This window comes from Steroidobacter agaridevorans (assembly GCF_009932555.1).
GTDB classification, from domain to species: domain Bacteria; phylum Pseudomonadota; class Gammaproteobacteria; order Steroidobacterales; family Steroidobacteraceae; genus Steroidobacter; species Steroidobacter agaridevorans.
This window is the reverse complement of sequence record NZ_BLJO01000004.1, coordinates 81,073-136,939: the sequence shown is the minus strand read 5'-3', so window position 1 is coordinate 136,939 and position 55,867 is coordinate 81,073. Positions and strand designations below refer to the sequence as shown.

Genomic DNA, 55,867 nt, shown 5'->3' with positions numbered 1-55,867 from the left:
ATTGGGGCTGGCCACCGTGCGTCGTATCGTCAGCCTGCTCGAGCATCCGTTGAACGTCCGCTCGACGCTGGGCCGCGGCTCGCGTTTCAGCATCGAAGTGCCGCTCGCCGATCCGAACAAGATTCATTCGGGCGCCGCGACCATCGAGCAGAAGGTGCCGAACCTGATCGGCGGCAAGCTCATCATGGTCATCGACGACGAAGAGTCGGTGCGCCTCGGCATGCAGAGCCTGCTGGAGAGCTGGGGCTGCAAATGCATCACCGCCATGGATTCGGACCAGGCATTGGCCAGCATCAACGGTCGCGTGCCGGACTTCATCATCGCGGACCTGCGCCTGCGCGGCGATCGCAATGGCATCGACGCCATTCGCGAGCTGCGTGCAAAACTGGGCGAAATTCCCGCAGTGCTGATCTCAGGCGATACGGCGACGGAACAACTCCGGAAGGTCAGCGCTGCCGGCCTGACGATGATGCACAAGCCGCTGAAAGCCGTGCGCCTGCGCGCCCTGCTCAATCACGAATTCGCGAAGAAACAGCGCGCCTGATCAAGCCGCGCGGCCAGACCTTTATCACCTTCGGCAGTCGACGGTCGAATTCATGCCTTGCTGAACGTGGACGGGTTGCTGTACACGAATGGATTCCGGCAAGCCGGGATCGTCCCGCTATAGACAATCTGTTCGCGCTTCGGATCGGGCACGCGGAAGAAGTTGCTGCCGATCAGATACTCCGTCAGCACATGTCGTTCGAGACCTTCCAAACCGTCGCGCGCTTTGGAAATGTGCGCCGGCAACCACGGCCCGAAGCGATCGGCGAACACGGTCACCTTCACTTCCGTGCGCTGCATACGCTCGCTCGCCAGCATCTCCTTGATGAATGCTTGCAGCGAGGCGGCATCGAGATCGATGCCCGGCAAGTTCTCTCTGACGACCCGTTCGATCCAGGTCGCGCGGTAGTTGGTCAGCTGCTCCCACGAGGCAGCACCGAAGACCCCGAGCGCGACAGCGGCGCTGGCGCCACCGATGAGCAGCTTGCGTCGGCCGGGCGAGAATGTGCTCGTTTGTTTCATTGCGATCTCACGCGATCAAGGCAGCACTGCGCAGGGACAGCGCGGCCACACTCAAGCTGGGATTCGAGTTCGGGCCGGACGGAAACACCGACGAGCCGACGACCACGAGATTGCGCACGTCGTGGTGGATCTGCTTGGCGTCGATCACCGACGACGCCCGGTCGTTGCCCATGCGCAGCGAACCCTGGATGTGAGATTCGGTATCGCGCATGCCCTTGAAGTCGATGCGTTCGACCGGCAGCGGCTCGAGCACCTTCTTGATGTTCGTCAGCGACTCTTGCAGGCCGCGCTTGGCATAGTCCGAAACGTCTGCGTGCAGCACCTTCGGCATGCCGTCGTCATCGAGCACCACACGGTTCGAGTCCTGCGGCAGATCTTCCACGACGACCACCAGCGGCGCGAACTGCCGCCAGCGGCCATATTCCTTGCGCAAGCCATGCGGCCAGCGGTTGTCGAAATAGATCAACGCGCCCGCGTAGTCCTTGCGGAACGGGCCGTCGTACAGCGAATAATTCAGCGCGGTCGTGATCGTGCCGCCGTCGAGGCTGTCCACGCCGTCGAGCAATACTTCCAGCTGGTAGCCGACTTGTTCGTGAATGCCCACACCGGTCAATGGATGATCGATCCCGGAACGCAACAGGATGGCGGGGCTATGAATGGCGTTCGCACCCAGCACGAACAGATCGCCGGTGACTCGATGCTCGGCCCCGTCTCTCTTATAGATAGCGGCGCTCACCGTGCCGCCGGCATGATCGAAGTGCGTCACTTCGCAGTCGGTGCGGATCTCGACGTTGGGATGCTGGCGCAGATTCGTGAACCCATTCTCGAATGTGAACTTCGCATTCACCGGACACAAGTTGCATTGTGCCGACGCACAGCATGGCGGGCGTCCAGCATCTGCGACACTGGCGCGCGCCGTGGCGATAGGGAAATGAAACTGCGGCTGAGCCTTGCGCATGATCGCGTCGACCGCCGTCTGCTTGTGCGGCGGCTGAGGAAACGGCCCCGAGCGCGGCAGGATCTCGCCCATTTCCGGCGAGCCGGCCACCGACATCTTGGTTTCAGCCGCGAAGTAGTACGGCTCCAGCTCGTCGTAATCGAGCGGCCAGTCCTGCGCCACGCCATATTGGCTGCGCATCCGGAAATCGCTGGGATGAAAGCGCGGTGTCTGCGCGTACCAACAGTTGGTGCCGCCGCCGACTCCGATCGTGAAGTTCCAGACCTTCTTCGCCGCATCGGTCCGGAACGTCGAGCTGGGCACGATCGGCGAGTTCCTGTTTTGCTCGAGCTGCCAGGCGTGCGAATTGAACGTGCCGCGTTCGAGCATCAGGATCTTCGCCGCCGGCCGCCGGCTCAGGTATCCCTCGACAAAGAACAACGAACCGAACCCCGAGCCGACCACGACGACATCGAAATGCTCTTGAACCATCCGTCCTCCGAACGCGCATCGGATTTAAACCGACGCGGGACCAGTTGGTTCCGCGTACACGTAGATTTTGCGTGCATGCCTGAGAGCACACTGCGGGTTTCCGTGTAAGCTTGTCCCCATCAAGCAACACGTTGAAACTATTTCATGCCCCGAACTTCCGAGACCGCCGCTAAAGGCGTCAGACTGCAAAAAGCCATGGCCGATGCCGGCCTGGGTGCGCGGCGCGATTGCGAAGAAATGATTGTCGCCGGACGCGTACAGGTGAATGGACGCGTCGTGACAACCCTGCCCTGTTTCGTTGAGCCTGCAAGCGACGTGGTCGAGCTCGACGGCGAAGTCATCGAGCTGCCGATTCCGGAAGGCAGCGCCGATGCGGGCGATACTGGCAAGACGGCCTCGAAGGCGCGCACCTTCATTTATGTTTTGATCAACAAGCCGAAGGGCGTTATCACGACCACGAGCGACCCCGAAGGCCGCCGCAACGTTCTCGACCTGGTGCCGCACTCGTTGCGTCAGGACGAGCGATTGTTTCCTGTCGGCCGGCTGGACGGCGATTCCACCGGATTGCTGCTGATCACGAACGATGGCGACCTGGCGTATCAGCTCACGCATCCGAAGTTCGGCGTCGCCAAGGAATATCGCGTGCTGACCTCCGGCCTCGCCAGCGACGAGCAGCTGCAGAAACTTCGCGCCGGCATGTATCTGGTCAATCCGACGGGCGATGGAACGAAGACATCGAAGCGCGCTTCGATGGAGTCCGTGCGCATCATCAAACGTTTCGTCGATCGAGCGCGCGGCGATCGGACGATGCTCAGCGTGACATTGCGCGAAGGTCAGAATCGAGAGATCCGCCGCATGCTCGCGCGTGTCGGATTAAAAGTGCGCGAATTGGAACGAGTGGCGATTGGCCCACTACGCGCGGGCGATCTCAAGCCTGGCCAGGCGAAGCTGCTCGGCAAGAAAGATGTGGAGAAGCTGCGAGCCGCGACGCTGAGCAGCGACTGAATTTAGCGAGGCTGCTTGTCGAGCAGTCGAATCAATCCTTCCTGCGCGACCGACGCGACGAGTTTGCGGTCGCGGCTGAACATCTCCGCTCGCGTCAGCCCGCGAGCGCCGCCGGCGAACGGACTCACCGCCTCGACCAGAATCCACTCATCCGCTCGCGGCGGACTATGGAACCACATGGCGTGGTCGAGGCTGGCCATCATCACATCCTTGTTCTGCATCGCCGTCGGATGTTTCAGCAAGGCGGTCGACACCAGGAAGTAATCCGAGAGATACGCCAGGCCCGCCAGCTGGGTGAGCGGATCCTGCGGCAGCGGCGAGGCGGAGCGAATCCAATACTGGGCCCGCTGCAACGACTGCTTGCGGAGCATGAACATCTCCGGATTCACCGGCTTCAATTCGATGATGCGCTGTTGCGAAAGCAGCGCGACGGCCCCTTGCGGCAGGCGGTCGCCGAACTTCTCCACCAGCTGTTGCACGTCCATCAGATCTTCCGGATCGGGCACATCGCCGCTGACCGTCACTTCGTGCTGCAGACCTTCCTCCTGCCGGTGGAAGGACAGCTCCATATGGAAAATCGGCCGCGATCGCTGCCGGGCCACGACGCGGCGGGTCGAGAAACTGCCGCCATCGCGCGTCAATTCCACGTCGTAGATGACGGGAATGTCGCTGGCGCCGGCGAGCAGGAAATAGCCGTGCAGCGAGTGACAGATGCGGTCCGCCGCCACCGTGTGCTGGGCGGCTTTCAGGCCCTGGCCCAGGATCTGCCCGCCGAACAGCGTGCGATTGACGTTGATCTGATTGACCTGGCTGCGGAACAGATTGGTGTCGAGCTGCTCGAGTTCCAGCACTTCACGCAGACACTTCGGAGCCGGGGGCGGCGAAATCGGGGTGGCCATGCCGGCGAGTGTAGCATCCGGGCATGGGCCTGCTGGGCAGGATGTCCGAATGCAGCGGGCACATGGACGTGCAGGAGCTGCCACCGGTGGCGGCGGGCCACTCACCGGCGGTGAGCGGCCGCCGACCCTCGAGCCCTACTCGGAGTCTGCTAATTTGGTTAGGCTTTGCGCAATTTTTACGGCCTTGACCGGTAACGGAACCTCGGAGGGTGCATGTTCAGCCGTCTTGGAAACCTGATCAAAGGCTTCTTCTCCCTCTTCATCTCGGGCATCGAAAAACGCAACCCCGAGGCCCTGCTCGAGCTGGAGCAGGAGAACCTGCGCAAGCAGATCGCCAATTTCAATCAGGGCCTCGCCACTCACGCCGGTCTGTGCGAACGGATCATGGGCCAGGTGCGCAAGCTCGAAGCCGAACAGAAAGACCTGCGCGCCAAGACGGCTGCCCATCTGCGCGCCGGTAATAAGTCGGCTGCCGGTCAGTACGCCCTGCGCCTGCAGACCATCGAGTCGCAGCTCGAAGAGAACCGCAAGCAGCTCGAAGCGGCCGAAGGCACTTACAAGAATCTGGTCAAGGCCCGCGACGTGGCGGTGCAGACCGCCCGCGCCAAGATCGAAAGCTTGAAGGGCGCCATCAACGACATGAAGATGAATCAGGCCATGGCCGAGATCCACGAGATGGCCTCGGGCATGATCACCAGCATCGGCGGCTCGGGCGACACGCTCAATCGCCTGCACGAAATGGTCGAGGAAGAGCGCACCAAGGCTGCCGGCCGCGCCCGCGTCGCCAAGGACTCGATCGACATGACCGACGTCAACGTGCAGGAAGCCGAGATGAATGCGCTGGCCGACCAGGCCCTCGCCGACTTCGCCGCGCGCGAGGGCATTTCCATCGAAGGCACCGCGCCGGCCACGCCGGCTACGCGCACGATGGGTACGCAGTCCGAATCGTAACAAGCGGACGAGAAGGCGATGCCTGCACCGCATGGAGCACCGGCCTGGGCCAACGAGCTAGCGCTTGCCTATGAAAGCGGCGCGCACGGGCAATTCATTCTGTACGGCAACGTGCACGATCGGATTGCCGTCGGCGCGCAGCTGGTCGGCTTGGCCGGTTATCTCGAAAGTCACCTGCTCTCCAGCTTCCAGGTCGTGCTCTCTTACGATCTGGGCAACGGCATCACCATCGAGCGCGGTGGCGAGCTGGTAGAGAAATGGGCCGGCGCGAACCTGAAGGCCATGCCGCGCGAGCCGCAGCCGGCGCTGCATTGGATCAGCCGATACCTGCGCTATCTCGGCAACCTGCGCGCGCTCGGCCGCGAAGTGAAAGAAAACGTCGCAGTCATCTTGCGAGGCGTCGATCACATCGTGCCCGCCGATGGCGCCGGCTTCGAACACGGCAGCCTCACGAGTGTGCTGCGCGACTGGTCATCCGAAGCGCCGTTCGCCGATCTGTCTTTCACCAGCATTCTGATCGCCGACAACCTCAATGACGTTGAGCCGTTGGTCGCGTTCAGCACGCATGCCTCACGCATTCGCGTGCCGCTGCCGGATTCGGCAGAGATCGAACGCGCGCTGACGCTTTTGCGCACGCATGAACCGAAGGCTTTTCCGCCGGAGGCGAATCTCGCGCAGATCGGGGCGGCGTTGGTCGGTGTGACGATCTCGGCTTTGGAAAGCCTGGTCAAAATCCGCGACCACTCCGGTCAAGCGCTGAGCAGCGCGGATCTCACTCGCATCAAGAAAGAGCTGGTGGAGCGCGACTCCGCCGGGCTGGTCGAATTCATCGAGTCGGCTCGCACCCTCGATGCGTATCACGGCCAGGAAGCGTTGAAGCGCTGGCTGCGTCAGGACATCAAGCTCTGGCAGACCGGCGATCTCAAAGCGCTGCCCATGGGCTATCTGCTGTGCGGCCCGGTCGGCACCGGCAAAACGTTTCTGGTCGAATGTCTCGCGGGCGAGGCGGGCGTGCCGGTCGTCAAGCTCAAGAACTTCCGCGATCGCTGGGTGGGCTCGAGCGAAGGCAACCTGGAAAAGATCTTCCGTTTGATCCGCGCGCTTGGCCGCTGCATGGTGTTCATCGATGAAGCCGACCAAACGCTCGGCCGTCGCGATTCGGGCAGCGGTGACAGTGGCCTGTCGGGCCGTCTGTATTCGATGATTGCGCAAGAAATGTCGGATTCGTCGAATCGCGGCCGCGTGTTGTGGATCCTGGCGTCGTCGCGGCCTGATTTGATCGAGGTCGATTTGAAACGTCCCGGCCGCGTCGACGTGAAAGTGCCGCTGCTGCCGACCAGCACGCACACCGAAAGCGCCGCGCTGATCGGCGCGCTCGCGAAGCGCTACGGGCTGCAGTTGAACGATGCCGACCTCGCTGCGCTTCAATCGCGCATGCCGTTGTTGCTGACGCCGGGCGCGGCTGAAGCGCTCGTCGTCAAAGCTTACCGTCGCGTTCGCACGGAAAGTCTGGAGCCGCGCGCCGCGTTGGATGCGTGCCTGGTCGGTTATCAAAACCCGGTGCCGGCCGATGTGCTGGAATTCCAGATGCGAATCTCGATTCGCGAAGCCACCGATCTCGCCTTCGTGCCGCCGGCGTTCCACAAGTACGCCGAGCCCACTGCTGCGCCATGAGCGGCTCACGCTCTTATCTCGCCGCCGCCTTCAACGCCCGCCCTTTCGGCATGCCCGTGCCGCCGAACTGGTTCGGTATCGCCGCGTTTGCCTTGCTCGGCGCGTTCGTGAATCCCGGCCTGTGGTTGATTGGCGCGGGGTTGGAAGGTTTGTATCTCTGGGTTGTGTCCCGCAATGAACGCTTCCGAGCCACCGTCGACGCGGGCGGCAAAGGCGACGATTGGGTCGCGCGTTACAACGCGCTCAGCTATCACCTCGACGAAGACGCTCGCCGCCGCCAGGAGTCGATCGAGTTTCAGGCGCGGGAGATCGTCGATCTCTTGTCACGCACTGGCGCGACGGAAATGCAAAAAAGCGATGTGCGGCAGATGGCGTGGCTGCATCTGAAGCTGCTCGCCGCCCGGGCTTCCGTGCTTCAAGTGATCAATTCGGCAGAGCGGGAAAAACGCGCGCTCGAAGAGCAGGAACGTCGGGTCATCGACCGGCTGTCGGAAGACGCCATCGGCGACGAACTGAAGCGCAGCCTGGAACAACAACTCGAAGTCCTCCGCTCCCGCCGCGCGGGCCATGCGGACGCTCAGCATCGCCGTGAGCTGATCGAAGCTGAACTGGAACGGTTGCGTCAGCAGGTTTCGTTGGTGCGTGAGCAGGCGTTGCTCGCCACGGATGAACATAGTGTCGCGTCGTCGTTGGATGCGTTGTCGGCATCGTTGAACGAAGCGAACCGTTGGCTCAAGGACCAACGCGAACTGTTCTCTGGCCTGGACGGGCTGACCGATGAGCCGCCGCCGGAAGATTTGCTCCGGCCCCGCGCGAGCACGAGACGCCGCGGCGAACGGATCGCGCAATGAGTAAGAAGGTTTTGCACGGGAGAGAAGCAGAGATGAGCCCGCTGCCGTCTCTGGAAAGCTGCGGCTGCGCTATCGGCGGAGGATGGTGGGTCCCAGGTTCTTCCGGCAGCTTTGCGGCACAGGGATGGGGCCGCAACAGCAGGGCTCACCATGGACGTGCGGAGAGGAGCGCAGTGCGCTCCGGCCGGCGCCCGGTGCCGGAAGGACCTGGGACCCACCAGCCTTCGCGAGCCACCGACGCCCTCTTCTCTTGAACACCTAACAAATCCAGCAGAGCTCTCAGCAAGGACACTCTGAACTATGAGCAACCTCAAGCTAAAGCCAACCCAACGCGGTTCCGCCGCGGGCAACATCATCACGTTGCTGCTGTTGGTCGGCATCATTGGCCTGGGCGCTTATTTGTGGCTCGGCAAGAAAGGGGGCGACGGCGCGGAGACGGCGAACGATTCCGGCGCGCCGACGTCTCAAAGCACCGGCAAGGCCGGCGGCGACGGCGATGCGCCTACGCCTATTGAACCCGTGACCGGCTCACCGACTCTGGAAGCCGCAGCCACATACGTCCCCAAGGACGGCGTCCTGCAAATCGATATCAGCGAGTACGCCGGCTACGGCGGCCTGATCGTCGCGAACGGCGGCATGGAGCCGAATCCCGACTCGTTCTTCGCCAAGGAATACGGCTTCAAGGTGAAGATCACCAAGAGCGAGAGCGAAACCTGGTCGGCGCTGAACAACGGTCGCCTCGCCGCTACCGCCACAACCACGGACGCCCTCGCCGTGCTCGGCCGTCAATTCGACGCCGTCGTTCCTCTGCAGATCGGCTACTCGCGGGGCGCCGACATGGTCGTCGTCGATCGCGGCATCACCTCCGTCAACCAGCTCGCGGGCAAAGTCCTCGCCGCTTCTCAATTCAACGAAAGTGAATTCTTCATTCGTTATCTCGCGCAGGAAGCCGGCGTGCCTGTCACAGTGCTGCGCGACCTGGACTCGAAGCCCTCCTCCAGCGAGCTCGGCCTCGTGTTCTATGACGACGCCTCCATCGCCTGCAAAGCCTACGAGCACGAGCTAAGCGGTTCGCAGCGCTTGAACGGCTGCGTCGGCTGGACGCCGTTCACGGATGAAGTCGTCGAGAAGTCGAACGGCGCCGCGAAGGTGCTCGTCTCCAACCGCAACCTGCTCGTGATCGCCGACGTGCTCGCCGTCAACGGCGGCTTCGCTCGCGCGAATCCGGACATGGTCCGCGGCCTCGTGCACGGCATTCTCGAAGGCAACCGCCGTTTGCGGGATCAGCAGGCCGCGAACATCGGCATCGTTGCCAAGGCTTTCGGCTGGAGAGACGTGGATGCTCGGGACGAACTCTCACGCGTGCATCTCGCGAACCTGCCCGAGAACCGCGCGTTCTTCTCCGGCACGATCGACTCCGCCGGTTCGTTCGGCGGCATCTTCCAATCGTCGGTGTTGGCGTACGGCAGCGTGATCCGCAATCCGACGGACGCCTCGCGCTTCGCCGATGTCACCGCACTCGATGAATTGGCGAAGAAGGGCCTGTTCGCGGATCAGAAGATCGCCATCGCGCCGATCCGCAGCAACACGCAGGCCACGCTCGAAGGCGATCCGCTGCTGAGCAAGGACATCCGTTTCTTCTTCGAAGCGAACTCCGCCGTGCTCGACAAGAACGCGCCGCAGAACCAGGACTATCTGGACACCATCAAGCGCTTCCTGCAAGTCAGCCCCGGCTCGACGGTGCTGCTGAAAGGCCACGTCGATAACGCACGCGTGAGCGAATTCCGCGATCAGGGCGGCGAGCAGCTGGTGAAAAGCATGGCGCTCAAAGCCATCGAGCTGTCCCGTCAACGCGCGATGGCCGTCAGCGAAGCGTTACGCGCACGTCACAAGGACATCGCTGCATCGCGCATCGAAGTCGTGGGCCGCGGCTGGGAAGAGCCCGCCGGTGCGGACAGCGAGCTGAACCGCCGCGTCGAAGTGCAGTGGTTTACGCTGGAGTAATCAGGGGGCGGGTCTTCAGGCCGCCACAGTGAACCCAATAGTAGTCGCCCCACTCTCGCTCTCCGCGAAGACGGTGCCACCATGCATGGTAGCCACCGCACGAACGATCGCGAGGCCGAGGCCGTGATTCTCACGGCTGCCGCTGCGGGAGCTGTCGACTCGATAGAAGCGGTCGAACAGCCTCGAAAGGTGCTCCCGCGCGATACCGGAGCCGGTGTTCTGCACCGAGACGCGAATCGCGCCCGGCTGCTGCAAAACAAACACGACAATCTCGGCACCGCGCGGGGCGTGCTGGACGGCGTTCTGTAACAGATTGGTTACAGCGCGCCGAAACAGAGACGTCTCGATACTGGCCTGCGCATCGCCCTCGATGCGCACCTTCACGCCAGCTTCTTCGAAGATGAATTCCAGGTACTCGACGGCGTGCGACACTTCCTGCGCGATCGACACCTCCACCCGGTTCGGCGCGCGCTCACCGCGATCCGCACGAGCCAGGAACAGCATGTCGTTGACGATGGCACGCAGCCGTTCGAGATCCTCAAGGTTAGAGTGCAAAGCTTCTTTTAGTTCCGTGGGACTGCGCTCGCGCGACAACGTGACCTGCGTTTGACCGATCAAGTTGCCCAGCGGCGTGCGCAACTCATGCGCCACGTCGGCGTTGAACGCCTCGAGCTGCTGATATGCAGTCTCGAGCCGAGACAATGCGCCGTTGAAAGAGTCGGCAAGCTCGGAAAGTTCCGGCGCCAGCGTGTCGGTCTGCAATCGGCGCGACAAATGGCCCGGCGACAGCCCGCGCGCTTCGCCTGAGAGCCGGTCGAGCGGACGCATGCCGACGCGAGCAATGTAGTAACCGAGCCCAGCGGCGCCCAACGCACCCACGACCGTCAATGCAATCAGCCCGACGGTGAACGCACGCAGCGTCTCGACGAACGGCTTCGAATCGATACCCACCGTCAGAAGTACCGCAGGCCGCTCGCCGTGAGCTTCGACCTCTGCCGAATAAGTCTTCAGTGGCGCGTCGTGCCCCGGCAGCATGACTTGTCCGAAGCCATGCGCTCCCATGGTGTGACGCTGCTCGTCGGTCAGCGACGCGCCATAGAGAAAGCGGGGATCGTTACTCTGCACCCAAAGGCTGACGCGATTGTTCTCGGAGATGGAATTGTCGAACTTGGTACGCACATACTGCCAATGCACCACGTCGTCGTTGCGCATGATGATGGGCTTGTACATCGTCCAGCGCGCCTGCAGCTCGTTGCTTTGATGACGCTCGAGCTCGCGCTTCAACAGTCCATGCATGGCGACGCTCAGCACCGCCAGCATGACGAAGCTGGCAACGGCGAACATCGCGGCGAGGCGCTTGCTGATCGACAGCTTCATGCGTCCTCGCTCTGCTCGTCGCGCACTTCCAGCACGTAGCCCATGCCACGCACCGTATGCAGCAACGTCGGCTTGAAAGGATCGTCGAGCTTGCTACGCAGCCGTTTCACGGCCACTTCGACGACATTGGTGTCGCTATCGAAATTCACGTCCCACACCAGCTCCGCAATGGTCGTCTTGGAAAGAATCTCACCCTTGCGACGCGCGAGCGCGGCAAGCAGCGCAAATTCCTTGGCGGTGAGATCGAGGCGCTGACCGTTGCGCCATGCCTTGCGCGCCAGCAGATCGATCTGCAGATCGGCGATGCGCAGCTGCATGGCCTCCTGGCCGCGACTGCGGCGAGTCAGTGCTTGCAGACGAGCCACGAGCTCGAGGAACGAGAACGGCTTGACGAGATAGTCGTCGGCGCCTTCGCGCAGGCCACGGACACGATCATCGACGCGATCGCGAGCCGTCAGCATGATCACCGGCGTCTGGCGATGCTCACGCAAGGCGTGCAAGACGCTGAACCCGTCGGTACCCGGCAACATCACATCGAGCACGATCACGTCGTACTCATATTCGAGCGCCATGTGTTTGCCATCGAGCCCGTCGCGCGCGACGTCCACGACGTAGCCCTGCTCACGCAGACCTCGCTCGAGATAGTCGGCCGTCTTCGGCTCATCTTCTACGATCAGAACTTTCATGGCATCGTCGCTATGGCGAGAAGGAATAGCTAACCTCCGGTCGGCGGCACCAGGCCCATCGATTGGTAAACATTCACCAGCCGGATGGAAACATCCGCGGTGGCCTGCGCCGCATTCAACTCGACCGCATAAACGCTGCGCTCCGCGTCCAGCACTTCGAGCAGCGACAGCGCACCGGCAGTGTACTGCCGACGCGCGAGCTGGGCAGCGCGTCGTGCCGACTCCGCGGCTTGCGACAGTTCCTGTTGTCGAAGTTTACCCTGCGTGTACAACACCAGCGCGGTCTGGGTTTCCTGGAGCGCGGTGCGGGCGGTCTGCTCGTACGTCAAGTACGCCTGCTCCTGGAGCGCGTCGGCGGCGTCGATGGCGGCGCGAATGCGGCCGAAATCGATCAACGGCGCCAGCAAGCCGCCGCTGGCCGACCAGGCGCGCGAGCCATTGTCGAGCAGGTCGCTGACGCGATTGTCCTCCACACCGATCAAGCCGGCCAGCGTGATGCGAGGGTAACGCAAAGCCGCGGCCACATTCCTCTGCTCCGCCGCCGCGATCAAGCGGCGCTCGGCAGCCTGCACATCGGGTCGGCGGGCGATGACGTCTGCGGGCGTCAACAACACCCTCTCGGCATCGCTGTCGGGCAACGCGCCGGGATCGCTGGTCGAGGCCGGCAACATCGGGGTCAACGCGTCCGGCGTCGATGCGGTCAGCAGCACCAGTCTATAACGCGCCGCTTCAGCCAGCTCGCGCGACTGCGGAATCTGCGATCGGGTCGTGCGCAGCGCCGACACCGTGCGCTCCAGATCGAGCCGACTGGACATGCCTTGGTTGAAGCGGGCTTGCGTGATGCGGACCGTTTCCTCCTGCGCCTGCGCGTTTCGCGCCGACAGCTCGGTCTGCACTTGATACAGGCGGAACTCGAGATAGCTGCGAATGACTTCCGCAATCAGCGCCAGGCGAACGCCGTCGCGATCGGACTGCACCGCTTGCAGCTCGGCATTGGCGGCGCGAGCTTCGGCGCGCAAGCGACCGAACAGGTCGATCTCCCAGCTGGCGCCCGCGACTGCGGTAGCCGTCTCTTGAATAACTGACGTATCGGACCCGATACGACGACCCCGCGAACGCTGCGCATCCACAGAGGCATCGATCTGGGGCGCCAGATTCGCCAGCGCCGCACGACGCTGGGCCCGCACCTCGCGCACGCGCGCCTCCGCGACACGCAGGTCGAGATTGCGCTGCTGAGCGAGATCGACCAGCTGATCGATGGTCGCATCGTCGAACGCTCTCCACCACGTCAGTGCCGCGGCATCGGCGACAGTCGTCGATCGCTGCTCGTCGATCCACGACGATTGCAGATCATCGGGCAGCTTCTGTACTGGGGCACTGCAGGCCGTCAGCACAGCCAACACGATAACAGATGTCCCTCGAAACAATACGCGGCCGCTCATCGCGCAGGCTCCGGGTGGGGCAGCGGTTCCGAGATCGCGGGCTGAGCCTCGCGTTGTTTCCTATGAAACACGCGATCCAGCGCCAGATAAATCACCGGCGTGGAGAACAACGTCAGGATCTGGCTGATGACCAGGCCGCCGAAGATCGCGACACCGAGCGGCTGACGCAACTCCGAGCCCGTGCCGAATCCGAGCATCAGCGGGATCGCGCCGAGCATGGCGGCCAGCGTCGTCATGATGATCGGGCGGAAGCGCACCAGGCACGCTTCGTGAATCGCATCGAGCGGCGACAAGCCATCCTTGCGCTGACGCTCCAGCGCGAAGTCGACCATCAAGATGCCGTTCTTTTTCACGATACCGATCAGCAGCACCACGCCGATCAGCGCCATGATGGAAAAGTCCGTCTTTGTCAGCCACAACGCCAGCACCGCGCCAACACCCGCCGAGGGCAGCGTCGACAGAATCGTCAACGGATGCACGAAGCTTTCGTACAGCACGCCCAGGATGATGTAGACGGCGATCAAGGCGCCCAGGATCAACAGTGGCTGCGTCGCCAGCGACTTCTGGAACTCCTGCGCCGTGCCACGGAAGTTGCCGCTGATGGTGGCTGGCATGCCGAGCTCGGCTTGCGCCTGTTCGATCAACGTAACCGCCTCGCCCAGCGCCACCCCCGGCGCAAGATTGAACGAGAGGGTCACCGAAGGAAACATTCCGTCGTGCGTGATCGACAGCGGCCCGGTGTCCGGCGCTTCCATGCGTGCGACGGCCGCCAGCGGCACCATCTGCCCCGTCAACGGCGAGCGCAAATAGAAGTTCTGCAAGCTCTCGGCACGGCCGCGCTGACTCGGGTCGATCTCCAGGACGACTTTGTACTGATTGGTCTCGGTCTGGTACTCGCTGATCTGGCGCTGGCCGAACGCGTCGTACAGCACCTGATCGATATCGACCGTGCGCAGCCCGAAGCGGGCGGCCGCCGCACGATCTATGGTCAACCGAGTGACCGACGCGCCCAGCTGCAGATCGTCGGAAACATCGCGCAGTTGATCGTAGTCCCGCAGCCTCTCCGCCAGGCGTCGCGCCGATTCGGCGAGCTCGCCGCTCTCCGGTCCTCGCAGTACATAGAGATATTGCGCACGGCCGCCACCGGCGCCCAGGTTGATGTCCTGCGAGGTACGCATGAACATTTGCAGACCGGGAATGCCCATGAGCTTCGGCCGCATCCGGCCGATGAATGCTTCGGCGGAAACGTCGCGATCGCCCCGATCCTTGAGCACGACGAAGATGCGGCCGCTGGCCATGCTCGAGCTGCCGAGGCCGCCGCCCACGACGTGGGCAATCGCTTGCACGGCCGGGTCCTGAGCGAGAATGCCAGCCGCGACTTGCTGCTTCCGTTTCATGTCCTCGAAGGAGATATCCTCCGCGCCTTGCGTGCTCACGAAGATGAAGGCCGTGTCCTGCAGCGGAAAGAATCCTTTGGGGATGAACACGTAACCCAGCACGGCGACGGCGACCGTCGCGCCGAAACTGACCAGCACGGTGCGCTGGTGCGCCAGCGCCCACTGCAACGCGCGGTCATATCGTGCGATCAGCCGCTGCGCCAGGCCCTGCTCCGCATGATGTTTCATCGGCTTCATGAAACGTGACGCCAGCATTGGCGCGAGCGTCAGTGAGGCGACCACGGAAATCAGGATCGCCACCGTCATCGTCACGGCGAACTCTCGGAACAAACGTCCAACGACACCGCCCATGAACAGCAAGGGCACGAACGCCGCGATCAGCGAGAAACTGATCGAGACGACGGTGAAGCCGATCTCGGCCGCTCCCTGGCGGGCCGCGTTCAGCATCGACTCGCCCGCTTCGAGATGCCGATGGATGTTTTCCACCACGACAATGGCGTCATCGACCACGAACCCGACGGCGACGACCAGCGCCACCAGCGTGAGGTTATTGAGACTGAAGCCGAGCAGATACATGGCGCCAACGGTCGTCAGCAACGCCACTGCCAGCACCGCCGCAACGATGGCCGTGGCCGACAGCTGCCGCAGGAACACGCCCATGATCACGATGACCAGCAATGCCGTCACCACCAGTGTGACCTCGACTTCGTGCAGCGACGCACGGATCGTGCGAGTGCGATCGTTGATGACCTCCAGCTCCACACTCGCCGGCAACAGCTTCTGCAACTCAGGCAATGCTTCGCGGATGCGATCGGCGGTCGCGACGATGTTGGCGCCGGGTTGCCGGCGAATCACGAAATGAATGCCGGGCTTGCCGTTCTGCCATGCCTGCACGTATTCGTTTTCCGCGCCGAACGTCACAGTGGCCACATCGCGCAAGAACACCGGCGCGTTGGCGCGATACGCGACGATCAGATTGTCGTAATCCTGCGTGGTGAAGATCTGATCGTTGGTCTGCAGCGTCGAGACCCGGTCGGCGCCGAACAGCGCGCCCTTGGCTTGATTGACGCTAGCGGCCTGAATCGCCTGTCGCAAGTCGGCCAAGGTCAGACCGAGCGCGGCGAGCTTTTCGGGCGCCGCTTGAATGCGCATCGCCGGCTTGCGTTGACCGTTGATGGGAGTCTCCGCCACGCCTTCGATCTGGCTCAGCTGACGGCCGACGACCGTCTCGGCGATGTCGCTCAACTCGGTCAGTGGCATCAGGTCGGACTGCATGCGCACGACCAGGATCGGACCGTCGTTGGGATTGACCTTGCGCCAGGTCGGCAGATTCGGCAGGTCCGCCGGCAGCCGGCCCGACGCAGCGTTGATCGCGGCCTGCACTTCCTGCGCGGCCACGTCGATGTCCTTGTTCAGCACGAATTGCAGCGTGATGGAGGTGCTGCCCAGCGTGCTGCTGGAAGTCATGTCAGTGATGCCGGGCACCGAGCTCAGCTGCACTTCCAAAGGAGTTGCGACGGCGGACGCCATCGTCTCCGGGCTGGCGCCGGGCAGGTTTGCGCTGATCTGCATGGTCGGCAGCTCGGCTTCCGGCATCGGCGCGACGGGCAGCAACGGAAACGCGACGATGCCCAACAGCACGATGCCAATGGTCAATAACGTCGTGCCGATGGGATGTTTGATGAACCAATCCGACAAGCCCGGTCGAGTGAGACTGGCTTGCGCGCGACTGGCCTGCGCGGGCAGGTGGTCGCTCATCGTCCCGCACTCCCCTGCGCTCGCGACCGCTGCGCATCGGAGACCAGCGCCGTGGGACCCTGCCCCTCGACCAGCCTTACCGTCGCGTTCGGCGTCAGACGCGAATGACCGTCGGTTACGACACTGTCGCCCTTCGCGAGGCCCGCAGTGATGACGGTGATCTCATCGTTGCTGTAGCCCACTTGCACCCGCACGACTTCAGCTTTCTGCTCGCGCACGCGGAACACGAACGGACCTTCCAAACCCTGCCGCACGCTGCGCGTTGGCACGACGAGCGCGTTGCCGCTCACTCCCGTCTGCAAGCGCACGGTCACGAACTGCCCGGGCCACAGCTTGTCCTGCGTGTTTGCAAACTCGGCGCGCAAACGAATCGTGCCGGTGCTCGCGTCGACTTGATTGTCGATCGTGGTGAGCTTGCCTTCGGCGAGCAGGACGCCACCGTCGCGGTCGAACGCTCCGACGTGCGCGGACGAGTCGCCATGCGTCAGGCCCTGCACGCGACCCAGCAGTTCTTGCGGCAGCGTGAAAATGACGGAGATCGGATCGACCTGGGTGACTGTCACCAACCCATTGGCGTCGCCGACCTGAACCAGGTTGCCCGGATCGACGCGTCGCAGGCCGACACGGCCGTTCACCGGCGATGTGATCTTTGTGAACGACAGTTGGACCTGCTGAGCCGCGATGGTCGCTTCGTTAGCGCGAATCGCCGCCTCGAGTTGTTCGACCTGCGCGAGCTGTTGCTCGACGGTCTGACGCGAGATCGCTTCTTCGGCGAGCAGATTGTCGTAACGTGACTTGTCGAGCTCGGCGGCTTTCAGCTGCGCTTCGTTGCGCGCCTTTTCCGCTTCGGCCTGTCGCAGATTCGCGAGGATGGTGCGATCGTCGATGCGCGCCAGCAGCTGGCCGCGCTTCACTTGCTGTCCTTCCTCGAACAGCACCTCGGTGACGATGCCGCTGACCTGCGGACGCAAAATCACATTGTGCAATGACTGAACGGTGCCGATGCCGGCAGCCAGTTGCGGAACATCCTTTTGCTCGACCGTGATGACCGACACCGGCACGGGCGGCGGTCCCCTCGGCGGATCCGCGGCCAGCGAGCTCGATAACAGCCTATAGGCGATCAGCAAAACGACGGCAATGGACACGGCTGCGCCGAGGAGGGCGCCGCGGGATTGAGGGAGTCGGATGGACATGGCGATGGACGAGCAAGCCTCTAAGGAGGCCCTTTGCAACATAGCCCAACCGCCGGCACCGGAACATGACGAGCAGCTTACGGAGTTGTCAGGATCGCCGCGGTGGGAAGTGCTGAATGGGCAATAAATTACATCTTCCCGGGCGAACCTCGCCCGGGAAGATGCCTGCCCTGGATAAACGTAGCGCCGGGCTACTCTTCGACAATCGATTGATAAGTCAGAGCACGTGACAGGGCACGCAGGTCGGGCATGTCGTCGCCGCGCTGCTGGATCATGCCGATCACGATCAATTCATAGACCGGGTCGATCCAGAACCAGGTGCCCGCGAAGCCGCCCCAATAGAACGTGCCTTCGCCTGCGAACCCGCCGGCCGCCGCCGGATCCTCGACCACCGCGAAATCCAGGCCGAAGCCCGTGCCCGGCCCCATGGTGCGCGCCGACTCGGGCAACATGTTGGTGCGCATGAGCTTCACGGTGAGCGGCGACAGGATGCGCTGACCGTCGAGCGCACCGCCATTGAGCAGCATCTGGCAGAAACGCATGTAGTCGCTGGCCGTCGACACCAGGCCGCCACCGCCCGATGGGAACACCGGCGGTTTGGAATAGTCTGCGACACCGGGATGCTTGACGCTCTTGCCGTCCTTGCCGCGGTAATAAAACTCGACGAAACGGTTCATCTTCGCAGCCGGCACGTAAAACGCCGTGTCCACCATCTTCAGCGGCCCGAACACGTGCTCTTGCAGGAATTCAGGAAACGATTGCCCGGACAGTTTCTCGACCAGATAACCCTGCACATCCACCGACACGCTGTAATGCCAGCGCTCGCCGGGTTGGAACAGCAGCGGCGTCTTGCCCAGACGCTCGATGAAGGTCTGCATCGGCTGACCCTGGTCGAACACTTTGTTTTCCACGTACTGCTTGTCGACCGCGGTGCCGCCGAAGAAGCCGTAGGTGAGACCGCCCGAATGTGACATCAGCTCGCGCATGGTCATCGGATGATTGCTCGGCACGGTGGCGACCGCGCCGTTGGCCGGATCGACTTTCGCGACCTTCAGGTCGGCGAACTCGGGAATATATTTGGACACTGGATCGTTCAGCTGCCACTTGCCCTGCTCGAACAGGATCATCATGGCGACGCCGGTGATGGGCTTGGTCATGGAATAAATGCGGAAGATGCTGTCCTTCTGCATCGGCGTGCCATTTTCCAGCTCACGCTTGCCGGCCGCTTCCAGATGCACGACCTTGCCTTTCCTCGCCACCATCGTCACGACGCCCGACAGCTCGCCACGCTCGGCGAGCGATTTCATCTCGGTCGTGAGCAGCTTGAGTCGTTGTGACGACATGCCCACAGCTTCGGGACGCGCAGTGCCGAGATCGGCGGCCCCGGCGCTGCCGACGGCGAACGCGAGCAGCAACGAACAAAAGAAGCGACGTGCGAGCTTCATGAGTCCCCCAAAACAGATCCAGGTAATGTTCCGGCGCGCCGCTTCCCTGAGGCTGCGAGCACCGCCGTATGAGTTCGAGTTGGCCTCGACAGTGTAGTCACACGCAGCCGTCGAAAGGAACCGCGCGCTGTCTGGGAAGGCGCCAGTTTCGCTGTACGAGCCGGCCTCTCGTGATTGACCCGGGCAATAGTCGATAATGGCGGGGTGAACCGATCAGTTGCTCTACCCATCGAAGCCGCGCTGCCCGACCTGCGGCGCGCCCTGGCCGAACATCGCAATGTCGTCCTGCAGGCCCCGCCTGGCGCGGGCAAATCGACCGGCGTGCCGCTGGCGCTGCTGCCTGAACGATGGCGTGGCGACGCTCGCATCGTGATGCTCGAACCGCGACGGCTCGCGGCCCGTGCCGTCGCCACTCGCATGGCGCAGACGCTCGGTGAGCCGGTCGGTCGCACCGTGGGCTTTCGCACCCGGCTGGAAACCAAGGTCACCAAAGACACGCGCATCGAGGTCGTCACCGAAGGCATTCTGACTCGCTGGCTGCAACGCGACCCGACGCTGGAAGGCGTCGCGCTGGTGATCTTCGACGAGTTCCACGAGCGCAGCTTGAATGCCGATCTCGGCCTCGCGCTCTGTCTCGATGCTCAGGAAACAGTGCGCGAGGATCTGCGTCTGTTGGTGATGTCGGCCACGCTCGACGGCGCGGCGGTCGCGAAATTGCTGGGCGATGCTCCGATTGTTACAGCCGAAGGTCGCGCGTTCCCGGTAACGACACATTATCGAGAGCGACTCGACGTACGCAGCGCTCGTCCGCAGTACGAAGACATGGCGCAAATCGTTGCTCGCACCATCTCACGCGCCATCGAAGATGAGCCGGGAGATGTTCTTGCATTCCTTCCGGGTCAAGGAGAGATACGCCGCGCGCAACGCTTCCTCGAAGAAACATCGCTGCCGCCCGGCGTGCGAGTGCTGCCGCTGTTCGGCGAGCTTGCGCCGCACGAACAGGATGCCGCGATCCAGCCCAGCCGCAGCGGCGAACGGAAGATCGTGCTGGCGACCAACATTGCCGAAACCAGTCTCACGATCGAAGGCGTGCGCATCGTTGTCGACAGCGGTCAGGAGCGGCGCTCGCGTTTCGATCCTGTGACGGGCATGAGCCGCCTGGAGCTCGGCAACATTTCTCGCGCTTCCGCCGATCAGCGTCGCGGCCGTGCCGGCCGCATTCAAGCAGGTGTGTGTTATCGACTGTGGAGCGAAGTCGAACATTCGTCGCTGCCCGCGCAAACCGCGCCGGAGATCGTCGGCGCCGATCTCGCGCCGTTGGCGTTGGAGCTGACAAATTGGGGTATTGCCGATCCCGGCGCGCTGCGTTGGCTCGATCCACCGCCATCGGCGACGTTCGCACAAGCGCGCGATCTGCTTCGTTCGCTCGATGCCATCGCCGCGGACGGCCGCGTGACCGAACATGGCCGCGCGCTGGCGCGGATGTCCACTCATCCTCGCCTTGCTCACATGATCGTGCGAGGGACAGAGATGGGACTGCGGACCACATCGCTGCAAATCGCGGCGGTGCTCGGCGAGCGCGACTTGCTGCGCACTCAAGGCCAGGATAGAAACGTCGACCTGCGCTTTCGCGTCGAGGCATTGCGTGGCGAGCGCAGTCTTCCTGCCGGCGTCTCCATCGACCAGGGCGCGAAGCAACGAGCGCTGCGGAGTATCGATCTGCTTGCGCGACAGTTGGAGCAGCCGCGTCACGACAATACGAAACTCGGCGACTTCGATGTGGGCCGCTTGCTGGCGCTCGCTTATCCCGATCGCATCGCGCAGTCGCGAGGGGCTGGCGGACGATATTTGTTATCGAACGGTCGCGGCGCGCAGTTGCCGCCGGCGCAAAGCCTGTCGCAGGCGGCATTCCTCGTGGTTGCCGACCTCGATGCGGGCGATCGCGAGGCCATGATCCGGCTCGCCGCTCCGCTCACTCGCGAGCTGCTCGAGGCCGACTTCGCCTCGCATATCGAGCATCGCGAGCGTTTCGAATGGGACTCGCGCGAGCAGAGCGTGGCGGCTCAGGATGAGCGCTGGTTCGGCGCATTGAAATTATACGAACGTCGAATCGACAAGCCCGATCCCGCACGCATGCTTGACGCCATGCTGGCAGGCGTGCGCGAGCTGGGGCTCGCCGCTCTGCCGTGGACCAAGCCGGCCCGCGCGCTGCAGACTCGCTTGATCTTCGCGAAACGCTTCGACGAGCGTGCGCCCGCGCCCTGGCCCGATGTGAGCGATACCGCCTTGATGGAACATCTCGACGACTGGCTGGCGCCGTGGCTGACCGACATGAGCCGGCGCGATCATCTGGCGCGGCTGGATCTGCATGGCATTCTCATGTCATTGCTCGACTGGAATGCGCAACAGCGCCTGGAAACATTCGCTCCCACGCATCTGCCGGTGCCGAGCGGCTCGCGCATCCCCATCGATTACACCGAAGAGTCACCGACGGTCGCCGTACGCCTGCAAGAGGTTTTCGGCATGCATGAAACGCCGACCGTCGCGGAGGGCCGCGTGCCCCTGACGCTCCAGTTGCTCTCTCCAGCGCATCGCCCGGTCCAGGTCACCCGCGACCTGGTGAGCTTCTGGGCCCGCGGCTACCTCGATGTAAAGAAGGAGCTCAAGGGGCGCTATCCCAAGCATTACTGGCCCGACGATCCCCTCACCGCCCAGGCCACCGCACGGGCCAAGCCCCGGCCGCGCTAAGGGAACCAGGGCGCTTTCCTGCCGACTCGTTTCTTTCAGTCCCACTCCCGAACCCGTACCATCCGGAATGAGCCTGTCACGGACCACAACTTCCGCGATCTCTCCGACCGCCAGGAAATGTTATGGATTTTGCATCGCTCCGAAGGCTGTCCTCGCTGCGACTCATCGGTCTGATTTCAACCTGTATTTTGGCCGCCTCATGCGGCGGAGGCGGGGGCGGGAGCGGAGCAGATGGCGTTGGAGGTACTTCGCCGCCGCCCGTCACCTACGCGGCACAGAGCGGTGTCGCTCAGAAGGGGCCCCTGATCCAGGGCTCTACCGTTACAGTCCAGGAAGTGAGCGCCAACCTGTCTCCCACGGGCAGACAATTTACTTATCAGGTCACCTCCGATCTGGGTACGTTTGCCCCAACCGACGCATTCGGCAGCCAGTACGTCGGGGTGACTGCCACCGGGCACTACTTCGACGAGTTGCAGAATCGAGTGTCGGATGGCCCCGTAACGCTCAATGCCTATAGCGACCTCGCGGCATCGGGCGTACTGAACGTCAACCTGCTTACCACCCTCGCGTATCGCCGTATTCGGAATCTCGTGACCATTTCGGGCATGACGTTCGCATCGGCACGGGATCAGGCCGAAACCGAAGTGCTGACCGCGCTGAAAATTCCGGCAGCCGATGTCCCTGGCTTCTCGACCCTGAACCTGCTCGGCGGCACGGACGCAGATCACATGCTCGCTGCGATCTCGAGCATTTTCGTATACGGCCACTCGGCCGCCCCCCTGAACGCGCTGATCGCGAACATTCAAAGCGATCTCGCCGATGACGGCGCGATTTCCGCCGCAATCTCGTCCACATTGGCCGATGCCGCGGCAGCGATCAATGCTGTAACCGTCGCGGCCAACCTCACTCAGGCTTTCTCCTCGGCAGGGGTAACCTTCACGCCAGAGAACATCAGCCACTGGATCGATCAGGATGGCGATGGATTGATCGGCAGGAACCAGTTTGGAGTGCCTGATGCGAGTCCGTCGTCCGTTTTCACGTTTCCCGCTTACATCGTCGCGCGGGCCGCGGGGACATCCGTTTCCGCTACGGCGGGCCAACTCTCCATCAACGGCGCTCCAGCAAGCGCAGCGGTCGCCGTTCAGGCGGACGATGTGGTTACGCTCTCACCAGGCAGCGGCCCCTTTCCGAGCGGCGCCGTGACTGCGTACTTGATGAGCGGCGCCGAGAGGGTCGCAAGAGTATCTTTCGTCAGCGGCCTGGTTGCGATCGAGGTCACGCCGGCAAGTCACAGTCTCCCGAAGGGATTGACGCAACAGTTCACCGCGACGGGAGCGTTCAGCGACGGCAGTGCCGCCGATCTCACCAACACTGTCACCTGGGAGTCGAACCTGCCGGCCATCGCGTCCGTGAATGCCGGGTCCGGGCTCGTCTCCACGATGGCAATCGGCTCGGCCATCATCAAGGCTACCTCCGGATCGGTTTCGGCGGATGCGACTCTGACCGTCACCCCCGCCGTCGTGACGTCTCTATCCATCCTCCCAGATCCTCCATTCTCGGGCGTCGGCATGACTCGACAACTGGTCGCCACCGGCACGTATACGGACGGGACGTCGCAGGATGTCACGAATGCCGTAACCTGGACTTCGGATGCCCCAGCCGTTGCGACAGTCGGGCCAACCACCGGCCTCACGACCGGCGTAGCTCTGGGCGCTGCCGACATTTCAGCGCAGATCGGGGCGGCGACTGCAACGGCATCGCTGAGGATTGTCGCGAACTCATGGTCGCCCACCAGCAACAGCCTCAAGCAGGCGCTTGGAGCTCACACAGCAACTCTGCTGCTGAGTGGGAAAGTTCTTGTGACAAATGGCTTGCGATCAAGCGCCGAGCTCTACGACACCGTCACCGGAACCTGGTCCCCGACGGGCAATGTCTCGACAACGACATCTGCCAACGCAACGTTACTGCCAGGCGGCAAGGTGCTGCTATCGTGCTCGACGCCGCAAGTCTATGATCCTGACACTGGTACCTGGTCACCCACGAGCAATAACCCCGAGCATCGTAGCGGTGATACCGCGACACTGCTGCCGAACGGCAGGGTTCTTGCGATCGGCGGACGGATTACCGGCGGTGTCTCTCGGCCTGCCGTTCTCTATGACCCTGCCACGAACTCGTGGTCATCCATAGCAGGGCCGTCGAACACTCGTGTCCACCATACCGCAACCCTTTTGGCAAACGGAAAGGTCCTGGTGGTGGGTGGAGATGTCGCGCGGCCGGACGATTCCAGCGAGACCCAGGCGACTGCCGAACTCTATGATCCGGCGACGGGCACGTGGTCGTTCGCGGGAAATCTGGCGACGCCCGGCTTGCGGTACCATCACACCGCAACGCTGCTGCCGGATGGCAGAGTGCTCATCGCGGGAGGGCTCGGGAGAGTCGCGCCAATTACTGGATACATCACAACTGCAGAGACTGCAGAGATCTATGATCCTGTCGCTGGCACGTGGTCGATCACAGCGGGCCTGTCGATACCGAGAACGAGTCACACGGCAACAGCGCTCCCGAACGGAAAGATTCTGGTGGTCGGCGGGATGGTGAACGAGGACCCCGAGGCAAGTGCCGAGCTTTATGATCCTGTCAGCGGGACGTGGTCCGCCACCGGCAGCCTCTCGACGCCACGTTACCAGCATGCTGCGACCTTACTGCCGCAGGGAATCGTTCTGGTGACCGGCGGGCGCGTGGCCCTCTATCCGCCAAGTTTCACGGCAACGGCGGAATTGTATTGGTGATGCGTAATAGTCGTTAACCCGCATTACTTCCAAATGTTCCCGCCAGGTCTCAGCGCCCGGCCGCGCCAAGGCCGGTCCTGCGCATCCGTGCGCTCCCGACATTCGGGCGGCCGCAAGCGGTAGAATCGGCTCACCTCAGGGGCACATGGATCCCGCCGCCTCGGGTGACGAGGGTCATGGCAGGATGCCCGATCCCGGACCAATGAAAGGACGCACAACGGAGAGATCAGTGAGCCAAGACATTCAACAGCACATCCTTGCCCTGCACGCCCGGCTCGAGGGGCTCGATCGGGATTCGGTCGACTCGCGCACGCGCGAATCGCTCATGCTGCTGCTCAGCGACTTGACGCGCCTGCTCGGTGCGGCGTCGCTGGACAACGAAGATCATCCGCTCACCGAACGCCTCGAGCAACTGGCGGTGAGTTTCGAAGCCGAGCATCCGGCCGTCGGCACGGCCGTGCGCCAGTTGATCGACGCGCTCGCGAAGGCCGGAATTTAGGAGGCGCGATGTACGACCAGAGCAATGTGTTCGCGAAAATCCTGCGCGGGGAGATCCCGGCATTCAAGGTATATGAAGACGACCGGGCGCTGTCCTTCATGGACGCGATGCCTCAGTCGGACGGTCACACGCTGGTGATTCCCAAAGTCGAAGCGCGCAATTTCTTCGACATCGATCCGGCGGCGCTCGCCGATCTGATCAAGGCGACACAACACGTCGCCCGCGGCGTGCAACAAGCATTCGATCCGGACGGCATGCGCATCATTCAATTCAATGAGCCCGCCGCCGGCCAGACGGTGTTCCACATCCACTTCCACATCATTCCCTGCTATGAAGGCGCGAAGCTGCGGGGCCACGGCCGCGACTGGGCCGACAAGGAAGTGCTGGCACAGCACGCCGAAAAGGTTCGCGCCGCAATAGCCAGTTTGCCACCACGCCACTGAGGCGGCAGTTCACATGAGCCAGAAGATCTATAAAGTTCCCGAGGACTTCGCCGCACTCGCGCATCTGCGGCTGGCGGATTATCAGCGGTTGTATCAGGAGTCGGTGCGCGATCCGAACAGCTTCTGGTCGCGCATCGGCCGCCGCCTCGACTGGATCCAGCCGTTCGCGAAGGTAAAAGACACCAGCTTCGACGAGCACGACTTCCGGATTCGCTGGTTCTACGACGGCAAGCTCAACGTCTCGGCCAACTGTCTCGACCGTCATCTCACCAAGCGCGGCGACAAGACCGCGATCATTTGGGAAGGCGACGATCCGAAGTTGTCCGAACGCATCACGTATCGTCAGCTGTACGAGCGCGTGTGTCAGTGCGCGAACGCGCTGAAATCGCTCGGCGTGAAGAAGGGCGATCGCGTCACCATTTACATGCCGATGATTCCCGAAGCTGCTGTCGCGATGCTCGCGTGCACGCGCATCGGCGCAGTTCATTCCGTAGTGTTCGGCGGCTTCTCGGCCGACTCGCTTGCCGGTCGCATCGCGGACTGCGAATCCAGCGTCGTGATCACGGCGGACGAAGGTATTCGCGGTGGCAAGCGCGTGCCCTTGAAGACGAACGTGGATCTCGCGTTGACCATGCCGAAGACCGACTGCGTCAAGCACGTGCTGGTCGTGAGGCGCACGGGTATTCGGGTGCCGATGTATGCGCCGCGCGATCAATGGTTCGACGATGTCGTCAATCCGCAGCCGAAGGAATGCGCGCCGGAAGCGATGGACGCGGAAGACCCGATGTTCATTCTTTACACCTCCGGCTCGACGGGCAAACCCAAGGGCGTCCTGCACACCAGCGGCGGCTATCTCGTGTACGTCTCGATGACGCACGAGCTGGTGTTCGATCTGCGCGAGGAGGACATCTTCTGGTGTACCGCCGACGTGGGCTGGGTCACTGGCCACAGCTATGTGGTGTACGGTCCGCTCGCGAACGGCGCGACCACGGTGATGTTCGAAGGCGTGCCGAACTATCCGGACAGCGGCCGCTTCTGGCAGGCCGTCGACAAGCACAAAGTCACATTGTTCTACACCGCGCCGACTGCCATCCGTGCGTTGATGCGTGAGGGCGAAGAGCCGGTGAAGGCCTGGTCGCGCAGCTCAATCCGTTTGCTCGGTACCGTAGGCGAGCCGATCAATCCGGAAGCGTGGGAGTGGTATCACCGCGTCGTCGGCGACGGCCGTTGCCCGGTCGTAGATACGTGGTGGCAGACGGAAACCGGCGGCGTTTTGATTTCGCCGCTGCCTGGCGCGATCGATCAGAAGCCCGGCTCGGCGACACTGCCGTTCTTCGGCGTGAAGCCGGCCATCGTCGATAACGAGGGCAACACGCTGGAAGGCGCGTGCGAAGGCAATCTCATCCTCACGGATAGCTGGCCCGGGCAGATGCGCACTGTGTTCGGCGATCACCAGCGCTTCATCGACACGTATTTCAAAACATTCCCTGGCCGTTATTTCACGGGCGACGGGGCGCGGCGAGATGAAGACGGTTATTACTGGATCACGGGCCGCGTCGATGACGTGTTGAACGTCGCCGGTCATCGATTGGGTACGGCGGAGATCGAGAGCGCGATGGTCGCGCATCCCAGCGTCGCCGAAGCGGCGGCCGTGGGCTATCCGCATGACATCAAGGGCCAGGGCATCTACGTCTATGTGACTTTGATTGCCGATGCCCAGCCCAGCGAGGCATTGCGCACCGAGCTGCGCGACTGGGTGCGTAAAGAGATCAGTCCGATCGCGACGCCCGACCTGATTCAGTGGGCGCCCGGCCTGCCGAAAACCCGCTCGGGCAAGATCATGCGCCGTATCCTGCGCAAGATCGCGGCGAACGAGCACGATCAGCTTGGCGACATCTCCACGCTGGCCGATCCGGGCGTCGTCGAGAACCTGGTTCGCGAGCGCATGAATCGCCCCGCCGCGGAGCTCGCCGCTGCTCAGCAAGCCGCAGCCGCGCCGGCTGCTGAAGCGAAAGCGCCGGCTAAGAAAAAGAAAAAGAAGGCGGAGTAATTCGCCCACTCGGGTAAGAGCGCCGCGCCCTCCGGGCGCGGCCGGCTCGCAGCACAGCGCGATGGCTCTGCCAAACGCCGGCTGCGTTATGCAGCTCTTGCGAACAAACAGTTTCCCTGGCGGCGTTAGAAGAGCCGCCCCGCGCCGGCCAGGCGCGGGCGGTAGAAGTCATCGTCGAGCATTCGCAGTTCGACCGGCCGCCCGGTCTGCGGAGCGTGCACGAAACGCCCCTCGCCCGTGTAGATCGCCACGTGTGAAATGCGGCCTTTGATGCGGAAGAACAGCAGATCTCCCGGCTCGAGATCGTTCAATTTGACCGGCGTCGCGGCCGAGTACTGTTCGGCCGCCGTGCGCGGCACGAATATTCCCAACTGGTCGTGAATGAAGCGCACCAGCCCGCTGCAATCGAACGTCGTCGGCCCGTTGCCGCCCCACTCATAGGGCGCCCCCAGCAGCGAGATCGCACGAATTGCAACTTCATTGCCGACCGTGGCCGCCGGCGCCACCGGCGGTCGAACTGTGCTGTTCGTCGGGGTCGGCGCCGAGTAGGGCTGCGGCACAGCGCATCCCTGCAGCGTCAGGCTCGCTGCGAGCAGCGATAAGCAGAGCGCGGGGCATGCGGCACGCTTTGCCGGAGATGGCGCGCCAGCCGGGACGGCGCTCGAATTGAAGACTTGCGTGCGGTTCATAACGCTACCGCCCAGAAGAATGCCTAGCTCGAAGCTAAGTGCCAAGCACTGAACAACGGATGAACTGCTCGTGACGCCGGCGCGCAGCGAAATGCGTGCGTCAGTGATACTGTTGCGCCCGTTCGCCCTCACCCGAGACAACATGCGCGGATTGCCTGTATTTCTGCTGCCTTTGATCGCCACCGGCGCGCTGCAAGCGGCCGAGCGCGGCCCGTGGACCGAGGTCCAGCCTGACGCCATTCGCAGTCACGTTGAATTTCTTGCAGCCGATTTGCTGGAAGGCCGCGCCACCGCTTCGCGTGGCCATGACATCGCTGCTGCGTATGTAGCGTCGCAGTTCCGCCAGGCCGGTCTGCAGCCCGGCGGCGACGACAAGAGCTATCTGCAACGAGTGCCTTTGCTGGAAGCAACGCCGGTGCTGCCTGGCTCCTCGGCCGAGCTGGTGCGCGATGACGATACATATACATTCGAATACGGCACGCACTACCTGCCGAATGCCGATTTCTCTTCGGCCAGCTCCACCCTGAGTGCGCCGATGATGTTCGCGGGCTTCGGCATCGATGCTCCCGAGCTCGGTTACAACGACTTCGAAAACATCGACGTGAAAGGCCGCATCGCCGTGATCTTCAGCGGCGCGCCCGCGAAGTTTTCCAACGAGAAGCGCGCCTATTACTCGTGGGAGGAGCGCAAGCTGTCGACGCTGGTCGAGCGTGGCGCGGTCGGCGTGATCACCATCGATTCGAACGCGGACATCAAGCGCACGCCTTGGGAACGTCGGGTCGCCATGAGCTGGATCCCGCAGATGCGCTGGCTCGACGAATCGGGCCAGCCGCAGAACGCATTCCCCGCCTTGAAGCTGCGCTTTCGTTTCAATCACGACGCCGCCACGCAGCTATTCGAGAAGGCGCAAAGCAACTTTCACGCGGCGTTGGCGGCGTCCGAGGAAGGCATGCCGCAAGGCTTCGAGCTGCCCGGCATGATGACCTTGTCGGCGACCACCGGCCTGCGTAAGACCGAGAGTGCGAACGTCGTCGGGCTGCTGCCCGGTGCGGATCCGCAGCTGAAGAACGAGTACCTCGTTATTTCCGCACACCTCGATCATCTCGGTCGCGGCACGGCGGTGAATGGCGATGCCGTCTACAACGGCGCGCACGACAATGCCGTCGGCGTCGGCGTCATGCTGGAGATCGCGCGGGCATTTCATGCATCGAATGCGAAGCCGCGCCGCTCGATCATCTTCGTCGCCGTGACCGCCGAAGAAAAAGGCCTGCTCGGCTCCGACTTCTTCGCGCGCCAAGCCGAGCAGCAGGAAAAGAAAGTGGTCGCGAACCTCAACGTCGACATGCCGCTGACGTTCGCGCCGGTATTCGATTTCGTGGCGCTCGGCGCTCCGCACTCGACGCTGGGAGCGGCGGCACGACAGGCCGTCGCCGCGCAGGGCTACCGGCTCAGCGCCGACGCCGCGCCGGAGCAGGTCAAATTCATCCGCAGCGATCAGTTCTCATTCATCCGTCGCGGCATTCCGGCACTGGTGCTGAGCGCGGGCTATCAACCGAGAAACCCCAGCGTCGACCTGGACGAGCTGCGCCGGCAGTTTCTGTCGACGCACTATCACCAGCCCAGTGACGATCTGATGTTACCGATCGATTACCCGACGGCTGCCGATCTGGCGCGCGTCGATTTGCGGATCGCGCTGACGGTGGCGAATGCGCCCGCGGCGCCCCGTTGGGTGAACGGCGATTTCTTTGCGGAGAAATTTCACACGGTGAAGTAGCCCAGCAAAAGTCGCGCCTTTTGATGGGCGTCGTCGAAAGAGCCTCGGCCGCTTTCGACAGTCGTGTAAGATGCGCGCCGCGGCTACCTGGCCGCGGACACTGTCGCAACTAAGGATGAACGCGCCATGGCAGATCTGGATGAAGTCAAGGACGTGGATGTGGACGCGGACGACCTGCCCGATCTGAAACAAAGCTTCGACGCCTGCGACAGCAATGGCGACGGCTGGATCGTCAATCAGGAATTCAGCGCGCTGCTGCACTCCCTGGATCAGGATCTGTCCGAGGATGAATGTCTGCTGGCGTTCGAGCTCACCGACGCCGATGGCGACGGCTCGATCAGCTTCGAGGAATTCATGGGCTGGTGGACCGATGCGCGCTGACACAGTGCGTGCTGGGCAGGATGCCCGAATGCCGGGAGCGCATGGATGCGCAGGACCGGCCGACAACGAATTTAGTTAAAAAGCCGCGCCTCGTATTCTGTGACTCCGCTCACACGAGGGGTGCGCCCGCCACGTGACGTAATGCTCACTCCCCGAAGAAACCGGGCGCTTGCTGCTTTCCCCTAGTCGAACATCCATATCGATGCCCCTACCCTACTGCACTGCTCGTGCCGATAGCGGCGGGTAAGGAGACATCATGAGCAGCGAGATGAGCGAAGCGATGCGCAGCAGCCTGCGTATCGGAGATCCGGTCCGACTCAAAGACAGCGACGTGGATCTGCGTGGCGACGTGTGGCAATTGCGCACCGGCCGCTACGTGGTGGTGCGCTGGCAGGACGAATGTCGCAGCACTCATTCCGAGTCAGCCGTCGAATACGACGCCTCCCGCAGCCGGGCGGAGTGGAGCCGTAACATCAGCCACGAAGACCGCGACCGTTAACCAACGCCACGATTAAAGGGAACATCGGGTACATGGAATGTACCCCGCCGCCATAGCGGCGGCTCCTGGCAAAAAACCGCGTTTTTTTGCCTAGGAGCGCGACCCGTCGTGGCAGGGATGCCCGATCGGTCGCCCGAAGAAAAGAAGGCCGCGCTTCATGAAGAGGCGCGGCCTTTGAAGTGCGCAGCCGTCAGCATGGTGTCCGATGGGTTCTCAGCGGGTGCCCCCATCGTCCTGGGGAGGTCCATGTAACGAGTTGCGCAGGGTTCGAATTCAGTTGCGTCAGAACGCACGACCAGACGCGCAGGATCCTGAGTATGTTCCGTGATTCAGCTGCGTGATCGCTTCGGCGATTACGGATTTTCGCGGTCCAACAATTCAGGCGGCGTCGATCTGCAGCAGTACCTCCCTGACTTTGTGAAACTCGGAAGCTTTGTCGAAGAAATGATCGGCGCCGCACTCGCGGCTCGCAATCCGGTAATCATCGGATGGATGATTCGTAACCACGATGACTGCTTCGGGCCGGCTCGCGCTCGCGCGCAATTGTTTCAACACCTGAAAGCCGCTGCCGCCGCGTAGCTGGATATCCAGAATGAGCACTCGAGGCTGCGAGAGGCGCATGCCTTCGATCGCGGCAGCAACCGCATCGGCGCTGCCCACGACTTTGGCATTGGGAATGTCGCCCACGGCTTCGACCAGGCGCTCCATGACCGCCGGCGAATCCTCGACGATGTAGATCGTCAATTCGGATCCAGCAGCCATCGGCGCATTCCCGTCCGTCTCCAGCGACTCCTGCTGTCTCACTCCACCAGCTGGTTGCGTACGGCGTAGGCGGCGATCTCGGCATTACTGCGCATGCCCATCTTCTCCAGGATGCGCGCCCGATACGTGCTGACGGTCTTCACGCTCAGGCCAAGCTCGTTGGCCATCACCGCCGGCGAAACGCCGCGCGCGATGCGCGTGAACACTTGCAGCTCGCGCTCGGACAGCCGGTTGTGCATCGGGCCTTCTTCATCCGCCGCACACTCGGAAGCCAGCAGCTCGGCCACCAGCGGAGTGATGTAACGGCGCCCGGTGCCGACCGCACGCACGGCCTTCACCAGCTCTTCGGGCACGATCATCTTCGGCACATAGCCGTTCGCGCCGGCGCGCATCAAGCGGACTGCGAAGCTGCGCTCCGGGTGCATGCTCAGCACCAGGATCGCCAGCTCCGGCTGGTCGCGCTTCAACTGTTTCAGCAAGTCGATGCCGCTCTGGCCCGGCAACGTGATGTCGAGCACGACGACGTCGACTTGCAAGCCGTTGCGCAGCTGTTGAAGGGCGTCCTCGGCGGAGCCCGCTTCGGCGACGACCTGCAGATCCTGTTCTTCCGCCAGCATCTCGCGCACGCCGGCGCGGAGGATGGCGTGGTCATCGACGATCAACACGCGAATCGGCGTATGCACGGCCTGAAACGCGTCCCTGGCCTCATTCTCCCGAGAGCCTAATTCGGTTGGATTCAACATCGCTGTGGTACCTCGGTCATTGCTTCACGGAGGTCGCCCCCCTGCAGGGTGGTGATGGCCACGGTCTCACCGTCGTTGAGGCCATAGTCCATGGCCAGCCCCTGCGCACGGTATGCGTTGAGGCGGTTGTAGAGAGTCTTCAGACTCACCCCCAGCAACGCCGCCGCGCGGGTCTTGTTTCCCCCGCACTTCTGCAGCGTCGCGAAGATCATCCAGCGCTCCACGTCGGCCAGATTGGTGCCGACCGGAATGCGTAATGCCACGGGCGCCGGCGCTAGGTTGCGCTCGCCGCCCACCGTCGATTCCTCGCCCGAATCCTGGCCATCGTCCGAATAGGCCCGATGATCGTTGTGGGTTGCTCTCTCGACGTGATTCTCCATGCGCTCGCTCCTGACGGTCAGCTTTACACTTAGTGGCCCGATGGATCACAACGGCGTCAGGGCGAGGAAAAGTTCCCCACAAAGTGAAGTTCGTACCGTCAGACGTTTCCTACGTATTGACCCCGCACCCTAAATAGCACCGCTTTGGCGCAAAACCGCTTGCTCAGGCCGACAGGGCCGCCGTATTGGTGGCCGGAATGAAGGCTTCGACGATGGTGCCGGTGCCTTCCTCCGGTTTCCGGATCTGGAAGCGGCCGCCCATCTGGCGCATTCGCTCGCGCATGCCGACGACGCCATGCGACTTCGGTTTGCTCAGTGCCTCCTCGGCAACGCCGACGCCGTCATCGATGATCCGCAGCCGGACGCCGCCGTCTTCGCGTGCCAGGACGATGCGCACCTTGCTTGCCTGCGCGTGCTTGGCGATGTTGGTCAACGACTCCTGCGCGATCCGGTAGAACGCGATCGACCAGGCCGGATCCAGATCGTCGAAGTCCTCCTGCACGTCCAGCTCGCAAGGCAAGCCGGTGCGACGCGTGAACTCGCGACAATGCGAGCGCATGGCGAACGCCAGCCCGAGATTGTCCAGGTGACTGGGCCGCAGCCCTTCGATCACCTCGTGCTTGAGCTCGACCGTTTCGCCCAGCATCTTCAGCGCCCGTTGCAGCCGTTCCTTCACCTCGCGCGCGCCTTCGGGCAGGCGGCGTTGAATCCAGTTCAAGTCCATGTTGATTGCGGTGAGATTGCTGCCCAGCGTGTCATGCAGCTCGCGCGCGAGCCTGGCCTTCTCCTCCTCGGAGACGCGGATCAGGTGCTGAGAGAGCTCGGTCAGCTCGGCGGTGCGCTGCTCGACCTGCTCGTTCAGCGCCTGATTGGCCTGGAGCATGGCGTTTTCGGCCGTTTCCCGATCGCGCACATATTTGCGCAACAGCTTGTTCAGGCCGATCAGCACGGCAACGGTCACGACGGTCGTGAGCAATGCCAATCCGCCGGCCACGAGCAAGTCTCGCAAGACCTCGCGACGCTGCGCTTCGATGCGCGCATCCTCCTCGGCCATCATGCGATCGACGATGCCTCGCACCCGATCCATCGTCGCCGTCGCCTGCTCGGTGCCGGCCACATCGGCGGTGCCGTTCGGTCCAGGCTGCGGGCTGCGGCTGATCGTCGCCTTCAAGCGACTGATGGCGGCGGCGGTGAAGCTCTCCAGGTCGGCAATATCTTTTTGCCGGGCCGCATTGTCGGCGGTCAGGGTGCGCAGCCGCTCCAGCTCGCTGCGCCAGCTGCGCATCGCCACGTAATACGGCTCGAGATATCCGGTCTGACCGGTGAGCAAATAACCGCGCTGGCCGGATTCGGCCGCCGTGATCACCGACTGGAACGTGCTGAGCGAACGCTTGATCTCATAAGAGCGCGCGTATTGCGCATGCGAGTCGATGGTCGCGCCGACGTTGATGATCAGCAACGTGGCATTGACCACCAGCAGCGCGATCGAAATCACGATCACGATGCGCACGTGCAGCGGCACGCCGCCAGCGGTTGCTGACGGTGTGTTCGAGGCTGCATTCGCTGAACGCATGCTGTGAGGAGCTTCGCCCATGGCTGTGCTCAGCAACGACTGTGTACATTTTTTGGTTCCTTCGTCAGTCGTGGCCGACGGACATTCTCCCTGCCCTTGCTCACATTGCCGCCAGCGAAGCATGCACGTGTAGAAATGTCCGGCGCTGCCGGCGTGCAAGTTGTACGAGGAACCTTGCATTAGATCGGCACGTTATCGACGCGAATTCCACACGCTTCCTGGCGGGTTGCACACCGATAGGAACCGGCCGTTCCGCAGGAGGATTCGGTCCGGCAAGCGAGTGGTTACTTAGTCAACAGACCGTACAGGTCACAGACGAGGGTACTGCAATGACGAAGGGCAATATTTATCTGATTCTCGCTGCCGCCGGCCTGGCGCTGGTGGGCTGCAACAAGGCCGAGTCTCCTTCGGAAGTTCAGCACGACGTGACGAACGCACAAGCCGAAGCGCAAAGGGACGTGACAGACGCGCAGTCCGACGCGCGCGAGTCGATGGCCGATGCTCAGAAGGATGTGGCCGATGCACAGGCTGACAACGACGCGGACGATGTGGCCGATCAGGCCCGCGACGCGAGCGAGACGGCGGCACAGGGTGACTTCAAAGTCGCGGTAGCCCGCGCCGAAGCCACGCACAAGATCGCCATCGAGAAGTGCGAAGCGCTGCAAGACAATGCCCAGGAAGACTGCAAGGCCCGCGCCGATGCAGACCTGGAAAATGCCAAGCGCGCTGCTGAAGCCCGTCGCGACGGCGCGGGTTAATGAGTAGAGTTCACCAACCAGAACTTCAGTAGTTCAGGAGCGAGGGATATGGCACGGGAAAACACGGCGGCATTGTTGTTGGCCGCAATCATGGCCTCGACCGTGGTCGCCTGCTCGTCGACCCCGACGCAGCAATCGACCGGCCAGGCGATCGACGACGGCGTGGTCACCGCCAAGGTGAAGGCCAAGCTGATCGAGGATCCGGTGACCAAGGCGCATCAGATCAACGTCGAGACCTTCAAGGGCGCGGTGCAGCTGAGCGGCTTCGTGGAGACCGATCAGGCTCGCACCCGGGCACTGCAACTGGCCCGCGACACCGACGGCGTCAAGAGCGTCAAGGATGCGCTGGAGATCCGCAAGGGCGGCTAGCAGCAATCCGCAGAGCGGAAGCAAAGGGGGCGAGTGAGCGATCACCCGCCCCCTTTTTATGTGAATCCGATTGATGCCAGGCTGCGTATAAACCTGCGCTTCGCCTTCGAAGCGCACTTTCCATGAGGAATGGCATCGATGACCCACGGCAAGAAACTTTCTACCCTCGCTCTGGCCACTGCGGCCGCGGTGATGTTCAGCAGCGCGCCGTTGACCGCTGCCAATGCGGCCGATGAAGCCAAGGTGAAATGCGAAGGCGTGAACGCGTGCAAAGGCACCAGCGCCTGCGGCACGGCGGCCAATGCCTGCGCCGGCAAGAACGCCTGCAAAGGTCAGGGCTTCCTGATGCTGAGCAAGGCTGAGTGCGACGCCGCCAAGGCCAAGCTGAAGAAATAATTCAGCTCGAGGCCCGGTCTGATAGGGTCAGGGCGGCGCGGTCTTCCGTCAGCGACCGCGCCGTTTCCTGATCAGTCCACGAGTGTTCAGTGCCCACATCGTCCCCTCACCCCTCATTAGGCTTCGGGCTCGGCGTCCGCCCGACTCATTACGACGCCCTGCTCGGCGAGCGCCGCGGCAGCGTCAGCTGGCTGGAAGCGCTGACCGAGAACTACCTGCTCCCTGGCGGCAAGCCGCTGCATTACCTGGAACGGCTGCGCGCCGACTATCCGATCGTGCTGCATGGAGTGTCGCTGTCCATCGGCAGCACCGACCCATTGAATGAAACGTATCTGCGCGAGGTCAAAGCGCTCGCTGACCGTGTCGAGCCGGCGTGGGTCTCCGATCATTTGTGCTGGACCGGCGTCGACGGCGTGAACCTGCACGACCTGATGCCGATGCCGTTTACCGAAACCGCGTTGAGACATGTCGTGTCGCGCATCGCCGCCGTTCAGGAGCGGCTCGGCCGCCGGCTGGTGCTGGAAAACGTATCGAGCTATGTGAGTTTCAGCCGTTGCGACATGACCGAATGGGAATTCCTGCGCGAAATCGCCGAGCGCGCCGACTGTCACCTGCTGCTCGACGTGAACAACGTGTACGTCAGCAGCGTGAATCATGGTTTCGATCCGCTGGCCTATCTGCGCGGCATCCCGGTGGAGCGGGTTCAACAGTTCCATCTCGCCGGCCATCGGAACATGGGCAACTACCTCATCGACACGCATGACGAACCGGTCTGCGAAGCGGTGTGGCAACTGTTTCACGCAGCGGTCGAACGCTTCGGGGCGCTCTCGACCATGATCGAGCGCGACGACAATATTCCCGAGCTGGATGAGCTGCTCGCCGAACTGGACCGAGCGCGCGATATCACTACGTCCGCGCAACGAGCGAAGTCCGCCGCATGAGCGCCCAACTCGACACGGCCGAGCTGGCCGAGTTGCAGCGGGACTTTCAACGTCTCGTCATGCATGGCCACGAGCGCATCGTTACTGCGGTCGAAGGCTCGCCAGAGGTCCCTGCGAGCCTGCGGCTGGCGATTTATTCGGAAGCCTATCGGCTGCGTTTGACCGAAGCGCTCGCCAGCACGCTGCCTCGTCTGCAAGCGTTGTTGGGCAAAGAACAGTTCGCAGAGGTAGCCCGCGAATATATCGAGCTGTGCCCGTCGAGCTATCCATCGATTCGCTGGTTCGGCGATCGGATGCCGCAACTCCTGCGCCAGTCGTTCCCGGACCAACCCTGGCTCGCCGAACTGGCGACATGGGAATGGTCGGTCGCGGCCGCCTTCGACGGCGCCGATGCCGAACCGGTCGGCATCGATGCCTTGGCCGCGATCGCGCCCGAGCAATGGCCCACTCTGACGTTTCAGTTTCATCCGACGGTGCAGATCCTGGCGATGCGCACCAATGCGCCGGTGATATTCAAGGCGCTGTCGGCGGATGACTCGCCGCCCGAGTGCGTCGAACTCGATGAAGCGCAGTCCTGGCTGATCTGGCGCGAGGGACTGAAAACTCAGTACCGCTCGCTCGGAGCGGATGAAGTCGCGGCATTGGAAGTCATGCGCGGCGGCGGCTCGTTCGAAATGCTCTGTGACACGCTGTGCGCCTGGCATGACGCCGATGCCGTGCCGGTGCAGGCGGCGGGACTGCTCAAGCGCTGGGTGGTGGAGCAAATGATCGTCGGAGTATCCTAGCGGCCCGAAACTTTTCGGCCAGGCCTATGTCCTTCGTTTTCCCGCCGCCGGCGCCCGCCGCCGTCGCCATCGTCGGGCGCACCGAGCGCTTTCCCGTCCATCGAATTTATTGCGTCGGCCGCAATTACGCGGCGCACGCGCGTGAGATGGGCAAAGATCCCGAGCGCGAAGCACCGTTCTTTTTCACCAAGCCCGCCGACGCCATCGTCGCCAACGGCACGCAGCTGCCGTTTCCGTCGCGCACCTCCGACTTGCATCACGAGATCGAGCTGGTGGTCGCCATCGGCACGGGCGGCGCGAACATCGGCATCTCCGAAGCGCTCTCGCACGTATTCGGCTACGCCGTCGGCATCGACCTGACGCGTCGGGATCTGCAGGCGGAGGCCAAGGACAAAGGCCGGCCCTGGGACACCGCCAAAGGGTTCGATCGCTCGGCGCCGATCAGCGCCATCACGCCTGCCGCGGCGGCCCGGCTCGACGACAGCAAGATCTGGCTCAAGGTCAACGGCGCGTTGCGCCAGCAAGGCGCACTCGCCGACATGATCTGGAGCGTGCCGGAAATCATTGCCGAGCTGTCCACGCTGTTCGAGCTGGCGCCCGGCGATCTCATCTATACCGGCACGCCCGCGGGTGTCGCGGCGATCAAATCGAAGGATGTGCTGGAAGGCGGTGTCGACGGGCTGGAAGCGCTGCGAGTGACGCTGGTATGAAGCTGTACAACTATTTCCGCAGCTCGGCGGCGTTCCGGGTGCGCATTGCTCTGAACCTCAAGGGGCTGGAATACGAGTACGTCTCCAAAGCCCTGCTCAAGAACGAACATCGCGCCGCCGACTATCTCGCGCTCAACCCGGAAGGGCTGATCCCGGCGCTCGCGGTCGATGACACCGTGATCACACAGTCCCTCGCCATCGTTGAATATCTGGACGAAGTGCATCCGCAGCCGCCGCTGTTGCCCGCCGACCCGCTGGCGCGCGCGCAGGTTCGATCGATGGCGCTCGCGATTGCCTGTGACATTCATCCCTTGAACAATCTGCGGGTGCTGAACCATGTGCGCCGGCTCGGCCAGAACGACGATGGCGTGAACGCCTGGTACCGGCACTGGGTCAGCGAGGGTTTCCGGGGCCTGGAGCAGCAAGTCGCGAAACATTCCAGCGCGCGCCGCTATTGCTTCGGCGACAGCCTGTCGCTGGCCGATGTGTGCCTGGCGCCGCAGATGTACAACGCGCGCCGCTTCGACTGCGATCTCACGCCGTTCCCGACGCTGGTCGCCGTCAGCACGCATCTGGAAACATTGCCAGCGTTCGACGCGGCACGACCGGAAGTCCAGCCCGACGCCCGCTAAGACAGAACAGAAAACGAGCAAGCGAGCCAACCATGAAACCAGCGGGAAGTTTGGTGTGCGTCGGGATCGGGATGACCCTGGGAGCGCACCTCACGCCGTTGGCGCGCGATCACATCCAGAACGCCGATGTCGTGTTCACCGGGCTGTCGGATGGCATCATCGAAATGTGGGTTGCCCGAATGAACCGCGACGTGCGCAGCCTGCAGTCGTTGTATCGCGAAGGTAAGTCACGCATGCAGACCTACCGTGAAATGGTAGAGACGATGCTGACCGAGGTGCGCGCGGGCAAACGCGTCTGTGCCGCCTTCTACGGCCATCCCGGCGTATTCGCCTGGCCCACTCACAAAGCCATCGAGACCGCGCGCAGCGAAGGTTATGCAGCGCATATGGAGCCGGGCGTATCGGCGGCGGATTGCATGTATGCCGATCTGGGCTTCGATCCCGGCAAATATGGCTGCCAGCATTACGAAGCCAGCCAGTTCATGTTCAACCAGCGGCGCCTGGACACGGCCGCCTACCTGATCCTGTGGCAGGTGGGCCTGTCGGGCGACCAGTCGTTCACGCGCTTTGCCACCGGCGCCGCTTACCGGCAGGTGCTGGTCGATGTCTTGAGCCGCGACTATCCGCTCGATCATGAAGTGATCTTGTATCGGGCCGCGACGCTGCCCACCTTCCGCCCGAAGATCATCCGCGTGCCGCTGGCGGAACTGCCCACGGCCGAGGCGGATATGCACTTCACGCTGGTGATTCCGCCGGCACAACCGCTGCAACCCGATCATCACATCCGAGAGCGCCTGTCGGCGCTCGACCGCGAGCTGGCGACCCAAGGCTGAACTCCGTGCACGTGTTTCCAGTCGAGACGGACAGGCTGCGCATGCGTCCCATGGCCGCGGCTGACGCGGCACTCTATGAACATCTGTATACGGACGCCGAGACCATGCGCTTTATCGGTGCGCCCCTCGCCCCCGAGCGTGCCGCCAGAAGTTTTCGAATCGCGCTCGCCGGCATGCAGCGTGAGCCCATCGAGCGGCTGTTTCTGACCGTGATCGAGAAGTCGTCGCAAACCGATGTCGGCATCTGCAGTCTGCAGGATTTCGACACCGTGAACCGCAGCGTTCAGGGCGGGATCATGTTCATCCAGTCGGCGCGCGCCCAGGGTTATTGCAAGGAAGGTTTCGGCGGGCTCGTCCACCATGTGTTCACACATCTGCCAGTCGATGAGCTGTGGGTGCAGTTCGCGATCGACCATGTAGCTGTGCATCGGACTGTGCTTGGTTTAGGCTTCGCACGCCGTGGCAGCGAAGCTGCGGCGGACGGAGCTTGTCAAAGGAATGGGCAAGAGGATGGGCAAGGAAATGCCTGGTCGGTTCGTCGTGACTCGTGGTCGCCCCCGCCCGCCTTCCGGAACGTGCGCTAGGCACGCCCGACGAATCCCGACTCATCCCTTCGCCTTCGAAACAGGCATAATTCATTCTGTTAAGTCGGGAGCGTGGCCCGAAGCCGGCGCCGTTTGACTTTTCTGTGGAGCGTTCGAGAGCCGGTCGGTCGCGATTGTCCTAGGCTTGTCACAACCCAAGCTGCACGAGGCAGCCCGTCGTTCAACAACAATTTTGGGGAGAGGAGGAGCGCATCGTGTCGAATGTCGTGGATCTGTTGGAAAGAATAGGTCGCAGCTCGCGGCTGCAAGCGCTGACCGGCGAGCAACTGGCCCGGGAGCTGGCGCAGGCGGGCGTCGCGCCGGCCGTGCAGGCCGCCATCGTGCAGCAGCAGCCTGGTCAGCTCGAGGAGTTGATCGGCGCCAGCAAAAACGTCTGCTGCATGGTCCACGCTCCGCAAGACGAAGAGCCCGAAGAGCAGCAGCCCGAAGACGGTGGCGAGCGCCGTGTCGCCCGCGCCGGCTGAGCAAACCAATGTCAGCAAGCATTCCGTCCGGCACCGGCTGCTGGGCGGAGTAGCTTGCTTGTGCCTGTTCGCCGGCGGACCGCTGCCGGCGGCGGACCGCGAGGACTTCGCCGACATGTTACAGCGGGCTGACGCCGTCAAGAGCGTCGACCCCGCCGAATTCGCCCGACTGATCGATCAACTGCAGGCCCAGCCCGATGCTCTGTCGGGCCAGCAACGCGAGCATCTCCAATATCTACACGCCTGGCGTCTGGTGTACACGGGTGAGTACGCCGCCGCGATTCCCATGCTGGAGTCGCTCGCCGATCAGGCCAGCGACCCGACGCTCCAATTCCGCGCCAGCGTGACCGCCACGAACGTCCAGGTATTGGCGACGCGATACGAAGGCGCGTTCCTGCAACTCAACAAACTGTTGAACAAGCTGCCCGAGGTCACCGATAAGGACGCCCGACTGCAGGGCATGTCCGTCGCGGCCGATCTTTACGTCCTGGTCGGCGAATACGACCTCGGCATTCACTACGCCGAGCAGGTCGTCAAAGAGAACGCTCGTGGCCGCGGCGTGTGCCGAGGCGAGCAGATCCGCCTCGACACCCTATGCAAGACCAAGCGGATCAAGGCTGACGCTCCCGCCATCCCCGCCGCCATCGACGCCTGCCTGCAACAGGGTGAATCGCTGGCCGCGAACGGCATCCGCATGACCCATGCCCGCTTGTTGTTGCGTGAGCATCGCATCGATGAGGCGATCAGCCTGCTCGAGCGGCACTATGGTGAGATGGAGCAAACGCGCTATCCGCGCGGCGTCTCGGAGTGGGAATCGTTGCTGGCTCAGGCATATCAGCAGCGCGGCGCCGGAGTGAACGCACAGCGCATGGCGTTGCGAGCCGTCGAGCACAGCGTCAAGGATCAATTTACCCAGCCGTTGGTCGGCGCCTATCGCGTGCTCTTCGAAGAGTCCGAGAAACAAGGCGACATCGGCAGCGCCATCGGCTACTTGAAGAAATCCGCCGCCGCCGACAAGGCTTATCTCGATGACGTCACCGCACGCCAGCTGGCTTACGAGCGCGTCAAATCGAACACCCTGACCACCAAGTCGCAGCTGGAAGCGCTCAACCAGGAAAACAAACTGTTGCAGCTGCAGCGCGAGCTGGACGGCAAGGCTGCCGAGACCAGCCGCTTGTATATCGCGCTGTTGCTGCTGGTCCTGGTATTCATCGCGCTGTGGGCCTATCGCACCAAGCGCTCGCAGCTGCACTTCATGAAACTGTCGCAAGAGGACAGCCTGACCGGCATCGCCAACCGTCCGCGTTTCATTCAACTTGCCGAAACCGTGCTCGAAGCGGCGCGCAAGTCGCAACAGCAGGCCAGCGTGGTTCTGTGCGACCTGGATCATTTCAAAGCCATCAACGATCGCTTCGGCCACGCCGCGGGCGATCACGTGCTGCGCCAGGCTGTCATCGCCTGCCAGGGCCATCTGCGGGTCAGTGATATTTTCGGACGCGTCGGCGGCGAAGAATTCGGCATCGTGCTGCCGGGCTGCGGTCTGGAGGACGCGAAGCAACGCGCCGAGCGCCTGCGAGTCGCGCTGAGCGCCATCGAGCCCCAATACGACGGGGTGCGTTGCTCGGTGTCCGGCAGCTTCGGCGTCACGTCGACCGAAGAGTCCGGCTATGAGCTGCGTCAGCTGCTCGCGCACGCGGACGCTGCCCTGTATCGAGCCAAAGCTGCCGGCCGCGATCGTGTGATGCCCTACGATGGCGAGACGGTCGACGCCGAGCGGCCGGATCCGATCGACGACGAGCTGCGTAACGTCGGCCACGCCTAGGAATCGTTACTTACTGTTGCGGCTCGCATGGGGGCAACAGTTAGTTACAATGTCGGCGGGCGCGTTCCGCCGTCATTGGTCATGATGCGAACGGGCCCCTGACGTGATTCCATGACCGACTCTCGCCACATCCTGATCGTCGATGACGATCGCGAAATTCGTACGCTGCTGGGCGATTACCTGCAGAAGAACGGTTACCGCACCACCGCGGTCGCCGATGGCAAGGCCATGCGCCGCGCGCTCGAACAGTCGCATGTCGACTTGATCGTGCTCGACCTGATGCTCCCCGGCGAGGACGGCCTGAAGCTCACACGCGAGCTGCGCGCTCATTCGCAGATTCCGATCCTCATGCTGACTGCGCTGGGCGAAGAGATCGATCGCGTCGTCGGGTTGGAAGTCGGCGCCGACGACTATCTGTCGAAGCCGTTCAGCCCGCGCGAGCTCGTGGGAAGAATCAAAGCGATCCTGCGGCGGACCGTACACATGCCTCGCGATCCCGCACAGACCGCCGTGAACGCGTATCGCTTCGGCGATTGGCAGCTCGATGTCACCGCACGCTCGCTCACCCATGCCGATGGCTCTCAACATGCGCTGAGCGGCGCCGAGTTTCGGCTGCTCTCCATCCTGCTGTCGCATCCGACGAGAGTGTTGTCGCGCTCGCAATTGATGGAGCTGCTGCGCGGCCGCGACATCGATCCCTTCGACCGCAGCGTCGATGTTCGCATCAGCCGGTTGCGCCAGGTTCTGCGCGACGACGCGCGCTCTCCGAAAATCATCAAGACGATTTATGGCGAAGGCTATGTGATGGGCGTGCCCGTCGAGCAGGAATAATGGCGCGCCGGTTGCTGCCGGACACACTGTTCGGGCGCCTGTTCGTCGCCACGGTAGGCGTGATCGGCGCCATGCTGCTGGTGTTCATTCTGCTGATCGTGCGCGAGCGTCGCGAGCTGGCTTTGCTCGACAGCGGCGCCGGCAGCTCGGCGAATACCATTGCCGAAACGAGCCAGTATCTGGCGGGGCTGTCGCGCGAAGAACGCGACGACGCACGCATGAAACTGCGCGAACAACGTCTCACACCGGACGACGTTCGTCCGCCGCCGCCCCGCATTCAAGACGAAGAACGGGCTGCACTGGAGCGCGCGTTCGCCGCTCATCTGCAACGTCATCTCGGCTCGGAGTACAAGGTTTCAACGGGACCGCCGCGGGCACGCCGCTCCGAAGTCATTCCTTTGCATGCCTTGCGTCGGGATTTGCCGCCGCCCGATGGTCCGCCGCCGCCGGGCATCATCCGGCGTGATCGCGTGTTCGATGTCACAGTGACCTTCCCCGATGGCGACAAAGCCATCTTCCGCACGTTTGCGCCCCGCTCGGGGCCGCGCCTGCCAAGGCAGATTTTTTTGGAGCTGGGGTTTCTCGCGATCGCCTTGGGCGTCGTTCTCTATGCCATGACCCGTACGATCACGCGTCCCCTCGGCGATCTCGCCCGAGCCGCCGACGCGGTGGGCCGCGGCGCGAGCGGCACGCCATTGAAAGAAACGGGTGCGCGAGAAATCCGGCGCGCAACGCGGGCGTTCAACTCCATGCAGGAACGTTTGCGACGCTATCTCGACAGCCGCACTCAAGTGCTGGCGGCGATGTCGCACGATCTGCGTACGCCGCTGACTCGACTGCGCTTGCGCGTCGAGTCGATCGACGACGATCAACTGCGTCAACGCCTGGTCGAAGACCTGGATGAGATGTCGAGCATGATTCGTGGCGCGCTCGGCGTATTCCGCGGCCTGAACGACGATGAAGCGGCTGTGCCCGTCGACATCGACGCGCTCGCACTCGAGCTGCAACGACAACACGCGGAGCTCGGCGGTGAAGTCAGTATCGTCGGCTCGGCTCGCGCTCCTTACGTCGCCAAACCGCTCGCGTTGAAACGCTGTCTCGGCAACCTGGTTCAGAATGCGATCCGCCATGGAGTCAGAGCCACGATCCAGATCGAGGACGGCTCCCAGTTGATCGTGCGCATCCTGGACGAAGGCCCCGGCATTCCCGAAGACATGCTGGAGAAAGTGTTCGAACCGTTCTTTCGCCTCGAACACTCCCGCAACCGCGACACGGGCGGCACCGGCCTGGGCCTGAGCATTGCGCGAGACATCGCGCAGGCCCATGGAGGTTCACTCTCTCTCCACAATCGTCAGAACGGCGGGCTGGAGGCTCGGCTGACGCTGCCAAGAGAAGTTATAAGCACCTGAATTCGCAGGGATTTCTGGAGATGCAGTTGGTAACAATTGATTACCGCACTGGCGCCGGCGAGTGCCTATTCTGCAAGCGTGTTCTCAGGTTCTTCGCCGCCGAACACACCTTCACCCCAACGGAGAGATTGTGATGAAAACCAAAGTCACCCTGCTTGCGCTTGCCTGGCTTGCCAGCGGCGTGGCCTTTGCCGCCGACACCACGACGGCCACCACCCCCCCGCCCGCGAAGGTGGCGCCGGGTCCGGACATGGACCGCCTGGCGCTGCTGCTCGACCTGGATGCGTATCAGAAGACCGAAGTCGAGAAGATCCTGAAGGAACAGCACGAACAAATGCGCGCCGATTTCGACGCCGCTCGCGCCTCGGGCACCCGCCCATCGCGCGACGAAATGAAAGCCAAGCGCGAGCAGTCCAAGCAGGAGCTGCACACCAAGCTGAGCTCAGTGCTGAACGAGACCCAGCTGAAGAAGTTCGATGCGCTGCGCGAGCATGGCCGGGGCCCTGGCCGCGGCTTCGGCAAGCGCGGTTGGGACGGCAAGGACAAATCGTCCACCGACAGCTCGGGCAACTAACGAGCGATGCGACGGCGGTGCAATCACCGCCGTCGCTGTTGGAAGTTATAACTTTATTTGACGCCGATCTGACCCACGGTCAGGCCACTCACACCGGCGGGCAGCGGACCCAGATCCGTCGCGCGGCCATTGCTCAGATCGATAGAATACAGGCGCGTCGTCGTGCCTACCGTCAGTGCCGCAAAGCCCGAGCCCGTCGCCGGGGTTGCTGAAGCCGTCACTCTTACGTTCGCGGGTATATCGAAGCCATTCGCTTCGGTGAAGTCCAGCGTGGCGCCATTCAACGTGATGGTCTGCGGCGCCGTCAGCGTGCCGTTGTTCGGTGGGTTCTGGATAAACAGCGTATTGCTGGCCGCATCGATCACGTACTGCGTGGTCACGCCGCCCATGAGCGGTTGACCGAAGCTGTTCGTATAAGCGGCCGCGGTCACACCCGTGGAGCCCGCCGGCTGACCGTTGATCGAGCCGTCGGGATTGTTGCCGTCGGCGTCGTTCGCGTTGTTGTCGACCGGTCCACCGGTGTTTTGATTGAGCCGGAAGTTCAAGCCGGTGCCAGTGGTGACGCGAATGCGATCGACCGTGGGATTGAAGTCGAAGCCGTAGCCCGCGCTGACCGGCGGGAAGTCGACGACCGCGCCCGCGGTGGTCACGAACGAAACCATGCCGGTCGAGCCAACGGGCATTGCCATCCCGTTTTGCGGATCGATGATGTAGATGGTGCCGGTGTCGGTGTCCGCATTCACGCCGAACGAGAACAGCTGGCCGGTTTGCGGGCGGAAGTCGATGCCGACCAAGGTTTCTCCGGCAGTGACACCCGCGATGCTCACCATCGCCGGCGTGCTCAATGCCGTGCTCAGAAGACGAAACAGCTGAGTGCCATCGGCGGAGAGCGCGAACAGCGGCGGAGTCATCGCCGGCGACTGCAGCGCGACGCCAATGATGCCGGCCGGATTGACCGGACCGAGCGTCGTCACACCGCCCGTCGCGAGATTGATGTTCACCAACTCATCCTGAGCACGGCCCGAAGCGCGCACGACTGCCGTGCCCAGCCCTGTGGCCACCGCGTTCGACGCGGCCACCGTGACCGACGACGGGATATCGAAGCCCTGCACCGTTTCCACCGGCACCGACAGCGGCATGCACATTGTCTGCGTGCCGTTGTTGGGCGGATTCTGGATACAGACCGCATCGATCGTCTGATCGATCGTGTACTGCGTCGTGGCGGTGACGTTCGGAGAGCTGTTCGTGTACGCCGTCTCCTGCAGCGCCATCGTCGGTCCGTTGATGCCGCCGTCCATCTGCACGCCCGGCGAGGCAGGCGTCGGGTCGAAATCCACGAGCGCGCCGTTGTTGGGATTCATGCGGAAGTTCTGACCGGCGCTGTTCACGACACGCACGCGATCGACGGTCGGATTGAAGTCCATGCCGAACACCGTGGTCGCATCCACACCGATGCGCACCGGCGTCGTGCCGTCAGCCATGACGAACTGGCCGACTACTCCGATGGGTGTCGCCGTCGCGGTCTGCGAAGAAATGTTGTAAAGCCGGACCGAGCCGGCGACCGCGTTGTACCCCAGGCCGTACAAGAAGCCGTTCTGTGGCCGTCGATCGATACTGACCAGCGTGTCGCCGTCGATCACGCCCGCAATGGTGACCGGCGTATCGAACCCCGAGGCAAGAACGGAGGGGAAGGCCACCAGCGAGCCGTTCGACAGCAGCGCATTGCTATCCAACGGCGGCGCGGCGACCACCTGCGCATACGCGCGGCTATCCATGCCGAAGTTGTTGGTGGCGGAGATCGTAAATGAATAAGAGCCGGCCACAGTCGGTGTGCCCGTGTACATGCCGGTCGTGGCGTTCAGCGTCAGGCCGGGCGGCAATGTGCCCGAGGCGACACTCCACATCACGGTGTCGCCAGCAGAAATGAATGTCGCGCTGAAGGCAGTTCCCACGGTTGCCGGAAGCAGCGGCGAATCCGGCGCGGAGATTGCCGGCCGACGGCGGTTGTCGTCGCCGTTATCGCTGCAGGCGGTCAGCAAGGACGCACTGATCAAGATCGCGACCGAACCCAACTTCATCAATCTCATGGGAGCATCCCTTTGGTTTGACATCGCATGCACTGCGATGGAGCGCAGATGCCGGCCCGCGACGTTCAGCTCACGGTGGAATCTGCAGCGTTATTCGGGAAGCGCCGATACGCGGATGCAGAATTGTCGCGGATTACAGTGTCTGACGTGGGCGACATCCGCCTCGACGCGTGGACGTCACTAAGCTAAATTGCCGAAATTGACAGCAAGGATTTTTCTCTTGAATTGGCTCGCCCACGTGTTCCTGTCCGAGCCGGACGTCGAATTTCGCCTCGGTAATCTGCTGGCCGACATCGTCAGAGGAGAAGAGTTGCGCCGCATGAGCGCGGGCTTCCAGCGCGGCGCGCAGAAACATAAACAAATCGATGCATTCACCGACTCGCATCCGCTGGTGAAGCGCAGTCGCTCGCGCGTGAGTCCCGAGTTCCGTCGCTTCAGCGGCGTGCTCGTGGATGTTTTCTACGACCATCTGCTCGCAACCCGCTGGGATCGCTACTCGCCCATCGTGCTCGATGCGTTCACCGCGAAGTTCTATGCCGACATCGAGTCGAGCAAGCTCGAGCTGCCGGCGTCGGCGCGCGTGACGCTCGATCGAATCATTCGTCACGATCTGCTCGGTTCGTATCGACGCATCGAAGGTGTGGAGCGCTCGCTGCGCCGCTTGTCGGCGTATCTTTCATCGCGCTGGAACCGCGAGTTCGCCCTGGAGAAAGGCGTCGTCGATTTGATTGCTCACCGCGCCGGCTTCGACGCCGACTTCGCCGAGTTCTTTCCCCAGCTGCAAGCGGCGGCAGCAGCCAGAACATAGAGCGGCTTTTGCTGACGTCGAGAAAACCAACACTCGCCGCCATCACCACGGATGTCCCGTACATTAGGACTTCCGACCACTGACATCGTATTTGGGTTGGATTAGCGTGGCCTGCAGAGCGAATCCGCTTGCGCTGTGTCGCAGCAGGATTCCCACCATGGGGAGCATGCGCATGGCCACCGATACTGCGCGCGTACAACTGGAACTGGCGTCCGGACGAAACGAAATCACCGCGCCGTTCTATCAAACCGCCCAACGCAGGCGGCGCCAACAACTCGAACCAGATGCAGCATCGGTGGATGCGCCGGATGCCGTCGCTCCGACCAGGATCGAAGTGCCGCTCGCCCCTGCATTGGCGCCAGCGCCGACACCGCCCGTTGCCAATCCAGAAGTCAGCCGCGAGCAGCGAGGCCGCACTCCCTGGATCGCATTCGCTATCGCCCTGTTCTCGGTGGGCTTCGCGGTGTGGTGGGTGATGGCTCAGCGCATGCCGGACATCGATCCTCGAGATGTCATCGCTCGCAATCTCAATGATGCCCGTACGGCAATGGCCGACGGCCGCTACACCGACCCGCCGGAGCGCAGTGCCTTTCACTACTTCAGCACGGTGCTCGCGCTCGACCCAGCCAACACCGACGCGATCGCCGGCATCGACGCCATCGCGGATCGTCATTTGACCAACGCCCGCCTGCTGCTGTCTCAGAAGCGAATCGCCGAAGCAGGGGTTGCGCTGGAGAAGGCGCGGCGGGTGCGGCCCGATCATGAAAGTCTGACCGTATTGGATTTGCAGTGGCGAGCGGAATTGCGAACGCTCCTTGCCGCCGCGACCGCGACTCCTGAACCGCTCGACGAGCCGGCCGTCACGAAGACTCGAGAAACGCCTGCTTCACGTCCCGCCCCAGCTCCGAGCGCAAGGCCGGCAAAAGTTGAGTCAGCGCCGCTGCAGAAAGTCGCCGACGTAGCGGCTCTCGCGACCGCCCTGGCAGCCAATCAGCCAGCGACATCACCCATTGTGGAGCCAGCTCCGGACACTGGAGCAAACGTGGTCGAAGAAAGCGCCGCTGCGCCTGCGGCAACTCCTCCCATCGCTCCGGCGGCGGTGGAGCCTAAGCTCATCAAGGTCGTTCAGCCTGAGTATCCGCAAGAAGCGTCGATGCGCGGAATCGAGGGCTGGGTCGATGTGAGCCTGCAGGTCACTGCGTCGGGCGATGTAATCGCGCCCCGAGTCGAGGACAGCAGTCGTGGTCGGCTATTCAACAAAGCGGCGCTCGCCGCTGTCGAACAGTGGAAATACGAACCGCGTAGCGATGGGGCTACTAGCGACCGACTCCGCGTACGCTTGAAATTCCAGCGCACGAATTGATCTTACTTGCGACTCCCGCCCAGGATGGGCAGCATGCGGATCGGAGGGATCCGCATGAGATCGAAGGAACTGCTCGCCTGCGCCCGCACGCTGCTATTCATCGCCATTGGCTGCGGCACAGTGTCCGCCTCGGCGGATGATCGCGCCGCCCCCATCACTTATTCAGCGCGCATCATCAATCCCAAGCTGACGGGCTCGTTGTACGAACCAAATTCGCGCACGCTACTGCTCTGGGGCACGGACGGCACCATCCTGTATTCGACAGACACGAGCCGCTGGCACTACGCAGACACCTCCGCGGATGCGGATCTCACACGTGTCGCTTCCGATGCATCAGGAAAGGTTCTGATCGCCGTGGGGGAACGCGGCACGCTGCTTCGCTCGGAAGATGCCGGGCGCCGATGGCAGGCCCTCTCTCTCGGGGCCGCCGATTTCGATCTGCGGGCGGTGGTTCATCATGCGCTCAGCGGCGCCTGGATAGCGGCCGGGACACGCGGAACGATTCTTCGCTCCGTGGATGGCGGCAAAACGTGGTTGCCGCTATCGAACCAGCTCAATCTCACATTGGAAACATTGTTCGTCGAACCCAGCAGCGGCGCCATTCTGATCGGCGGCGAAGCCGGCTTGATCGGACGATCCACGGATGCCGGCGTCAGTTGGCATCTGACCCGCGTGAAGATGCAAGACCCCGTCACTCCCGTCACTGCAATCCACGCGCTGGAAAGCGAGTTGATTGCGACGAGTGCGCTGGGTCGCTTCTTGATCTCGACCGACCGCGGCGAGACCTGGCGGCTGATGAGCATGGGCGGCAATGCATATTTCACGGATGCCGCGCGCGACCCGAAGTTCCACGCCTTACTGCTCGCGAGCCATACGGGTGATTTGTTTCGTCGCGGGCGGGGCGAGGACTCCTGGGAAAAGATCGAGCTGCTGATCGACGGGCAGAAGCGCTTTGTCAGCGCTCTTCGCTACGACGCGCCCAGCCAGTCGTTGATAGCGGTCGGCCATCATGGACTCGCGGCTCGATCCACCGACGGCGGCCTGCAGTGGCAAAAGATCGCGACCGGGTCCAACACCAGCATGGAATCGCTGGCGCAGATCGGCGCAGGACATTTCGTCGGCTACGGCGACGGCGGCTACATCGTGACCTCGGCCGATTCCGGCAAGAGCTGGCGACGCGTGTCGCCCGAGCTGAGTTTGAACTTGCGGGAGATCGTCGCTCTGCCCGAGAGCGATGCAATGGTCGCGAGCGGCGAGCTTGGCAGCATCTTGCGCTCCAAGGACAGCGGACAAACCTGGGAAAGTATCGAGGTCGCTTATCCCAACATGAACACGCCACCGAACCTGCGCTCGCTGGTGATCGATCCCTCCAACAAAGCGTTGGTCGCGGCCGGCGCGCCAGGAACCATCGTTCGCTCCGAGGATGGCGGAACCCGATGGCAAATCGCGCATTGGACGCCGCTGGAGAAGGAAGAAGCGTTTCCCTGGATTCTTAGCGACCCGCGCCGGCAGTCACTGGCCGTCGTCGAAGCGCGTGGCTCGATCTATTCGTCGCGGGATACCGGCCGGACCTGGCAGCGATCGAAGCTCGAAACCGATCGTGAGCTTTGGCAAGGAACAGTGGCGGCAAACACATCCACCCTGCTGATCGCAGGTCAACGTGGCGTCGCTGCACGCAGCACCGATGGCGGGCGCCAATGGCAACTCGTCGACACCGGCACGGACGAAGATTTGTTTGGCAGCCACACGGCCGAACGATCGAACACGATGTTCTTGCTGGGAGGCAAAGGCACGCTGCTGCGTTCGACCGATGCCGGACTGAAATGGCGTCGCGTTGCGTCGGGCACCGAGCGTTCGCTCCGGCGCATGTTTCACGACCCGAAGAGCAATGCGCTCGTGGCATTCGGCGAATATGGCAGCATCGTCCGCTCCACCGACAACGGCGAATCCTGGCAAGCCATCGACAGCGGCACCGAAGCGGAGCTGCGCAAGGGCTTGCTCGAGCCGGACACCGGAGCTTTGGTCATCGTCGGTCAACAAGGAACGATCCTGCGCTCGGCTGACGCCGGCAAAACCTGGGAACGCATTCCCAGCCACACTCGCCGTCACTTTCGCAGCGCCGTCTTCAATTCACGCAGCGGCGATCTCGTCCTGGTGGGCGAGCGCGTAGCACGACTGTCGCGGACATCTGCTACTTCGCATTGATCCGTTGCTGCAATCGGCTCAGCTCGCGGGCGAACTCGGTCGTTTCGTAGTTCTTGAGCTGCGTGTATTGCTCCTGCGTGAGCGCCGGCGCCACCTCCGCCAGGAAATCATTCATGTATTGCTTGAGCGCTTCCGCCGTTCCCGCGTGGGCGTAAGCACGCTCCTCTTTCGACAAACTCTCTCGATCCAGCCCGACATCCCGCATGACCGCGGCATAGCGTTGCTTCTGGCGCAGTTTCGCCTCCAGCACGATCCGTTCCTGTCGCTCGTCCAGCGGCGCGACATTGCTGATGCCGCCGGTGTATTCAGCCAGGTGATGCTGTTCGAGATCGGAATCCTTCAACGTCTGGTAATAGGCGAAGCTTTCCGCCGGCAAGAGCTTGCCGATGCCCGCATCGATGCGGCTGCGTGAACCGATGTCCATCTGCGACTCGCGCTCCAGCAGCCGACGCCGCAACTCATCGACATGCGCTTCTTCGACATCGGCAATCAGGAACCGATACTTGTGCTCGACCTGCGCAAGAAACGCGGCGTCGGGCGGATCTTCCGTTGCCGCGAGCGAGCGCTGCTGCTCCGGCACCAATGGCGAAACCAGCGGACGCGTTCGATTCTCTGCAGTTGATAAGTTCGTCGGCTCGACCGAAGCCGCGAGCTCTCGCGCCTCGTGGTTTTTCACGATGACCGTAACCGCAGTCGCGAGCGCGGCCACCATGACCACGCTCGATACCACCCGTCGATCCATGAGTCTGATCATCTTCCATCCCTGTTCGCTGGCGGCGATGGCCGGGAGCAATCGCTCCCGGCCATCGGTCCTATCCCTGCATTTCAATCAATAGCTGCTGTTCCCCGATTGCGAGCAGCTCGCCCATGGCCCGATGCAGATCGTGCCCGCATCGTGCAGCCGGCTGTTGGTCAGGCTCGCCGTGCTGACCGAACTGTCGGTGCGGAACACGCCCTCCCCCATCGAGTTGATGTCGCAGCGATTGAAGCTGACGTTGACCCGGAACGTCGTGCCGCCGTTCTGGCGCAGCGCCTTGCCGGCTCGATGAATGATGCAATTGGTCACGTTCAGCGTCGACGCGGCATTAACCTGGAAGAACTTGTCGTCGGCATCGTAGCCTTCGATATTGCTCACCGTGGTCGTGCCCGAGGACTTGATGGTCATCGCATCCTCGCCGACGTTCATCCAGTAGATATTATCGAGGTTCGCGCCGTTGTACGTGTGTATACCGTCGGCGCCGTTGGTGCCGATGACCACGTTACGCAAGGTCGCGCCGTTCTCCACGCGGAACACCGGATCCTGGCCTTCCGACTGGCTGCCGTCGCCCAGCTCCGAGCCCGCATTGAAGCGCTGGCAACCGCCGTCATAGGTGCCACTGGTCACACGAATGGTTGCATGCACGGTCGTTTGCGCGCCGCTGGTCGAGCACGAAGAGCCCGTGATCGATCCGGTCGGCGGCGGTGTCGTGCCACCGCCGGACGGCGTGGCTGAGGCGACGTTGGAGTTCGTTGCTACTCCGCTGGCCGTGTTCTTGATCGTGTAGTAGTAGGTCGTGCCGTTGGTCAACCCGGTGTCGGTGTAGCTGCGCGTGCTGGAGCTGACGCTGGCAATGCGCACCCGACCGTTCGGATCGGCGTCGAGATCTCGATAAACTTCCTGCGTCGCGCCCGAGCCGCTCGAGTACGACCAGCTCAACGACACCGTGCCGTTGCCCGCGGATGCGCTGAGGCTGATGGTCGATCCCGTCGGTGGCGGCGTCGTGCCTCCGCCCGACGGCACCGAACATTCCTTCACCGACTTTTCGGGAATCGGATCTGAGCCGAACGTGGCCACGGTGCAAGTGAACGTGCCATTCAAGACTTTGTAAACAAACTGACCGGAAGCGCCGAACGCCACGTTGGTGCTGGTGCTCACCGAGCAGGTCTCGGGAGTCCTGCAGATGGTCACGTAGCCTTCGGGCCGGTTGGTCGCGCTCCACGCGGAGGCGGCCGAGGCCAGCAATAATCCCCCTAGCAACAATTTGCGAAGCATAGTTATCTCCTGTCCGTTGGATGTTTCCTATGATTTCGAATGCTCTACTTCGAGCACTGACGGCGAGAATTGACACCGGTGGCAAAATACGCGCGCTTCCTGACACCGGTGTCAGGGGACCCTACAAGCAGTGTCCGTGCAGCGCCTATACGTACATGGGGAAGGGAGAGCAGGTCACTGATTCGATAGGTTTTTCGTGGATCGTGGCGCGCGGATAGCGGGGTTTACGACGGGCGGCGGCGGTCACTGACCCGTTTTGCCTTGCCCATCGAGCGCTCCAGCGAGCTCGCTGGGTGCACGATCACACTGGTCGTGACGCCGATGTATGACTTGATCGACTGGACCAGCTCGCCGGCCACTCCGTCACGCCGCGCTTGATGATCCTCGACGCCCGCCTGCAGCTCGACGTTCACAGTCAGCGAGTCGAGATGACCGTCGCGAAATATTTCCAAGTGATAATGAGGCGCGAGCAGCGCTTGTTTCAGGATCAGCTCTTCGATCTGGGTGGGAAACACGTTCACGCCGCGGATGATCATCATGTCGTCGGTGCGACCGGAGATGCGAGCCATCCGACGCATCGTGCGCGCCGTCGGCGGCAGCAGCCGGGTTCGATCGCGCGTGCGATAACGAATCACCGGCAGCGCTTCCTTGGTGAGCGAAGTCAGCACCAGCTCGCCTTCTTCGCCGTCGGGCAGCACGCGTCCGGTGTCCGGATCGATGATCTCGGGATAGAAATGATCTTCCCAGATCACCGGGCCGTCCTTGGTGGAGACGCATTCCATCGCGACACCCGGCCCCATCACTTCCGACAAGCCATAGATATCGACCGCATCGATGCCCATGCGGGACTCGATCTCGGTGCGCATGGCATTGGTCCACGGCTCGGCGCCGAAGATTCCAATGCGCAGCGCGCATGACGTCGGATCGACGCCCTGACGCGCAAACTCTTCGGCGATCGCCAGCATGTACGACGGCGTCACCATGATGACGCGCGGCTCGAGATCGCGAATCAGCTGTACTTGTTTCTCGGTTTGTCCGCCCGACATGGGCACTACGGTGCAGCCCAATCGTTCAGCGCCGTAGTGCGCGCCGAGGCCGCCCGTGAACAAGCCATAGCCATACGCGATATGCACGAGATCTCCAGGCCGGCCGCCGCCCGCGAAGATCGATCGCGCCATCAACTCCGCCCACACATCGATGTCGCTACGCGTGTACGCGACGACGGTGGGTTTGCCGGTCGTGCCGCTCGACGCGTGCAAGCGAACCGCTTGCTCCCGAGGCACTGCCAGCAGTCCGAAGGGATATTGATCGCGAAAGTCCTGCTTCACCAGGAACGGGAAGCGACTCAGATCCTCGAGCTCGCGCAAATCGTTCGGATGCGCGCCGACGGCGTCGAAGGCCTTCTTGTAATGCGGCACGTTGTTGTAAGCGTGCTTGAGCGACCACTGCAACCGACTCCGTTGCAGCGCCTTGAGCTCATCGACGCTGGTGCGCTCGATGGCCTCGTAGGTTTCTTTGTCTGGCGACATGCTCTCCTCCTGCAGGGTTGCATTCGAGAGTGTGCTGCGGAGCTACGGCTCGCGAACTTGATGCGAGCGGCCGCGGAACAACGCGATCGTGTCGCCACGCTGATTGGCGACCGTTACTTCATATACACCGTTGCGCTTGGATCGCCAACGCTCGACCGCAATGGCCGTCAGCTCATCGCCGCCCTGCGCGGGCGCAAGAAAGTCGATC

General features: G+C 62.9%; 49 protein-coding genes and 1 pseudogene. 31 read left to right on the top strand and 19 right to left on the bottom strand.

Features of this window, described 5'->3' with window-relative positions:
* Nucleotides 1-544, top strand: a 544-nt coding sequence (locus tag GYH35_RS15265; protein ID WP_161828912.1) for a response regulator, incomplete at its 5' end; no start/stop codon positions are given.
* A 50-nt stretch (nt 545-594) separates the two neighbouring features.
* Here GYH35_RS15265 and GYH35_RS15260 read toward each other — a convergent pair.
* Both GYH35_RS15260 and GYH35_RS15255 read right to left on the bottom strand, forming a co-directional pair.
* Entirely contained in the window at nt 595-1,065 is a 471-nt protein-coding gene (locus GYH35_RS15260) for a hypothetical protein (protein ID WP_161828911.1), read from the bottom strand.
* A gap of 7 nt (nt 1,066-1,072) precedes the next feature.
* Nucleotides 1,073-2,494 (bottom strand): GMC oxidoreductase, encoded by a 1,422-nt coding sequence (locus GYH35_RS15255; protein WP_161828910.1) that lies wholly within the window; start codon nt 2,492-2,494, stop codon nt 1,073-1,075.
* Between the two features lie 144 nt (nt 2,495-2,638).
* Between GYH35_RS15255 and GYH35_RS15250 the strand changes: the two genes are divergently transcribed.
* On the top strand, nt 2,639-3,499 hold the full coding sequence (locus tag GYH35_RS15250) for a pseudouridine synthase (RefSeq protein WP_161828909.1): 861 nt from the start codon (nt 2,639-2,641) through the stop codon (nt 3,497-3,499).
* Nucleotides 3,500-3,501: 2 nt separating this feature from the next.
* Here the strand turns inward: GYH35_RS15250 and GYH35_RS15245 are convergent, their stop codons facing one another.
* Nucleotides 3,502-4,398, bottom strand: coding sequence for an acyl-CoA thioesterase (locus tag GYH35_RS15245; protein WP_161810772.1), 897 nt, complete (start codon nt 4,396-4,398; stop codon nt 3,502-3,504).
* Between the two features lie 213 nt (nt 4,399-4,611).
* On the opposite strand from GYH35_RS15245, the gene GYH35_RS15240 reads away from it, so the two are divergent.
* From GYH35_RS15240 to GYH35_RS15225, 4 genes are all read left to right on the top strand, one after another.
* Nucleotides 4,612-5,349: a PspA/IM30 family protein gene (locus tag GYH35_RS15240; RefSeq protein WP_161810771.1), complete on the top strand. Its 738-nt coding sequence runs from the start codon at nt 4,612-4,614 to the stop codon at nt 5,347-5,349.
* An 18-nt stretch (nt 5,350-5,367) separates the two neighbouring features.
* Complete coding sequence (locus tag GYH35_RS15235; protein WP_161828908.1) at nt 5,368-7,023, top strand: AAA family ATPase; 1,656 nt, start codon at nt 5,368-5,370, stop codon at nt 7,021-7,023.
* Nucleotides 7,020-7,874, top strand: a complete 855-nt coding sequence (locus tag GYH35_RS15230) for a hypothetical protein (protein WP_161810769.1) — start codon at nt 7,020-7,022, stop codon at nt 7,872-7,874. Before GYH35_RS15235 ends, GYH35_RS15230 begins: the two co-directional genes overlap by 4 nt.
* A gap of 300 nt (nt 7,875-8,174) precedes the next feature.
* On the top strand, nt 8,175-9,878 hold the full coding sequence (locus tag GYH35_RS15225; protein WP_161810768.1) for a phosphate ABC transporter substrate-binding/OmpA family protein: 1,704 nt from the start codon (nt 8,175-8,177) through the stop codon (nt 9,876-9,878).
* A gap of 15 nt (nt 9,879-9,893) precedes the next feature.
* Here GYH35_RS15225 and GYH35_RS15220 read toward each other — a convergent pair whose 3' ends face one another.
* The 6 genes from GYH35_RS15220 to GYH35_RS15195 all read right to left on the bottom strand — a co-directional run bounded on the left by GYH35_RS15220 (nt 9,894) and on the right by GYH35_RS15195 (nt 19,176).
* Nucleotides 9,894-11,255 carry a heavy metal sensor histidine kinase gene (locus tag GYH35_RS15220; RefSeq protein ID WP_161810767.1) on the bottom strand — a complete coding sequence of 454 codons (1,362 nt, stop codon included), beginning with the start codon at nt 11,253-11,255 and terminating at the stop codon, nt 9,894-9,896.
* The gene (locus GYH35_RS15215) at nt 11,252-11,941 is read right to left on the bottom strand and encodes a heavy metal response regulator transcription factor (RefSeq protein ID WP_161810766.1); all 690 of its coding nucleotides are present in this window, start codon (nt 11,939-11,941) and stop codon (nt 11,252-11,254) included. The genes GYH35_RS15220 and GYH35_RS15215 overlap by 4 nt, the downstream gene beginning before the upstream one ends.
* A gap of 29 nt (nt 11,942-11,970) precedes the next feature.
* Nucleotides 11,971-13,383 carry an efflux transporter outer membrane subunit gene (locus tag GYH35_RS15210; protein ID WP_161828907.1) on the bottom strand — a complete coding sequence of 471 codons (1,413 nt, stop codon included), beginning with the start codon at nt 13,381-13,383 and terminating at the stop codon, nt 11,971-11,973.
* Nucleotides 13,380-16,538: a multidrug efflux RND transporter permease subunit gene (locus tag GYH35_RS15205; RefSeq protein WP_161828906.1), complete on the bottom strand. Its 3,159-nt coding sequence runs from the start codon at nt 16,536-16,538 to the stop codon at nt 13,380-13,382. Before GYH35_RS15205 ends, GYH35_RS15210 begins: the two co-directional genes overlap by 4 nt.
* Nucleotides 16,535-17,731 (bottom strand): efflux RND transporter periplasmic adaptor subunit, encoded by a 1,197-nt coding sequence (locus tag GYH35_RS15200; RefSeq protein WP_161810763.1) that lies wholly within the window; start codon nt 17,729-17,731, stop codon nt 16,535-16,537. The genes GYH35_RS15205 and GYH35_RS15200 overlap by 4 nt, the downstream gene beginning before the upstream one ends.
* A gap of 191 nt (nt 17,732-17,922) precedes the next feature.
* Nucleotides 17,923-19,176: a serine hydrolase domain-containing protein gene (locus tag GYH35_RS15195; RefSeq protein WP_161828905.1), complete on the bottom strand. Its 1,254-nt coding sequence runs from the start codon at nt 19,174-19,176 to the stop codon at nt 17,923-17,925.
* A 204-nt stretch (nt 19,177-19,380) separates the two neighbouring features.
* Between GYH35_RS15195 and hrpB the strand changes: the two genes are divergently transcribed.
* From hrpB to acs, 5 genes and pseudogenes are all read left to right on the top strand, one after another.
* The gene (hrpB, locus tag GYH35_RS15190) at nt 19,381-21,924 is read left to right on the top strand and encodes an ATP-dependent helicase HrpB (RefSeq protein ID WP_161828904.1); all 2,544 of its coding nucleotides are present in this window, start codon (nt 19,381-19,383) and stop codon (nt 21,922-21,924) included.
* Nucleotides 21,925-22,259: 335 nt separating this feature from the next.
* The gene (locus GYH35_RS15185) at nt 22,260-24,713 is read left to right on the top strand and encodes a kelch repeat-containing protein (protein WP_161828903.1); all 2,454 of its coding nucleotides are present in this window, start codon (nt 22,260-22,262) and stop codon (nt 24,711-24,713) included.
* Nucleotides 24,714-24,942: 229 nt separating this feature from the next.
* Complete coding sequence (locus GYH35_RS15180; protein WP_161810759.1) at nt 24,943-25,212, top strand: DUF4404 family protein; 270 nt, start codon at nt 24,943-24,945, stop codon at nt 25,210-25,212.
* An 8-nt stretch (nt 25,213-25,220) separates the two neighbouring features.
* The gene (locus GYH35_RS15175) at nt 25,221-25,655 is read left to right on the top strand and encodes an HIT family protein (RefSeq protein ID WP_161810758.1); all 435 of its coding nucleotides are present in this window, start codon (nt 25,221-25,223) and stop codon (nt 25,653-25,655) included.
* A gap of 13 nt (nt 25,656-25,668) precedes the next feature.
* A pseudogene (gene acs / locus GYH35_RS15170) lies at nt 25,669-27,609 on the top strand (acetate--CoA ligase); the annotation flags it as partial.
* 221 nt (nt 27,610-27,830) lie between these two features.
* Here the strand turns inward: acs and GYH35_RS15165 are convergent.
* The gene (locus tag GYH35_RS15165; RefSeq protein ID WP_161810756.1) at nt 27,831-28,265 is read right to left on the bottom strand and encodes a C40 family peptidase; all 435 of its coding nucleotides are present in this window, start codon (nt 28,263-28,265) and stop codon (nt 27,831-27,833) included.
* 271 nt (nt 28,266-28,536) lie between these two features.
* On the opposite strand from GYH35_RS15165, the gene GYH35_RS15160 reads away from it, so the two are divergent.
* From GYH35_RS15160 to GYH35_RS15150, 3 genes are all read left to right on the top strand, one after another.
* A complete protein-coding gene (locus GYH35_RS15160; RefSeq protein ID WP_161828902.1) occupies nt 28,537-30,168 on the top strand; it encodes a M28 family metallopeptidase in 1,632 nt (543 codons plus the stop codon).
* Nucleotides 30,169-30,294: 126 nt separating this feature from the next.
* Nucleotides 30,295-30,549 carry an EF-hand domain-containing protein gene (locus tag GYH35_RS15155; protein WP_161810754.1) on the top strand — a complete coding sequence of 85 codons (255 nt, stop codon included), beginning with the start codon at nt 30,295-30,297 and terminating at the stop codon, nt 30,547-30,549.
* 256 nt (nt 30,550-30,805) lie between these two features.
* Entirely contained in the window at nt 30,806-31,048 is a 243-nt protein-coding gene (locus tag GYH35_RS15150) for a hypothetical protein (protein ID WP_161810753.1), read from the top strand.
* Between the two features lie 378 nt (nt 31,049-31,426).
* Here GYH35_RS15150 and GYH35_RS15145 read toward each other — a convergent pair whose 3' ends face one another.
* The 4 genes from GYH35_RS15145 to GYH35_RS15130 all read right to left on the bottom strand — a co-directional run bounded on the left by GYH35_RS15145 (nt 31,427) and on the right by GYH35_RS15130 (nt 34,506).
* Nucleotides 31,427-31,810, bottom strand: coding sequence for a LytR/AlgR family response regulator transcription factor (locus GYH35_RS15145; protein WP_161810752.1), 384 nt, complete (start codon nt 31,808-31,810; stop codon nt 31,427-31,429).
* A gap of 38 nt (nt 31,811-31,848) precedes the next feature.
* Nucleotides 31,849-32,493, bottom strand: coding sequence for a response regulator (locus GYH35_RS15140; protein ID WP_116807151.1), 645 nt, complete (start codon nt 32,491-32,493; stop codon nt 31,849-31,851).
* Between the two features lie 53 nt (nt 32,494-32,546).
* Entirely contained in the window at nt 32,547-32,933 is a 387-nt protein-coding gene (locus GYH35_RS15135) for a helix-turn-helix domain-containing protein (protein ID WP_161810750.1), read from the bottom strand.
* 163 nt (nt 32,934-33,096) lie between these two features.
* Nucleotides 33,097-34,506 carry a CHASE3 domain-containing protein gene (locus GYH35_RS15130; RefSeq protein WP_161828901.1) on the bottom strand — a complete coding sequence of 470 codons (1,410 nt, stop codon included), beginning with the start codon at nt 34,504-34,506 and terminating at the stop codon, nt 33,097-33,099.
* A 329-nt stretch (nt 34,507-34,835) separates the two neighbouring features.
* Here GYH35_RS15130 and GYH35_RS15125 point away from each other — a divergent pair, with 329 nt between their 5' ends.
* The 14 genes from GYH35_RS15125 (at nt 34,836) to GYH35_RS15060 (ending at nt 45,635) form a co-directional block, all read left to right on the top strand.
* Nucleotides 34,836-35,264 carry a hypothetical protein gene (locus GYH35_RS15125; RefSeq protein ID WP_161810748.1) on the top strand — a complete coding sequence of 143 codons (429 nt, stop codon included), beginning with the start codon at nt 34,836-34,838 and terminating at the stop codon, nt 35,262-35,264.
* Between the two features lie 48 nt (nt 35,265-35,312).
* Nucleotides 35,313-35,633, top strand: a complete 321-nt coding sequence (locus GYH35_RS15120) for a BON domain-containing protein (RefSeq protein WP_161810747.1) — start codon at nt 35,313-35,315, stop codon at nt 35,631-35,633.
* 138 nt (nt 35,634-35,771) lie between these two features.
* Entirely contained in the window at nt 35,772-36,029 is a 258-nt protein-coding gene (gene bufA2, locus GYH35_RS15115) for a BufA2 family periplasmic bufferin-type metallophore (protein ID WP_129641030.1), read from the top strand.
* Between the two features lie 89 nt (nt 36,030-36,118).
* Nucleotides 36,119-36,970 (top strand): MNIO family bufferin maturase, encoded by an 852-nt coding sequence (gene bufB, locus GYH35_RS15110; RefSeq protein ID WP_161810746.1) that lies wholly within the window; start codon nt 36,119-36,121, stop codon nt 36,968-36,970.
* Nucleotides 36,967-37,755: an HvfC/BufC N-terminal domain-containing protein gene (locus GYH35_RS15105; RefSeq protein ID WP_161828900.1), complete on the top strand. Its 789-nt coding sequence runs from the start codon at nt 36,967-36,969 to the stop codon at nt 37,753-37,755. The genes bufB and GYH35_RS15105 overlap by 4 nt, the downstream gene beginning before the upstream one ends.
* 26 nt (nt 37,756-37,781) lie before the next feature.
* A complete protein-coding gene (locus tag GYH35_RS15100) occupies nt 37,782-38,465 on the top strand; it encodes a fumarylacetoacetate hydrolase family protein (RefSeq protein WP_161828899.1) in 684 nt (227 codons plus the stop codon).
* A complete protein-coding gene (maiA, locus tag GYH35_RS15095; protein WP_161810743.1) occupies nt 38,462-39,097 on the top strand; it encodes a maleylacetoacetate isomerase in 636 nt (211 codons plus the stop codon). The genes GYH35_RS15100 and maiA overlap by 4 nt, the downstream gene beginning before the upstream one ends.
* Before the next feature lie 32 nt (nt 39,098-39,129).
* On the top strand, nt 39,130-39,930 hold the full coding sequence (locus GYH35_RS15090) for an SAM-dependent methyltransferase (protein WP_161828898.1): 801 nt from the start codon (nt 39,130-39,132) through the stop codon (nt 39,928-39,930).
* Between the two features lie 41 nt (nt 39,931-39,971).
* The gene (locus GYH35_RS15085; RefSeq protein WP_268894947.1) at nt 39,972-40,514 is read left to right on the top strand and encodes a GNAT family N-acetyltransferase; all 543 of its coding nucleotides are present in this window, start codon (nt 39,972-39,974) and stop codon (nt 40,512-40,514) included.
* Between the two features lie 215 nt (nt 40,515-40,729).
* Entirely contained in the window at nt 40,730-40,999 is a 270-nt protein-coding gene (locus tag GYH35_RS15080) for a hypothetical protein (RefSeq protein WP_161828896.1), read from the top strand.
* A 58-nt stretch (nt 41,000-41,057) separates the two neighbouring features.
* A complete protein-coding gene (locus tag GYH35_RS15075) occupies nt 41,058-42,821 on the top strand; it encodes a sensor domain-containing diguanylate cyclase (protein WP_161828895.1) in 1,764 nt (587 codons plus the stop codon).
* Nucleotides 42,822-42,932: 111 nt separating this feature from the next.
* On the top strand, nt 42,933-43,652 hold the full coding sequence (locus GYH35_RS15070) for a response regulator (RefSeq protein WP_161810738.1): 720 nt from the start codon (nt 42,933-42,935) through the stop codon (nt 43,650-43,652).
* Nucleotides 43,652-45,061: an ATP-binding protein gene (locus GYH35_RS15065; protein ID WP_161828894.1), complete on the top strand. Its 1,410-nt coding sequence runs from the start codon at nt 43,652-43,654 to the stop codon at nt 45,059-45,061. The genes GYH35_RS15070 and GYH35_RS15065 overlap by 1 nt, the downstream gene beginning before the upstream one ends.
* Nucleotides 45,062-45,194: 133 nt before the next feature.
* On the top strand, nt 45,195-45,635 hold the full coding sequence (locus GYH35_RS15060; protein ID WP_161810736.1) for a hypothetical protein: 441 nt from the start codon (nt 45,195-45,197) through the stop codon (nt 45,633-45,635).
* A 53-nt stretch (nt 45,636-45,688) separates the two neighbouring features.
* On the opposite strand, the gene GYH35_RS15055 is transcribed toward GYH35_RS15060, so the two are convergent.
* Entirely contained in the window at nt 45,689-47,722 is a 2,034-nt protein-coding gene (locus tag GYH35_RS15055; RefSeq protein ID WP_161828893.1) for a DUF4394 domain-containing protein, read from the bottom strand.
* Nucleotides 47,723-47,942: 220 nt separating this feature from the next.
* Here GYH35_RS15055 and GYH35_RS15050 point away from each other — a divergent pair, with 220 nt between their 5' ends.
* The 3 genes from GYH35_RS15050 (at nt 47,943) to GYH35_RS15040 (ending at nt 52,098) form a co-directional block, all read left to right on the top strand.
* Nucleotides 47,943-48,530, top strand: a complete 588-nt coding sequence (locus GYH35_RS15050) for an acyl carrier protein phosphodiesterase (RefSeq protein WP_161828892.1) — start codon at nt 47,943-47,945, stop codon at nt 48,528-48,530.
* A gap of 172 nt (nt 48,531-48,702) precedes the next feature.
* Complete coding sequence (locus GYH35_RS15045; RefSeq protein ID WP_161828891.1) at nt 48,703-49,893, top strand: energy transducer TonB; 1,191 nt, start codon at nt 48,703-48,705, stop codon at nt 49,891-49,893.
* Nucleotides 49,894-49,947: 54 nt separating this feature from the next.
* Entirely contained in the window at nt 49,948-52,098 is a 2,151-nt protein-coding gene (locus GYH35_RS15040; RefSeq protein ID WP_161828890.1) for a YCF48-related protein, read from the top strand.
* Here the strand turns inward: GYH35_RS15040 and GYH35_RS15035 are convergent.
* The 4 genes from GYH35_RS15035 to GYH35_RS35465 all read right to left on the bottom strand — a co-directional run.
* Entirely contained in the window at nt 52,085-52,852 is a 768-nt protein-coding gene (locus GYH35_RS15035; protein ID WP_161828889.1) for a hypothetical protein, read from the bottom strand. The genes GYH35_RS15040 and GYH35_RS15035 overlap by 14 nt on opposite strands.
* A 75-nt stretch (nt 52,853-52,927) precedes the next feature.
* A complete protein-coding gene (locus tag GYH35_RS15030; protein WP_161810730.1) occupies nt 52,928-54,130 on the bottom strand; it encodes a pectate lyase in 1,203 nt (400 codons plus the stop codon).
* 224 nt (nt 54,131-54,354) lie between these two features.
* Nucleotides 54,355-55,659, bottom strand: coding sequence for a phenylacetate--CoA ligase PaaK (gene paaK, locus GYH35_RS15025; protein WP_161828888.1), 1,305 nt, complete (start codon nt 55,657-55,659; stop codon nt 54,355-54,357).
* A 42-nt stretch (nt 55,660-55,701) separates the two neighbouring features.
* Nucleotides 55,702-55,867, bottom strand: a 166-nt coding sequence (locus tag GYH35_RS35465; protein ID WP_407700215.1) for a hotdog domain-containing protein, incomplete at its 5' end; no start/stop codon positions are given.

Bases quoted from the DNA above. Each gene is read 5' to 3' on its own strand.
- GYH35_RS15260 (WP_161828911.1), bottom strand. From the start codon at position 1,065: ATGAAACAAACGAGCACATTCTCGCCCGGCCGACGCAAGCTGCTCATC.
- GYH35_RS15255 (WP_161828910.1), bottom strand. From the start codon at position 2,494: ATGGTTCAAGAGCATTTCGATGTCGTCGTGGTCGGCTCGGGGTTCGGT.
- GYH35_RS15250 (WP_161828909.1), top strand. From the start codon at position 2,639: ATGCCCCGAACTTCCGAGACCGCCGCTAAAGGCGTCAGACTGCAAAAA.
- GYH35_RS15245 (WP_161810772.1), bottom strand. From the start codon at position 4,398: ATGGCCACCCCGATTTCGCCGCCCCCGGCTCCGAAGTGTCTGCGTGAA.
- GYH35_RS15240 (WP_161810771.1), top strand. From the start codon at position 4,612: ATGTTCAGCCGTCTTGGAAACCTGATCAAAGGCTTCTTCTCCCTCTTC.
- GYH35_RS15235 (WP_161828908.1), top strand. From the start codon at position 5,368: ATGCCTGCACCGCATGGAGCACCGGCCTGGGCCAACGAGCTAGCGCTT.
- GYH35_RS15230 (WP_161810769.1), top strand. From the start codon at position 7,020: ATGAGCGGCTCACGCTCTTATCTCGCCGCCGCCTTCAACGCCCGCCCT.
- GYH35_RS15225 (WP_161810768.1), top strand. From the start codon at position 8,175: ATGAGCAACCTCAAGCTAAAGCCAACCCAACGCGGTTCCGCCGCGGGC.
- GYH35_RS15220 (WP_161810767.1), bottom strand. From the start codon at position 11,255: ATGAAGCTGTCGATCAGCAAGCGCCTCGCCGCGATGTTCGCCGTTGCC.
- GYH35_RS15215 (WP_161810766.1), bottom strand. From the start codon at position 11,941: ATGAAAGTTCTGATCGTAGAAGATGAGCCGAAGACGGCCGACTATCTC.
- GYH35_RS15210 (WP_161828907.1), bottom strand. From the start codon at position 13,383: ATGAGCGGCCGCGTATTGTTTCGAGGGACATCTGTTATCGTGTTGGCT.
- GYH35_RS15205 (WP_161828906.1), bottom strand. From the start codon at position 16,538: ATGAGCGACCACCTGCCCGCGCAGGCCAGTCGCGCGCAAGCCAGTCTC.
- GYH35_RS15200 (WP_161810763.1), bottom strand. From the start codon at position 17,731: ATGTCCATCCGACTCCCTCAATCCCGCGGCGCCCTCCTCGGCGCAGCC.
- GYH35_RS15195 (WP_161828905.1), bottom strand. From the start codon at position 19,176: ATGAAGCTCGCACGTCGCTTCTTTTGTTCGTTGCTGCTCGCGTTCGCC.
- GYH35_RS15175 (WP_161810758.1), top strand. From the start codon at position 25,221: ATGTACGACCAGAGCAATGTGTTCGCGAAAATCCTGCGCGGGGAGATC.
- GYH35_RS15160 (WP_161828902.1), top strand. From the start codon at position 28,537: ATGCGCGGATTGCCTGTATTTCTGCTGCCTTTGATCGCCACCGGCGCG.
- GYH35_RS15155 (WP_161810754.1), top strand. From the start codon at position 30,295: ATGGCAGATCTGGATGAAGTCAAGGACGTGGATGTGGACGCGGACGAC.
- GYH35_RS15150 (WP_161810753.1), top strand. From the start codon at position 30,806: ATGAGCAGCGAGATGAGCGAAGCGATGCGCAGCAGCCTGCGTATCGGA.
- GYH35_RS15145 (WP_161810752.1), bottom strand. From the start codon at position 31,810: ATGGCTGCTGGATCCGAATTGACGATCTACATCGTCGAGGATTCGCCG.
- GYH35_RS15135 (WP_161810750.1), bottom strand. From the start codon at position 32,933: ATGGAGAATCACGTCGAGAGAGCAACCCACAACGATCATCGGGCCTAT.
- GYH35_RS15130 (WP_161828901.1), bottom strand. From the start codon at position 34,506: ATGCGTTCAGCGAATGCAGCCTCGAACACACCGTCAGCAACCGCTGGC.
- GYH35_RS15125 (WP_161810748.1), top strand. From the start codon at position 34,836: ATGACGAAGGGCAATATTTATCTGATTCTCGCTGCCGCCGGCCTGGCG.
- GYH35_RS15120 (WP_161810747.1), top strand. From the start codon at position 35,313: ATGGCACGGGAAAACACGGCGGCATTGTTGTTGGCCGCAATCATGGCC.
- bufA2 (WP_129641030.1), top strand. From the start codon at position 35,772: ATGACCCACGGCAAGAAACTTTCTACCCTCGCTCTGGCCACTGCGGCC.
- GYH35_RS15105 (WP_161828900.1), top strand. From the start codon at position 36,967: ATGAGCGCCCAACTCGACACGGCCGAGCTGGCCGAGTTGCAGCGGGAC.
- GYH35_RS15100 (WP_161828899.1), top strand. From the start codon at position 37,782: ATGTCCTTCGTTTTCCCGCCGCCGGCGCCCGCCGCCGTCGCCATCGTC.
- maiA (WP_161810743.1), top strand. From the start codon at position 38,462: ATGAAGCTGTACAACTATTTCCGCAGCTCGGCGGCGTTCCGGGTGCGC.
- GYH35_RS15090 (WP_161828898.1), top strand. From the start codon at position 39,130: ATGAAACCAGCGGGAAGTTTGGTGTGCGTCGGGATCGGGATGACCCTG.
- GYH35_RS15085 (WP_268894947.1), top strand. From the start codon at position 39,972: ATGCGTCCCATGGCCGCGGCTGACGCGGCACTCTATGAACATCTGTAT.
- GYH35_RS15070 (WP_161810738.1), top strand. From the start codon at position 42,933: ATGACCGACTCTCGCCACATCCTGATCGTCGATGACGATCGCGAAATT.
- GYH35_RS15065 (WP_161828894.1), top strand. From the start codon at position 43,652: ATGGCGCGCCGGTTGCTGCCGGACACACTGTTCGGGCGCCTGTTCGTC.
- GYH35_RS15060 (WP_161810736.1), top strand. From the start codon at position 45,195: ATGAAAACCAAAGTCACCCTGCTTGCGCTTGCCTGGCTTGCCAGCGGC.
- GYH35_RS15055 (WP_161828893.1), bottom strand. From the start codon at position 47,722: ATGAGATTGATGAAGTTGGGTTCGGTCGCGATCTTGATCAGTGCGTCC.
- GYH35_RS15045 (WP_161828891.1), top strand. From the start codon at position 48,703: ATGGCCACCGATACTGCGCGCGTACAACTGGAACTGGCGTCCGGACGA.
- GYH35_RS15040 (WP_161828890.1), top strand. From the start codon at position 49,948: ATGAGATCGAAGGAACTGCTCGCCTGCGCCCGCACGCTGCTATTCATC.
- GYH35_RS15035 (WP_161828889.1), bottom strand. From the start codon at position 52,852: ATGATCAGACTCATGGATCGACGGGTGGTATCGAGCGTGGTCATGGTG.
- GYH35_RS15030 (WP_161810730.1), bottom strand. From the start codon at position 54,130: ATGCTTCGCAAATTGTTGCTAGGGGGATTATTGCTGGCCTCGGCCGCC.
- paaK (WP_161828888.1), bottom strand. From the start codon at position 55,659: ATGTCGCCAGACAAAGAAACCTACGAGGCCATCGAGCGCACCAGCGTC.